The sequence below is a fragment of the Candidatus Aquicultor sp. genome (assembly GCF_054640775.1).
Genome location: NZ_JBTSLF010000002.1, coordinates 1 through 49,968 on the forward strand (window position 1 = coordinate 1; position 49,968 = coordinate 49,968).

The window sequence follows — 49,968 nt, forward strand, 5'->3', positions numbered from 1 at the left end:
AAGAGCGCCCTAGCATTGAGTTCTCGGGCGATTTGGAATGCGGCCGCATTAATGAACCGGCCTTCGTTCACATCGGCTCCGTTCTCAAGCAGCATGACGTCTTTATCCTGGGACAACTTGTCGAATGCCTTCTTAATGACATGGATGCTGTCGAGTTCCTCGCCTTTGAGATGGGCGTGCATGAACTTGCGGGTCAAGGAGATCGGAGAGACATCCTCTAGGTTTTCCTCGATGCCCAGGCGCTTGAGAATATAGTATGCGTCAAGGTCGACTGTTTTATCATTAACTATCCCCGGAAGTGTGCCGACCGGTTTCATATAGCCGAGTTTGAAGCCCCTCTCCAGTAACTCTAAGCCGAGGCTTAGGCACAAACCTGTTTTTCCTGAATACGCCTCGGTAGAAACAATATATAGGACCGCCATCCCTCTCTCACTCTCCTATCGTAATTCTAACATCAGCGGCGATACCGCCCTGACCTTTATTAAGAACCATAAACGGATTGATATCCATCTCGATGATTTGCGGAAAATCGGTGACGAGCTGCGATATTTTCAGGATCGTCGTGACGATTGCATCGATATCGGCGCTCGGCTGCCCTCTCACACCCCGTAGTAAGGCATAGGCGTGTATTTCCTGCACCATCTTCCTGGCATCTTGCTCGGATATAGGGGCGATTCTAAACGACACGTCTTTTAGGACTTCAACGTAAATGCCACCGAGCCCGAACAAAATCAGGTGGCCGAACTGGGGGTCTCTATTCACACCGATAATGGTTTCCCTGGCCCCAAATATCATCTCCTGGACGCTTACGCCCCAGATATTGGCCTGCGGCATAAACCGCGCTACGTTCGTGATGATTTGGTTATATGCGTTTTCCAGGTCGGTTTCGTTCTTTATGGCGACCGCAATACCGCCAACATCGCTTTTATGCAGGATATCCGGTGAGGCTATCTTTAAGACGAGCGGGAACCCCAGGTGTTTGCTTACCCGGATGGCCTCGTCCACGTCGTGTGCGAGGACAGAGCGCGCGATAGGTATCCCATAGGCGTTCGCCACCTGGGATGCCTGGATATCGGGCAGGTCGCGCCTGCCATGCTGCTTCGCATCTTCGAAAATATCCTTGACGATGGTCTTGCGCGCCTTGAACACCTCATACGTTTGCGGGGGCCGGTTGAGGTACTCTATATAATGAAGCACCGCGGCCAGGGTTGCCACGGCTCTTTCAGGATAGTAATAATTGGGAATTTTGTTCTCGGTTAATATCTTAACACCCGATGCGACATCGGCCCGCCCCATAAAACAGGCGTAGACCAATTTCTCGGGAAAAGCACGCGAGACTTCGACGATTGTCCGCGCGGTCTCGTCGATATCGGTCATGGCCTGCGGGGTAAGAATGACGATCATAGCGTTTACATTTGCATCATTGAGCGCTATCTCCATTGCCGCCCGGTATCTGTCGGGCTTTGCGTCGCCAAGTACGTCAACCGGGTTATATACACCCGCTGCGGGAGGCAATACCGCCCGGAACGCCTCGACCGTTTCGCGCTCGAACGAAGCCAGCGGCACGCCGTGCTCTTCGCACGCGTCCGTAGCCATAATGCCCGGCCCGCCCGCGTTGGTTAGAATCGCCACGCTTCTGCCTAATGGAAGGGGTTGATAGGCAAACCCTACCGCGTAGTCGAAAAGGTCTTCGACGGAATCGGCCCGGATTACGCCGCTCTGTTGGAATGCGCTGTTAAACGCCTGGTTGGAACCGGCAAGCGTTCCTGTATGCGAAGAAACCGCCCGCGCACCCGCATCGGTGACGCCTGATTTTATTGCGATAATCGGCTTTTTTCTTGAAACGAGGGATGCCGTGTTTATAAATTCGCGGCCTTTGTTGATTCCTTCCATATAGGCGCAGATGACCTTGGTCTGGTCGTCGTCCTTGAGGGCCTGAAGAAGGTCGATTTCGCTGATATCCGCCTTGTTCCCGAGGCTTACGACCTTAGAGAAGCCGATTCGCTCGGCCTTGGCCCAATCCAGGATCGCGGTCAGAAGCGCCCCGGATTGCGATATCATCGCGATATCGCCGGTAATCGGGTTTTCCTTAGCAAATGTTGCATTAAGGCCGCAGCCGGTATTTGAGGCGCCGAGGCAATTGGGGCCCAAAACGCGCATGCCGTACCGGCCGGCGATATCCACTACCTGGTGCTCGAGGCGGGCGCCCTCGATGCCGGTCTCTTTAAACCCTGCCGAAATAATAACCGCCACCTTGACTCCCTTTTCGCCCGACTCCTCCAAAACCTGGGGGACCAGACGTGCCGGAACCACGATGACGGCTAACTCAACGGGATACGGGATATCCTTTATGGATGGATAAACTTTTTCGCCGTGAATTTCCTCTGCTTTAGGATTCACGGCGAAATACTTACCTTTAAAGTCCGCTGCTCGTATGTTGTCGAATATTTCGTGGCCGACGCTTCCCTCGTCACGTCCTACTCCGACAACTGCTACTCCCTTTGGGCAAAACAACATATCCAGCATGTAAACCACCTATCGAGGGTTGTTACCTTGAATATCGTGTGTGTCTTGCATCTAACATATCGTTGCTCTATGTGTTTATGTGAGCTGTTAAGCTTTTACTACTCTACCTCAAGAATCTGCTTGCGGTTATAATACCCGCATGACGAGCATACACGATGCGGCAGTTTCTGCTCGTGGCACTGAGGACACTCCACCAAGGCCGGACCGGAAATCGCTTTCCAGTGAGCGCGACGTGAGTCTCTTCTTGCTTTTGAGGTTCTTCTTTTGGGTACTGCCATCTTTAGCACCTCCCCGGAACATCTTCAAACTTAGATTACGCGGTTTTTACCCATAACAAACTAAAATGCTACACCAAAACTAAAAGCCTGCCAAGACGCAGGCTTGGATAGGCTTAAACAACAGCATTTATTGTACATGGGAGCGGTTCTTATGTCCAGCCCAAAAAGCTGTGGAAGCCAGGAGTCAGGAGTCAGGAGCCAGAAGAAGATCAGGTTCAGTTACTTACCTATCGAGAACTTATCGATACATTTATCTTTTGAGTCGAATACCTGCACGCTTACCTTGCCTCCGGAAACATCAATGACCGAGTAGGCATAGACCGCCTTCGGGGACACGTCCACACCGGTCTTACTCTTGTATGTCGAAGTAACCGGCGCCCCGACGGAGCCGTTCGTTACCTGGTATATCCTTCGTTTAAAGCTAAACCTCGTACCTTTTATCGTCTCGTTCATGGCCGAGTCGATGTGCCTGCGCGTGTAGTTATGTTCGTGGCCTACGAATACGAGCGTTGCACCGCGTGTATCGAAAATCGTCCACAGCTTGTCCCGCGAAAGCTTGTTGCCATCGAGCGACGACCCGTAGTGGGACCCCGTGGGATAGGCCGGTTCGTGGAAGAAGACAAAGTGCAGTTTCTTTGCGCTGTTTTTCAACGCCCTATCGAGCCAATTGCGCTGGGCGTATGTCACCTCATGCGAGCGGTTTGAGTTAAGGACGAAGAAATCGGCGTTGCCGTAAGCTATCCGGTAGACCGTTCGCCCGTAGCCGGCGACCGTTTCGTTCGGCAGATACGAAAACGCTTTCGAGAAAACCGATTCGTTACTCTCATGGTTGCCGAATGCCGGATAGATGGTTTTGAGCGGATAGTAATCGTCCATAATGCTTTTCCAGAAAACCAGCTGCCGGGTTACCATGGGGCCGCCGCCTACCATATCGCCCGCGAAAAAGATGAATTTAGGCTGCGGCGACAGCTTTTTCACCTTACCCATAATCGTTCGCAATGCCGACTCGTTCACACCCCTGGTCGAGCCCCTGCTGTCCGCCATCACAACGAAGCGGAACGGTGTACTTTGAGTTGATTCCCGGGATCGAAATGCCGCCGCGCGGGCCGTTGTGCTTGAAACAGCCCGCGATTCTTTCTTGGATATAAGAAGCGCTGTGGCAGCGATGCTTAATGCAGCGATCAGGCATAATATAAGTATGACTAAGATGATGCGGCTTCGGTTTGGTATTGACGGCATACGACCATCATATATCCTTTTGGAGGCTAATTAAAGACTATGATGCCGGAGTGTCGAGCCATAGATTAACGGGAGAGTTTCCGGACAGTACCCGAGCCGGATATACTTTGGCTCACGGAGGGATTCCCGATATAGGATACGTCGCCGCTTCCGCTGATGCTGACATTTAGCCGGGTGCTGACCTTAACGGTGCAGCTACCCGAGCCGTTGATGCTGACCCTGCACTCTTTGCTGGCAAGGTCCGCCGCCGAATATATGCCCGACCCGCTGATGTCTACTTCCTGGCGGTCGACCGTACCCGACATGTTGAACTTGGTCGACCCCGACGACCTTGAGGTAAGCTCGTTTGCCTCGATGTTCATGGCCACATCGCTTGACCCGCTCGTCGAAAGATCCATCGTATCCGTCTTTATCGTAGCCTCTTTGATATTAGCAGCACCCGATAGGTCGATGCCGTTGAGGTCCCTTACCGTAAGAAAAAAGTTTATCGGTTTGCTTGGCATCAGGTCGACCGGAAACCCGGAGCTCCTAAAACCGATATCCAACTGCCCGTTATTAACACCGGTTGTGATTATAGGAAGGATGTTATCCTCGGCTTCGATTTTAAGGGATTCCTCGTCGCCCTGCTTGATAATGAGGTTGCCCATCCCGGCAAGCGAAATTTTATTAAAGTTGCGCACGTCCCTGGTCTCTGTTTTGACGTTACCCGAGCCAACGACTACGCGCCCACATGAAGTTAAAGCTAGAGAGATAGCGACAAGCAGTAAGCTTAAGACGATAAGAACAACAGCTTTATTTGTTTTGGATATATCGATTCTCATAAATTACTTCTTCTCCTGGTCCTCGAGTAGTTTCTTAAGAACTTCGAGCCTGGCGTCGATTTTTACTTCTTCGTGTGGTTTGTGTTTGCCGGTTATGGGTTCGCCGCAGATGGGGCAGATTCCCTCGCAGGCTTCTTTGCACAGGGGTTTCATGGGGATAGCCAGCACAAACTCTTCTTCGGCGGGAGGGCCGAGATCGATTTTACTGTCTTTCATGGTATAGGCTTCCTCTTCGGGGGCCGGCGGTGCGTAGAATATCTCATCTATCGCCCAGTCGACCGGAAAGCCGAACTCATTGAGGCAACGGCTGCATATAAGCTTAAGCGCCGATTTTATATGGCCCTTGATACGAATGCCCGAGCCGGTGTTCTGCGCTTTTATATCGAATTTTACAGGCTCGGTGAATTCGATATTTGTTGGTTCTGTCTTAATAGCAGAGAACTTCTCCTCGAACGAGAATTCCTCTTCGGCCCCTATATGGTCGATGATATCTCTTACGTCTATAACCGCTTTATTCATCTTCTCAACCTCAACTTAGAATCTCTCTTTTATTCGCCTATTACCTAATACCTTGATTAGGCAATAACTCGTCTATAATAGTCTATAATACCCGTTTTATGAAAAACAGAAGCTGCGAAACGGATCGGTATAGCTGGCCGCATATAAAAAGTTCTTGTGATGATTACCACAAGAACTTTACCTGTTTAGTAATGTAATGATCAGTTGCAAAAAAATATAAAAATAATAATAGCTGTACATATGAGTGAATTAACGCTCGAGACGTCCCTGCAGCCGGTCGCGGCCACGCTGTACGGCGGTTAGGAGCTTTCCGAGGTTTACCTCAAGGTTCGCAAGCATCTCATCGGCGTAATCCTCGGCACCGAGGCGAATCTCACGCTCTCGTGCCTGCGCCGCTTCGATTAACTCGGCCGCTCTTCGCTCGGCAAGCCTCATTACTTCCTTCTCGGTCGTCATGGCTTCCGCACGTATCATGGCTTCTTCGATGATCCGGTTTCTTTCCTTTTCGGCCTCATCGATCATTTCTTGTCGTTCTTTGACAATCCACCGAGCCTGTTTTAGTTCATCCGGAAGTGCAGCTCTTAGTTCGTCTATTATGTCGTATAATTTCTGCTCCTGTAGCACTACAGACGCGGACAGAGGTACTTTTCGCCCATTTGCGATCACGTCCTCCAACCGGTCAATTAGGCCCATTATATCCATCTATACTATAACCCTCCCCTGGCTAAGCCAGCGCATCGCGCAACAGTTTTTCTACGTTGGGTGGTACAAGTCCATTAATATTGCCCCCGTATCGCGCGATCTCTTTAACGATACTAGAGCTTAGATATGCATATTCTGGACTAGCCATTACAAAGATTGTTTCTACTTCTGGGTCTAACCTTCGGTTTAGCTGGGCCATCTGGAATTCGTGCTCGAAATCAGAGACCGCTCTTAGTCCCCTTATGATAACACGAGCGTCTTGCATTCTTACAAACTCAACCAGTAGGCCGTCAAACGCATCTACCTTGATCTTGTCCGCCCAGCCGATCGCCTCCTTGACCATCTCGACACGCGTCTCGAGAGAAAAAAGCGAGCGCTTATTCGGATTGACGACTATGCCGACGACTACCTCGTCATAAATCTCGGTAGCTCGTTTAATGATATCTATGTGACCGGCAGTTATTGGGTCAAAGCTGCCCGGAACAACTGCTTTTGTCATCGCAAACCTTTCTAATCGTTCTTGCTGTAGAACGTTATGGCCGTGTCCCCGTAGACGCGCGTGGACTCTACACCAAGGCCTTCAACGGCCCTTGGTTCAAGTTTTGCCGAGTGTTCCAAAACAAGCAAGCCATCGGATTGCAACACATGGTGTCCCAGTGCAATTAGGATGGCATCTAAAAAGGATACGCTAATTCTATAAGGAGGGTCAAGAAAAATCAAATCAAACTTAGCGCCATCCTTTGTCAACCTTTTTACCGCTTTGTCGGCATCCGCTTTGACCACAACCGCCGCATCGCCTAGCCCTGTCGCTTCTAAATTCTTTTTGATCAGATGAATCGCTTCGTTGCCGGTATCGATAAAATAGGCCGCTTTCGCACCCCTGCTAAGTGCTTCGATACCAAGCCCGCCCGTTCCTGCAAAAAGGTCTAATACGTTAGCTTCATTGACGCGGCCGCCAATAATATTGAATACGGCCTCTTTCACCCTATCGGATGTAGGCCGTATTGCCTGCCCTTTCGGCGAATGTAATTTTCGTCCCCGTGCAGTGCCTGCGATAACTCTCATAATCCAGAATAAGCCTTTATCAATATATTATGCCTGGAACAGCCAATCCAGGGAATTGCCGAATTTTGCTTTGACTTCGAAGCGCAGCGGCAGATTCGCTTTAGTCGCCAGGGTCGGGTCGGTGTCTACTATGGTGAAGGCTTCTTTGCGGGCGGTGGCCAGGACCTCGATGTCCCGGGTGAGTTTTGCCAGCTTTAAGTCGGGCAGGCCTGATTGGCGCGTGCCGAATATCTGGCCTTCGCCGCGTATTTTTAGGTCTGCCTCGGCGAGCAGAAAGCCGTCGTTTATGGTGCGGATCGCCTCCATCCGTTGCTTCGCTTCATCTGTCGTCATGCTTGCGAAGAGGAGGCAATACGATTTATGCCCGCCCCTGCCTATCCTTCCCCTTAATTGGTGAAGCTGGGCCAGGCCGAATCTATCGGCGTCCTCGACGAGCATCACCGTGGCATTGGGGACATCGATACCGACCTCGATAACGGTTGTCGAGATAAGAATATCCAGTTCTCCGGCGTTGAACAGGCGCATCGCCTCTTCTTTTTCGGCGGATTTGAGCTTGCCGTGTATGAGACCGACACTTAAATCCGGGAAGACCTCGTGTGTGAGGCGGTCCGCCTCCTCCATCACCGCTTTGACTTCTAGCTTATCCGATTCCTCGATGAGCGGGCAGACGATATAGGCCTGCCTGCCTGCGCCGACCTCGCTTCGGATTTTCTCGTAGGCTTTATCCCGGTGGTTATCCTTTAAAAGGATTGTTTTGATATGCTCGCCCACTTTCCTGCCCCCTGGAAGCTCTTTGATGATGGAGACATCGAGGTCGCCGTAGAGGGTCAAGGAGAGCGTACGCGGGATAGGCGTCGCGCTCATTATCAGGATATCCGGGAAGTATCCCTTTTCTTTTAACGTGATGCGCTGCTGGACGCCGAAGCGGTGCTGCTCGTCGATAACCGCAACGCCAAGGCGTTTAAAGTCGACCGATTCCTGGATAATCGCGTGTGTGCCGATTATGATATCGATATCGCCGTCGCCCACACGCTGCATAAGGCGCTCGCGCTCTTTCGGGGGTAATGTGCCGGTCAGTAACGCGGTTTCCGCACCCAACTTTTCAAGCATACCCTTAAGTTTTATGTAGTGCTGGCTTGCCAGGACCTCGGTGGGCGCCATCATCGCCGCCTGGTAGCCGCTTTGCACAGAGGTAAGAAGCGCTGCCAGTGCGACCATGGTCTTTCCGGAGCCGACCTCGCCTTGCAGCAGGCGGTTCATAGGAATCGGCTTTTCCATGTCGGTTTGTATCTCGTCGATTACGTTTTTCTGGTCGGAGGTCAACTCAAACGGCAGCGCTTCGTAAAACCTGTGAATGAGGTCGCCGTCACGCCTGTGAGCGATACCCTTCGTTTGTGTTTCGATATGCTTTTTTCGCGCGGCAAGGCCGACCTGCATCAGGAAGAGTTCCTCAAAGATGAACCTGGTGCGGGCTTTTATCAGCACGTCCCTGCTCGTGGGAAAATGGATTTCTTTTAAGGCCGTCGGTTTTAAGAGTAGATCGTTACGCTTTCGCAGGTCCGCGGGCAGAGCCTCGGGAACCTCCCCGTACTCATCGAGGGCATTCTTGATAATCCTTCGCAAGGTGTTGGTCGTCAGGTTTTGCGTCGCCGGGTGGATGGGGATGATTCGCCCGGAGTTAATGGATTCACCGCTGTTTTCGCTTAGGATATCGTACAACGGGTTGTCTATCTGTAACTGCCGGTATTTGTACGAGACCTTTCCGCTAAAGGTAACCTGCATTCCCTCTTTCAGGCGCTTTGTGATAAACGGCTGGTTAAACCATGTTCCGGTTAGATATCCCGTCCCGTCGAAGATGGATACGTTAACGACGCGCATCCCCCGCTGGCTACGCCAACTCTTCACCTCGCGCACCTCGCCGATTATCGTGGCGCTCTCCCCGTTTTTCAGTTCACCGATCTTTCGCATCCTTGAAAGGTCGAGATACCTGTGCGGAAAATGAAACAAGAGGTCGCCAACCGTCTCGATCCCAAGCTTTTTCAGGTGGCCGACAGTTACGCCCCCGACAAATTTAACTTTTGAGACAGGCTGGTCAAGTGCTGTGGTATTTTTGTTTTTGCTCTGCGAATCAGACAATTAAAATCAAATCATTTCATCATTATGCGCTCTTCCCTACACCTAGGCACTGGTAAGTGACAAACGCGGCAAGTGCACTCGAGATTCTTCACTTCGTTCAGAATGACCCTTGTCAGCGGTTTTCCCTGGACCCCGGCCCCCGGACCCTAGACCCTTTTATCAGCAGGGGTCGTAGTCAGGTTTGTTTCGTTTGCCGGATGCGGGTTGGACCGCTGTCTTCTCGTCTATCGGGTAGAACAGGATGCCGATGGTACCGGGCCCCGTATATGTGCCGATGACGCTACCGAGTTCTGACTTTATGAACAGTTCGTAGTTTAGGCCCTCCTGCTGCATAAGGGCTTCTAGTTCCTCCAACGCTTCAGGGGCGTTGGCGTGCATCAGGCATATTCTGAGGCGTTTACCATCGCTTGCCGCCTTCAATGCCTCGATGAGTTCCCGGTTTATTTTTTTGCGCCCCTTCACCTTCTTGAATGGCGCAACAACCCCGTCATCGAGGACAAGAATCGGTTTTATATTCAGGATAGAGCCGACGAGCGCCGATGCTTTGCCGATCCGCCCGCCCATTTCCAGGTACTTTAAAGTATCCACATAAAACAAAAGCGTCATTTTTCCGACCAGGTCGTCTGCGATCTTGAGCATTTCATCAAGGCCGAGCCCTTTATCCCGGGCAGCTATAAGTTCTTTTACGATGGCGGTGGTGCCCACGCTTGCCTGTTTACTGTCGATGACCGTTACAGGAGTACTCACGTTCTGAGCCGCGATATAAGCAGACTGGTACGTGCCGCTCAGCTTTGATGAAAGATGAACCGAAATGATATGGTCGCAACCGGCGTGTTTCTCGTAGGCTTCGATAAAATCCTGAACCGAGGGTTGGGATGTTTTAGGCAGGGCGTCGGCCTGCTTGAGCATCGCGTAAAACTTCTTGGGCGGCATCTCGACCCAGTCCTTGTAGGTATCTTCGCCGAACCGGACGATAAGCGGCACCATAGTTATATCGTTTTCTTTATAAAACGGCAGCGGCATGTCGGCCGTGCTGTCGGTAACAATCGCAATTTTGGGCATACGCGCTCCTTTAAAGGCTTTATCCGTATTTTATTCTATACCGATGATAAAATGATAGATGGGTTGGTTGCCTTTATACATATCTAGCTCGAGGTCGGGAAACTTTTGCTCGATTGTCTCAGAAAGCAGGTCGATCTCATCGTCTGTAACGTATTCCCCGGCCAGGACAGTCACGACCTCGTCGGATGCGGACAGCATGCTCTCGATAAGGGCAAGTGTAGTTACGACCAGGTCTGTTCCGGTTACGTGTATTTCGCTTTTATGCAGGCCGATCAAGTCGTCTTTTGAGAAGCCGCCGGTTTTGCCGTTATTGCCGTCCCGCACTGCATGGGTGATCTCGCCCGTTTTAACGTCCTCGAACGCCCCTTCCATTGCTTCGATATTGTCTTCAAGAGAGGCCTCGCTATCAAACGAAAGCAATGCTGAAAACGCCTCGGGAATCGACCTTGTCGGTATGACGGATACCTTTTTATCGGTTAAGTCGACTGTCTGCCGGGCGGTCAGGATGATGTTTTTGTTGTTCGGAAGGATGATTATCTCTTTATTGGGCATCTCTTTGACGGCTGCGACGATATCGGCAGTGCTTGGGTTCATGCTTTGCCCGCCGCTGACGATGCGGCCAACACCGAGGTTTACAAGGATCTTTTTAATGCCCTCGCCGTTGGCGACCGCAATAACACCGACACCTGAGGCCTTTTCGTGGCTTGAGCCGTCCTTGATAGATTGATTGCGTTGCTTGGATTGCTCGATGATGTTATTTATCTGTACGTCGTTTACGCTCCCGAGGCTGGTGGCGATCGATAGGATGTGCCCGGGGTCGTTTGTGTGGATATGTATTCTCGTCAGCTCGGGCGATCCGACGATGAGCATGGAGTCTCCGAGCGGGTCAAGCTGCACCTCGAGCGCTTTCATATCGATGCCGTTGCTCTTAAGTAGCAGTTCGGTGCAGTAGCCGTACTTGATGCCCCCTTCTACCGCGTTTTCATCAACGACCGTGATATGGTTCGCCTCTTCGCCCATCCCACTATCAACGGTCTCGCCTTTCAATGCGGATAAAATGCCCTGGGCGAGCACGACCAGCCCATATCCGCCTGCATCGACAACCCCTGCCTCCTTAAGAACCGGCAGCAACACGGGAGTGCGCTCGACCGATCTGCGTCCTTCCTCGACGACGCGCTCGAGAAGGTCGATAGGCCGTATCCCGTTCCCCGAGAGGCTTTCGGCGGCTTTCGCCATATCGTTGATAACCGTAAGCATCGTGCCCTCAACGGGCTTAGTGACCGCCCGGTAGGCGATGTCGGCACCCCGTCGAATCGCCCGTATCATCGCATCCGAAGAGAACCTGTCACTCCCCACAGCTTCCTCGCAGATACCTTTGATGATTTGGGAAAGAATAACCCCGGAGTTGCCCCTAGCGCCCATAAGCGAGCCGTAGGCGACGGCCTTTATGATACCTTCTATAGACGGGTCGGTGGTCTTTGAAACTTCGCTTATCACGCTTTGCATGGTATGAAGCATGTTCGTTCCGGTATCCCCATCGGGAACCGGATAGACGTTTAAGCGATTTACCTCGTCTTCATATTTCTTAAGGGCTGAGGCCGAGGCACTTAATAATGATAGGACGTTGCTTTGTACGAGCATTTTTGACTACCTTACTATAACCATTACTATTACCAGTTGGCTTGTATCCGTCGTGAGTTTAACGCTTCTTAACAAGGCTATGAAGAGGATGCAATAACCGGCTAAGAATTATACACTTATTGACAGAAATTATAGCATAATCGGTGTCTCTCATAGAAAGTAAAAAGCGTTGCGAGATGCAACGCTTTTTAGCGGTCGATCAAATGTATGTCGCGGTTAGGCCGCTCCTTTGAGTTCGCCTATCTCGTAAGCCTGTTCTTCACCGAGCCATGTGCCGAACGTATCGGCGTGCTCTTCCTCCTGCATGAGGATATCCTCAAGCATCTTCCTGATTCCGGGGTCGCTGTCGCCGAGATCCTGGATCGCCTTGGTGTAGTCACGGATGGCGCCTCTCTCAAGCTCGAGGTCTGCCATAAGCATTCCCTTACTATCTTCAGAGGTGTTAACCTGGCTTGTTTTTAGTTGGGATACCTGTCCAGGGTTTGTTATCGGGTCGCCGCCGAGCATGTTAATCCTCTCGGCGAGCATCTCGGCATGCTTCATCTCGACGAGTGCGGTACTTCTCTCGATATCTCTAATATCCGAGAAATCCATGCCTTTAACTCTATAGTGGTGGTTCATATATTGCTGAATAGCAAAAAGTTCCGTCGCTCGTAAGTAATTAAGCCGTTCGATAATCTCTTGTTTCGTCAAACTAGTCACCTCCTCTCAGGTAAACAAAACAGATATGATACAATTACCCTTGAGGAAAGTTGGTTAAACAATAAAACGACCCTCGCACCTTGCCATATAACCGGATAAATGGTAACATTTTGCGGTGTTGAATTTATTTTATAGAGGAGATCGAGATGGCTAGAAAATGCGTTGTATGCGGAAAAGGCCCTATGTCAGGGAACCTTGTAAGCCACTCACATAGGCTAACGCGCAGAAGGTTTAACGTCAACGTGCAGAAAGTTCGCGCGATGATCGACGGTTCGCCGAAGAACGTTTATGTTTGCACGAAGTGCCTTAAGGCTAATAAAGTAACCCGTGTCGTCTAGTTCCGCCAGGAATTTGAAAGCCCGGGCTTTCTGTAAAAGCCCGGGCTTTTTGCTTTGCGTTAAAACGTCCGGTAATTCTATTAAAACTCTATGAGGTCAAGCTCTTCCTCATCATCCAAGGACACCACGCGTATCGTTCTATTTTCAATAATGCCTACAGACGTGATTTCGTCCTCGCCTTTTGGGAGCGATGCGCTTCCCGGGTTGACGAACACAATGCCCTCTGTTTTCTTGATGCCTCTCACATGGGTATGGCCGCTGACGATAATATCCAGGGCATACCTGCGGCCCATCTCGACCAGTTTATCCTCATCGTAGAGGTGGCCGTGTGTCGCCATTATCCGCAGGCCATCGGCGTAGATGAAAGCGTATGGGTTCTGGATTGGAAATGCGATGGCGAACGTATCTACTTCGGCATCGCAGTTGCCTTTCGCAAAAATCGTTGGAAAGGGCGCAAAGTTTATCGCCTTGGCCAACTCGAGCGGGTTATATGATTCGAGTCTGGGATTAAATGGGCCGCTGCTTAGAATATCCCCTGTATGGATTGCAAATTCTATGTCGCCGAATATATCGACCGCCTTTTGCCAACCACCGGCATAGCCGTGGGTATCACTGATCAATCCTATCTTCACACGTATCACCTTCTATAAGTTTGTGGGCTTCCGTAATCGCATGCCCCTCTGCAGCTCTCTCTGCGTCCGTGCTTCTATTGGTAGTGTTGGCGAAATGAAGCGCCTGCAAGCTGCCTTTACCCAGTAGAACCGCCTTGTGTATCTTATTGTAGACATAGGCCTTGGCTTTATCGACGGCTTCGTCGGGCTTCAGGCCGTGCACCAGGAATGCGCAGATCGCCGAGGCCATCATGCATCCGGTTCCGCGCACGTTCTGGGTCCTAACCCGTTTCGCCTCGAAATAGTATTCGTGCTCACCATCGTAAAGCAGGTCAACCGCCATATTGCCTTCAAGATGCCCGCCTTTTATAAGAACCCAGGCGACACCGGTATCTTTTAATATCTTTGCCGCTTTGAGGAAGTCGTGCTCGCTTGTGATGCTCACTCCGGTAAGGCAGCTCGCCTCGCTCAGGTTTGGCGTGACCATGAAGCTATGCGGAAGCACGCGTTTTTTGAGGACCGCCAGTGATGCTTCCGATACCAGCGATTTGCCATTGTTTGCCCGTAGCACAGGATCGATCACGGTAAAGCTTATCGCTTTTTGTGCGATCAGATTACCGACTTCTATCATGTTTTCAGAGCTTCCTAGCATGCCGGTTTTTACCGCCTGGATATCGGTCTCGGCAAGAAGGGTTGCGATTTGGTCGTGCAGGAGCTTCGCCGTCATAATTTCGTAGGAGGTCACGCCCTGGCTGTTCTGAACGGTTACGGCAGACAACGCGCTATACGGGTAGATGCCAAGCTCGACAAACGTTTTTATATCGGCCTGTATGCCCGCACCACCGCTCGGATCCGAACCGCCTATCGCAAGAACCTTTTTAATGTCCATACCCCTCACAACCTGAGCGCTTTGGCGCCCACTAGTTTAGAAATGCGTGTATCCGCCAACCTCAAGCGTACGCGCATTGCCAGTCCAATCAACGATGGTTATCCCATCAGAGATATCCACGACTTCACCAACCACAGTAGCTTTGGTCCCGGCATCGGCAAGGCGGCGTTCGATTTCTTCCCGTTGTTCCCCGGGGGCCGTAAATACAAGCTCGTAATCCTCGCCGGCGCTTATCGCGATATCTATCGCCCTTTCGCCGGTAAGCTCGGCCACTTTTTCGACACCCTTGGCTACCGGCACCTTGCTCATATAAAGTCGGGCACCGACCAGGCTCGCTTCACAGATATGCTTGATCTCGCTCGCCAAGCCGTCGCTTATATCCTCCATGGCGTTTACGCCGGCGTGAGTCAGAATCCTGCCTTCTTTGACGCGCGGCTCGGGTAGAAAGTGCGCTTTCTTCAAGGGTCCCGACTCTTTCACCTTTGATTCCAGCCCGGGGTTCAAGGCTAAGCGTAACCCCGCACCCGATGCCCCCAATTCACCGGTCACCATGATAAGGTCGTTTATTTTAGCGTCGCTTCGCCTGCAGAGGTTCTCTTCTTCGACCTCGCCGACAAGCGCCACATTTATTATCAATGTATCTGATTTTGTTACATCGCCGCCGACTATGCTTAATCCATAGGTTCGCGAAATGTCGGCCATTCCCCTGTAAAGATCTTCAATCATCACGACATCCGTCTCAGGATTGACCGCAAGCGAGATTACAGCGTAGTTGGGCAACCCGCCCATCGCGGCAACATCGCTTAGGTTCACAGCGATCGACTTATAACCCAGTTGCCATGGGGATATCGAATTCAACGTAAAGTGGACGTTCTCGACCAGCAGGTCGGTGGTAAGAAGCGTATAACCAAGCTCGGTGGGCTTTACGACCGCCGTGTCGTCCCCGATTGTGAGGATAACACGCTCGTCCGCATGCTCGACGATCTCTGCAATTCGCTCTATTAGTGCAAACTCACCGATATCTTTAACTTTCATATTAGAGTCCAGGGTTCAGGGACCGGGGTCCAGGGTTTAAGATTTTAAAGAATTTATTAATGCGTTTAGCAACTTGCCTACCTCTTTTTGCTTCCCTGATAATACTTCAAATTGTTGTTCATTGAAGTAACATAGATCTTTTGATAAATCGAGATATACTTCAACCTCTGCTAAAGAACCCTTCGCATTAAATAAAAACTGTATATATTCTTTTCTGTGCTGTCTCTCATATCCTTCAGCGATATTTGCGATAACCGAGGTTGCAGCTCTCCTTAGTTGACTCGTAATACCAAATGCTTCTTGTTTAGGGAAACCACTCGTTTCCTTATAAATAATTAATGTCAATTCCTTTGCTCTCTGCCAAACGAGCAGTTTTTTATAACTCGAATCAGATGCCATGTTGCCCCTCCGAGATCTCCCTGGACCCCGGTCCCTGGCCTCTGGACCCTTCTTTAGCAGGTCTCTACTTTTGTGCCGAGGTACTGCGCGACCACTTTCATGGCGCAGAAGTCGCCGCACATGGTGCAGCCCTCGACATCTTTGATCTTGCGCTCTTTATGGGCGGCTTCGGCTTTTTCGGGGTCGATGGAGAGCCGTATCTGCTCGTTCCAATCGAGCGCTTTTCGTGCTTTAGCCATAGAGAGATCCCACTCGGCTGCACCTTTTATCCCTTTAACGATATCTGCGGCGTGGGCTGCGATTCGTGAGGCTATGACGCCATCATGTACATCCTGGGCTGTCGGAAGCCCTAGGTGCTCGCGTGGCGTTACGTAGCAGAGGAAATCGGCCCCGGAGACCGCCGCCATAGTGCCGCCGATTGCCGCCGTTATATGGTCGTATCCTGGAGCGACATCTGTCACCAGCGGACCCAGAACGTAAAACGGCGCACCGTTGCATATCTCTTTCTCGAGACGCATATTTGCCGCTATCTGGTCAAACGGCATATGTCCCGGCCCTTCGACCATAACCTGCACGTCGGCCTTTCGGGCTCTATCGACCAGCTCGCCCAGCACCAGAAGCTCCTGGAATTGGGCGCGATCGGACGCATCGGCCAGACAACCCGGCCGTAACCCGTCACCCAAGCTAAGCGTTACGTCATGCTCACGTGCTATTTCTAAAAGCCTGTCGTACTGCTCGTAGAGGGGGTTTTCCTTATCGTTATGGATCATCCAACCGACGGTAAACGCACCCCCGCGGCTTACGATATCGGTTACCCTTCCCTGCTGCTGCAGCGCATTGAGCGTCTTCCAGGTGATACCGGCGTGAACCGTCATGAAATCGACGCCCTCTTTCGCCTGGGTCTCGATCACACGGAACACGTCGTCGGGCGTCATATCGACGATACTGCCGTAGGATTCCTTTGCCAGTACCGCCGCCTGGTATATCGGAACGGTTCCGAGCGGTAGCACCGACTTCGCCAGGATCTGCGTGCGTATTTCGACAAGCGGGCCACCGGTGCTCAAATCCATCACCGCATCGGCCCCCGCCTTCTCTGCGACTTCAAGCTTATGCAGTTCTTCGTCCAGCAACGGATACTCATCTGATGTGCCGATGTTTGCGTTGACTTTGGTCCGTAGCCCCTTACCGACGCCCATCGCTCTCATGTTATGTCTATTTACGTTTTTCGGGATAACAATACTTCCGTCAAGGATACCGGCGGCCACCTCGCTGGGCGGCAAGTTCTCCTCAATAGCCACGGCATCGATCTCGGCGACCGGTTGACCCTTTTTTAATCTCTCAATAATCGTTGACATTACGGTTAAACCTAAATCCTTCCAAACTATTTAGCGATTACATTGCGTATCATACCGGTAATCGTGCGGGCGGCGACACCCATGTCGGGGGCTGAAGAGACTGCGGATATAACGGCAATCCCATCCGAGCCCGCACGTACGACCTCTTCAATATTATCAATGGTAATGCCGCCGATGGCAACTATAGGGATATCGACCGCCTTCCTCACGGCGGCAACTCCCTCTAACCCGATTGGAGGAGCGGCGTCGTCCTTACTCGGGGTCGGAAACACCGGACCGAGCCCGATATAGTCGGCGCCCCGATCGGCCGCCTCAACCGCCTCGTCGAAACACGTCGCCGAAATACCGATGATATATGTATCCCCAAGAATACGCCTCGCCTCAGCGAGAGAAAGGTCATTCTGGCCAAGGTGCACGCCATCCGCTTCAACCGCGAGGGCGATATCGGCGCGGTCGTTGATAATCAACAAGGCGCCCGCATCTGCCGTGAGCTTTCTTAATTCCAGGGCGTCTTCAAAGAGCTTCCGGCTCGATGCATGTTTATCCCTATATTGGATAATCGACGCCCCACCCTCTATCGCCGCTTTTGCGATATCGAGATGGCTCTTGCCCGAGGTCTCTATCGTGACCATGTATAAACCGAGGCTATTTTTCAGCGCCGATTGTCTGGACAAGCTCAATTTTAGCACCCCTTATAACATCTTCGGGCATTAGCGCATATATTGTATCATAGAGCGATGCATGGAACGTTCCCGGCCGCGAACCCGAAATAAACGCTGCCTTTTCGCCGGCGATACCGTATGCGGTCAAAGCTCCGGTTGCCGCAATAAAGCGGTCCGGCTGAACTGCGGCGAACGAGGCCGTGATGGTCGTCGAAATACAACCGGTCCCCGTGACCGTCCCCATCATCGGGTCGCCGTTTGAGACAAGCGCGATCCTCTCGCCGTCCGTGATAATATCCTGAATGCCGGTAACGCTTATCACGGCGTTTTGCCTGGCGGCGAACTCGCGGGCGACCTCGGCCATCTGCTCGCTCTTTCCAACCGCCTCAACACCTTTAATCTCGCCGCCTGCACCCGCTAGAATCCCGATCTCTGCGCTGTTTCCTCGTATTATGGCTAGCTCAAGCTCACCCATAATACGATTGCTGGCGTCGGTTCTAAGCTTAGTGGCGCCCGCCCCTACCGGGTCAAATACGATCGGGATCCCTAGCTGGTTGGCTTTCTTGCCCGCGATGATCATCGAGTCGATAAGCTCCGGCGTTAGTGTGCCGATGTTTAAGACCAGTGCCCCGGCAAAGCCCACCATTTCCTCAACCTCTTCTTTAGCGTGCGCCATGACCGGTAGCGCGCCGATGCAGAGGGTTGCGTTCGCGGTCTCGTTCATAACGACGAAGTTGGTGATGTGATGGATAAGCGGTTTCTTATCCCGAATCGCCTGAAGGTCGTCGCCAAACTGGTTGATGATTTCTTGCATACTTCTCCTCCCTTTGATTAAAAAACAAAAGCCGCACCAGAAAAGGCACGGCTGTAAATCTCGCGCAAGTCCCTTCGCTGGCATTATCCAGAAACGGTTAAAACCGTTTTTCAGGTTCAAACGGTCGTGAAGTTAACCCTTCACCTCTCAGCCGCCAAGAAGCAGCTCCCGGTCGCTCTATTTTGTTGTAGAGTATATCCTATGGCTTATTATACCAGACCTGATGAACTATGAAACTAGGGTCGGGTAATAGCAAATCCTATTCACTGATAGCAGGGCTTTTCAGGTACCCCAGCTCAGCTAAGCATGCTATCCCGTAGTAGGCGGTCGGGTATTTTGTATTGCCATAATAGACATCGCAAAAGCCGCCATCGGCCGTATAACGGTCCCGCAAGAAACCCGATAAAGGTCTTGCCTTTATTTTATCCAAGGCATCGAGTAAACGAAGTGACGAGAGAGCATAATAAGCGTTTTCAGGGATATTGATATTTTTGTCGCCGACCATATACGAGAAGCCACCATCCTTTGACTGGTCGCTTACTAAAAAGGTTGTGGCTTTTTCCTTATCTACGATATCCAACGAATCAAGTATTTTCAACAAATGCAAGGCTGCATAGGTAGTCTTTACGTTTCCGGGAAACCCTTTTTTTAACGAAAATCCGCCCTCTTTAGCTTGAAGCGGCTTTAAGTACTCAACAACGGAGGATTTATCAACACTTGACCCTTTCCCGAGCAAGGTTAGAGTCGCTATACCATGAAGAGCGTGAATAGGCTGTGATTCCTGGCCGGGCATAAAACAATATCCCCCATCTTTATTACTGCAAGATTTAATGAACCCCTCAACCTTTGCGGAATCTATCTGGTTAAGAGCCCCAAGTTTTTTTAATGTCCAGACGGCACAGTAGGTATCGTATATGTCAGAGCCTTTTGTATGCGAATCCCAGGTAAAACCCCCATCTGACGCTTGCATGTTCTTTAGCGCGGCAATGAGCTTATCCTGAAATTCTTTCTTTATTTCACGATCAAGCGCACTCATTGAATATGCATAGTAATAACCATAGGTGGTCGAAACCGGAAAATCTTTCGCAATCTGAGGTTCTTCAATATATGCGCTCATCTTCTTTTTGTCGAGCTTAAATTCTTTAGATAGTTTTAGCGGTTGATTTAATACATTAGCATCTTTGGTCGTGGGGGACTTCTGCTCGGATGCGCACCCCGCTATAGAAATCGTCGCCAACGTTATAAGTATAAGGGAACAAATCCATAGTTTGCTTTTTATCATATAAAACCCCCAACTAGAAAATAAACCTTTGTTTTATTTAAGTACAATAGCGAGGTGTCATCAAGCCCGCCCTATTGTATATTTAGTAGTGCTTACTACTAGGAACCTTATTCATAAGATGGTAGGCACATGTTCCTACCGAATACGCAAGAAAAAAGAGAAGGGCTTAAGCAGCCCTTCTCTTCAAATGTCTTCCCACAGGCATTTAGTGAGGAGGTACTCCCCAAGTCGTGCTTCTGCCTATGTGGCATACATCGCAGACGCCAATTGCCTTTCCATTTGTGACACCAAATGGAGTTTGTAAGCTAACAGATTGACCGTTGTCATTGACATACTGGTTCGATGCAGGCAACTCCGAATGAGGAGCTCCGTGGCAGGTCGTACAAAGCATCCCACCATGATGTCCTTCGCTCGCTAGATAGAGACCAAAGATACCGGTTGTACTCCTAGCACTTTCTGCATATGTGTTTGTATGGCAGCCGGATTGTGCGCACTTCGGCAACGAGTTATAGAGCCAAGGAGTGCTGTAGTTGGTTCTGTCCTTACGGTTAAGGATAGTACCATGGCAGTCAGAACACCACTTATTAAGACCGAGGCTTGCGTTCTGATGTAAACCCCTGTAGCACTTGACCTTGTTGTTGTCCGGATGGCACTGGTAGCAGTCGTTGTCAATGTTGGAAGAGTACTGGCTCTTTACCAGTGCGCTGTTCGCATGGAAGAGATGCAGCGCCTCTGAGAACGTTGTCGTGCAGTTCACGTTCTTTGCATTCGGGCCATCAACAGCCGGGTCGGCGTGACATGACGAGCAACGGACCGGCTTCATTGAATAGAAGTCAACGCCCGTGTCTCTCAGGTGCAAATCGCTCATGACCTTGAACGACTGATCAGGAGTCGGGTTGGATATACCGAGAACATTCTGGCTCAACGTGTAGTGGCATCCGCAGCATCCGCCAAAGGATACCGGGACAACCGCAGAAGTGGTCGCAAGAATGTTACCTGTTGAATCCTTGGCGGTAATGTTAGCCGTTAGGTACGGATTCCTCTTCTCACCGAAGAAATCCAAAATTCCTGCCGTGTCCTTCGCCGGATAGTTTGGAATACCGGTAGCCTCCCAGAAGGCACCGGTGGATTTCATCGTACCGTTAAGCTTGTTGCCGGTAAGACCAACGATATTGGTCCTGCTAATCGTAGGATATCCCTTCGATGTCGGGAAGTACCTGTTGGCGTTGTCCAGCCATTTCAAATACTCAGTATCTTGCAGGAGGTTAGCCTCGCTGTTCTCGACCGACTGATACTCGACAGTGACTCCGCTAGTAACGTTCACTGGCTTGCTCGCCCTCTGAATCAGCTGTGCGCGAAGCGTGTTGAACGGCGGCAACAAAATCATCAGGTCAGTGTTCGGGCATGCGCAGTGCATACCGAGATCGTTGTAGGCGATCAACGCATATGCGCCGGTTCCCCCTCCACCTCCACCACTGTTTGAAACGTTTACAGTGATCGAGCTTGTCGCGGTTTTCCTAGACGAGTTAGTCGCGGTGACAGCTATTGTATGAGAACCATTGCTAGCCTGTGTCGAATCCCAATTGGCGGTCCAGGTACCGGATGCAGCTCCATTCGGTCCGGTCATGGCAACAGCAGTACCGCCGTCGACTGCATAGGTAACACCAGAAACTGTAGCGCCGCTTCCTCCAGTGCAATCGGCCGAAACGGCAACTGCAGCGCCGGAAACGGTAGCACCATTAGCCGGGGCGGTAATGCTTACTGTCGGAACAACAGGCTTCCCCGCAGCAAAAGCAACGGAGACGGAAACCACAAATACCACTAAAAGCGCAAGCGTTAAAATAAACGCGCGTCTTTTCATAATATTTCACCTCCTTTCCTATAGAATAGTATTTGGCTAGCACTGACTACGTGCATTTATTAGCATGGATAAGCCTATTTACAATAAGATTAGGAACGTGAAGCGAAGATAACTAATGACTTGAACAGGCAATACTATAGCGGGTATGGTTTATTGATCGAGAGAACCTTTACCTCGAAGATGGGCGCCTGGCTTGTGAACGTCAAACAATTATCTATATGTAAGACGTTTCTTCTGGTGAAATCTTTCACTATTTGTTGATATTTTTTACAACTTTTTTTAAAGCATTTGATAAGCAATGGCGGCCAGGTTATCTAAGAGGTAACTTATAAGCAGATTAAGCAAGAAGAAGAGCGTTAATTGTTGGTATATGGCCTTGAACTTCTTCTTAGCCCTAAAGAGCAAGGTATCTACCGCCGAGGGCGTAGTATTTAATATCTCGGCAACGTTTTTTGCAGGAAGACCGTCGCAGACGCGAAGCATCAGTATCTGCCAGTATCGGGGAGGCATATGATCCATAATCTTACCCATCAACGCTGTACGTTCATCGGGTTCCAAGATTGGGTCCTTATCCATTACTTGAAAAAAATTAGCCATTTTTCTTTCCATGCTGCTCGTGTTGACAAACACATCGATGTGAACGGGTTGGCGGCTCTTCTCTTTTCTTATCTTATCTATGCAGAGATTGGTTGCGACTCTGCATAACCAGGAAAAAACGGGCACACCCGGGTCGATCGCCGGTATGCTCTTATAGGCGCGGATAAACGTCTCTTGAGAAATATCCTCGGCGTCTTCTTTGCTCTTAAGGATGTGGTAAGCGATATTATAAATACGCTTAGAGTGTTTTTCGTAGATAGCCACAAAATTATAGCCGTGCGATAAGAGAGAGTCGGACGACTCTTGGTTCTGCTGGGAGACGCCGAGTTTGCGGACAGCCGTCATGTAGAGGCACTCACTTGTCGCCCGATCGAAAGCATTACATTTTTCTTGAGCGCAGAGGCTGCAATCCTCGCCGACCTGCGCAAATGGACAGAGTATGGTCTTAGCCTGAGATAGCTTTTGCATGCTTGGTCTCCAGTATCTCCCAACATTACCTGGCTACGCGATTTTGTGTCGTAAAGCCAGTCATTCTGCAAACCATTTGCCTAAATACCAGCCTAAATAGTTTCGGGTAGTCAGCGCATCGTGTGGTTAGTATCAGTAGTTCTCATAGGCATAAGTATGGCTTGATAGTATACCATAATAGTCGCTAGCACCATACTCAGGTGGGTATATATCTTAGTAATACAGACATATCAGAATGTTTTTAGGTGTTCGCGAGACGGTCTGCATACGCTTGGTTACTTATGCGATAGAATAAGCACTATCTCAACATCATCAACACGAGGAGGAGCTATGCCGCAAGAATTCACCGGCAGAAAAGCCATGGGGGCGATCGGAAGCCCTGTGGTTCTTGTTACCGCAAACCATAACGGCCGGCGAGGAATCATGACGATAAACATGCTTGCGGGCATTGCCTTCGCGCCACCCCAGGTTTGCATATCGCTCAGCCACCATTCGCATACACGCTCGCTAATCGAGCAGAGCCAAGAGTTTGCCATTAATAGTATCTCTGAAGAGCAAGCCGAGCTGGCTAAGCAAATCGGAGGAACAACGGGAAACAAAATCGATAAATACAGGGAGTTCGATATAGAAGTCATTGAGGGAACTATCATCAAATGTCTCCTGGTGAAAGCGGCGCACACCGTTTTGGAATGCAAAGTCATGTCCTCAGTCGACCTCGGAAACCATACGCTCTACATAGGTGAAGTAGTCGCGTATCATGAGCTGGGTAAAGGCTACCCGCTTTACCTCTACCACGGGCATTACTACACCATCGGCGAACAGGTCGACACATTGTAAGCACTACTATAAGCACTATTTGGGTAGGATATACGTGGAGGTGTCGGATATGGCGAGTCTTTTTGAACCGCTGGTTGTTGATGGGATTGAGCTTAAGAATAGGATCGTTCTGCCGCCTATGCAGATGAATAAGGCAACGCCGGAGGGCGATGTCACAGACGCGCTTATCGAGCACTACGTCGCCCGTGCACACGGCGGTGTTGGTTTGATCATCATCGAGCACACCTTTGTTATGCCTAACGGGCGTCTCTCGACGCGGCAGCTCGGCCTTTATCGAGACGAACAGATACCGGGGTTCCGGCGTCTTGCGGACGCGATACACGCCGAAGGAGTTCCCTGCGTTGTGCAGCTTAACCATGCGGGCGCACGTACCACTATCGAAATCATCGGTGAACAACCGGTTGCTCCATCCGCCGTACCGCTGCCGACCGGCGGCGAAGTGCCGCGAGAACTCTCCGACGACGAGATAGTCGATATTACCACCGCCTTCGCCGATGCGGCGGACAGAGTCAAAAAGGCGGGGTTCGATGGCGTAGAAATTCACGGCGCCCACGGATTTCTCCTTAACGAGTTCGCCTCTCCCCTTACAAACAAGCGAAACGACCAATATGGAAATGACCTTACGGGGCGGATGCGCTTTCCGCTTGAAATCATCCAGGCCGTACACGATACCATCGGTCCGAAGCACCTGCTTCTGTACAGACTGGGCGCCGACGATATGCTGCCGGGTGGCATCACGATAGATGATGGCACCGAGATGGCCAAGCTGGTCGTAAATGCTGGCGTTAAAATCGTTGATGTCTCGGGCGGCCTCTGCGGATCGAGTCCACCGGGGATGACTCCGGGCTTCTTCATCCCGCAGGCGGCCAAGGTCAGGCAATCGGTCGATGTTCCCGTAATCGGTGTCGGCATGATAACCACCGGTGAGTTAGCCGATGATGTAATTCGCGACGGCGATGTCGATCTTGTGGCCGTCGGAAAGGCTATCCTGAAGAACCCTAATTGGCCGAGAGAAGTCGCCTCAGGCCTCGGCCTTGAATAAAACTCGAGAAATATGACCTGATGAACCGGCGCAAAGCAATGGGCAAAGCGGCGTAGCGACGCGGTCTAACAATAGAGAACATATTGGCTGCTACTCCTACAGATATTTGAAATACTTAAAGAAGCTGAAGTATGCATAAAAAAAGACTAGGCATGACAAAAGCCAGCCGAGCGACAGCCATAAGGGGATCTCTATACCCCGGTGCATCCGTATATAGGTAAATATTGCTAAGGCAGTAGCCGAGACAAAAAGAAGAATGGCGTTTACGATAAGAGTCATAGCTAACTCCGCAGATCGATAAAAAGAAAATCTCCTGGCTGATTTACCAGGAGGTTTATTCCCATTTTAGTGGGTTTTGAAACCCGCCCACGTCTGCCTAGTTAAGCGGCAAATCAGTCGTCTCGGCAGGTTGCTGCACTTGCGGCTGTTGGTATTGTTGCTGATATTCCTCTTGCTTTTGCTGGAGCTTTTGCTCACGCTGCCCCGCCTGGTATTGCGCCTTCGCGTTTAAGAACTCATTATACGAACTGGCAAATACGTGCCTACCCGAATTGTCCTTATCCAGGACATAATATAGGTACTTGGTCGTTGTCGGATTCAGCGCCGCTTCGATAGACGAATAGCTTGGATTGCAGATCGGTCCCGGCGGAAGCCCCGCATACTTATAGGTGTTATACGGTGACTCGACTTTTAGGTCATCATAGGTCAGCCGCTCCTTCCACTCGGGAAGCGCGTACTGTACGGTCGCATCGATCTGCAGCCGCATATTTATCTTCAACCGGTTGTAGATAACCGACGCCACGACCGGCTTCTCGCTATCAACCCTGGTCTCACGCTCGATCAGCGAGGCTATGACTAAAATCTGATACGGCGTTCTATTCAGCGTTGTGGCCGCATCCCAATTCAGGTTGCCGGTTTGTTTCTGGAACTCGGCCAGCTGCATATTCACCATCTCTTCCGCTGTCGTATCTTTTTCGACTCTATAGGTCTGCGGATAGAGGTAGCCCTCGAGATTTCTTGTCGGGGCACCGTTATCTTTCAAAAACGGATACTCGATTCCGATTTGGCCCGTAGTCACAAGCTGCGAATATTCTTCTCTGTCGATACCTGTCCGCGCCGCGATTCGGTCTGATATTTGCTTAATCGTCCAGCCCTCGGGTATCGTAACATCGACGTACCTTATCGGCGGGCCCTCGGTAAGCGCATTTATAACTTGATCGTAGTCCATGTTGGTTTTGAGGGTATACTCACCTGGCTTGAAGTCTGACTCGACGCCTTGCTTGCGGATCATTACCTTGAAAACCAGCGCGTTTTTAATGACTTTCTTGTTTTGCAGAAGGTTCCCTATCTCAGTACCGGTCATGCCGTTAGTTATCGTTACTTTGACATCCTGTTGGGGCTCATCGGATTTGCTGTTGAGGGTATTCCATGCATAAAGGGACACAAAGACGACCGCACCGATGATTACTCCTAGTGCAATCGTTGCGATTATTTTTGTTACAATGCCCCTTTTAGGTTTCTTTATCGCGTGCTTTCCAGGCTGTTGCTCTATGATCTGGCTTCCCCTGCCCTTTTAGAATCTAAGTAACCTTGAAGCATAATAGCTGCTGCCACTTTGTCTATGATTTCTTTTCTGCGACCCCGTTTTACATCTGACTCTATCAAGGTACGTTCGGCGAATGATGTTGTCAAGCGTTCGTCCCAGGTTTTGACCGGCACGTTAAGAACTTCTTTAAGCTTCTCAATGTATACTAATACCGCCTCTGCCTGAACACCTTTCTGCCCCGACATCGAAATCGGTAAACCTACGACCACTTCCTGTACTTGATATTCGTCAACAAGCTGCGATATCCTCTGGATATCGCTACCATTTCCCCGGTTTTCTATCACAACTAAAGGTTGCGCCATGTTCCCCGTTGGGTCGGAGATCGCCACTCCAATACGGCGCAACCCGTAATCAACACCTAATATTCTCATTGTTAGGCTTTAACACCCAACATCTCCTGGATCTCTTTCCAGCCCTCTTCAAGCGCCTTGTCTATGGCGCCGGGCTCTTTACCTCCCGCTTGCGCGAGATCGGGTCTCCCGCCGCCGCCGCCCCCGACAATCGGTGCGACTTTCTTCAGCAAATTCCCCGCATTGAATCCGGCCTTCACCATATCGGGGGTGGCCGCCGCTATCAGCATGACCTTGCTGTCAGCCGTGCTTGCCAATAGCAAAATAGCGGACCCCGCTTTATCCCTTATCAAATCGGCGTATGAGCGCAGGCTATCCATGTCGGCGCCGTCTACTTTCTTGACCACGACTTTCGTTCCATCGACCTGCTTCGCTTCGGAAAGAAGGTCGCCGATAACGTCTTTTGCGAGCCTCTTCTTTGAGGACTCGATCTCTTGTGCCTGTTGCTTAACCGTCTGCAGCAGGCCGTCGATTCTCTCGGTGAGCTGCGACGGATCGGTCTTTAGTAAGGCCGAAGCCTCGAGAAGCGCGTCCTCTTCTCTGTAAAGGTAACTAAGAGCAGCCCCGTTGGTAACGCCCTCGATACGGCGTGTGTTTGCGCCGATGCTTCCCTCACTTGTTATCTTAAAGAGGCCGATCTCGCTCGTATTCGATACATGCGTACCGCCGCACAGCTCCTTGCTGAAGTTGCCGATTTCAACCAGGCGCACGAACTCGCCATATTTCTGGTCGAATAGCGCTGTCGCACCCGTTTCCCTCGCAAACTCATAGGACGTCACAAACGTGCGGACCGGTTGGTTCGAAAATATCTTGCTGTTGACAAGCTCTTCAACGCGGCGCAGCTCATCTTTGCTGAGTCCCGCAAAATGCGTGAGGTCAAACCGGAAGCGATCCGGCTCGACCAGCGAGCCCGCCTGCTTTACATGGTCGCCGAGTACACGGCGAAGCGCCCACTGCAAGAGGTGGGTCGCGGTATGGTTGCGCTTGATCGATTGACGGCGCTCGATATCGACCGTTGCCTTGACCGGTTCGTCAATCGTGATCCTGCCCGAAACGACCTTCCCGATGTGCGCATAGACGCCCTCCAGCGGCTCTTGCGTATCGGTTACTTGCACTCGCCCTGCTTCCGTCTCAATAACGCCTTGATCGCCGACCTGACCGCCCTTTTCCGCATAAAACGGTGTACCGTCTAGAATAACTTCTATCGTGTCGCCATCCACGGCTTCGGTGACCACGACGTTTTTCTTTATTATGGCTTTTATCTTAGATTGGGCCTCATCGACCTCGTAGCCCAAAAAATCGGTTTTGCCAAACTCCTCGCGCACTTCTTCATAAACCTCGGCGTGCTTAAGCTCACGCTCGCCCGCCCAGGACGCCCGCGCCCGCTCCCGTTGTTCCTCCATGAGATTCTGGAAACTCTCCTCGTCAACTGACAAACCGCGATCCTCTGCGATCTCTATGGTCAGCTCAAGCGGGAATCCGAACGTGTCATACAGGCGAAATACGAAGTCGCCCGTGAGGCTCTCGCGGTCTTCCGCTTTGGCCTGGGCGATCGCCTGGTCGAGGATATTTAAACCCTGGCGGAGCGTTTCCATAAAACGTGTCTCCTCGTGTCCCGAGATACGCTGGATAAACGCCTTGGAATCGACGATCTCGGGATACGCATCCCTCATCGTTTCGATGACCGAGTCGATTACCCGGTTGATAAACGGCTGCTCGACCCCGAGAAGCCTCGCATGAAGCACCGCCCTTCGTAAGAGCCGCCTCAAAACATAGCCACGCCCTTCGTTCGATGGAAGAACGCCGTCGCTTATCATGAAGGTAACCGCCCTGCTATGGTCGGCGATAACCTTTAGCGAGACATCCTTCTGGGGGCTTGCCCCATAGGTTACCCGCGTGATATTCGAGACGGTATCGATAATGGGTTTCAGAACGTCCGTTTCGAAATTGTTCTTAACGCCCTGCATGATTCGCGCGATTCGCTCGAGCCCCGCCCCGGTATCGATGTTCTTTTTCGGGAGCGGATGCAGGTTGCCGTCCTCATCCCTGTTGTACTGCATAAAAACGAGATTCCACACTTCAAGGTACCGGTCGCAGTCACAACCCACAGTGCACCCCGCCTCACCGCACCCGAAGTCGGCGCCGAGGTCGTACATTATCTCCGAACTCGGACCGCATGGACCTGTCGGTCCCGCCGACCAGAAGTTGTCCTCGCCCATCCTGAATATTTTATCGTCGGAAAGACCAACGACATCGCGCCAGATGTCGTGAGCTTCGTCGTCATCCTCGTAAATCGTTACGTAAAGTTTATTAAGCGGTAATTTAAGCTGCTGGGTAACGTACTCCCAGGCCCACTCAATGGCTTCCTTCTTGAAGTAGTCGCCGAATGAGAAATTACCGAGCATCTCAAAAAACGTCAGATGCCTGGCGGTCTTGCCGACGTTTTCGATGTCGGTCGTGCGCAGGCACTTCTGCACGGTTGTGGCCCGCGTAAAGTTCACTTGCGTCTCACCGAGAAAGATCGGTTTAAACTGGACCATGCCGGCCGCCGTCAAAAGAAGCGTCGGGTCGTCGGGAACCAGCGATGAGCTTGGCAGTACCCTGCAGCCCTTACTTTCAAAATATTCTAAAAACGATCGTCTTATTTCGCTCGATTTCATTCACATTTCCCCTTATACCTTTGCTGCCGGTTCGAGTTCGCGAACATCGGGCTCCTTTGGCGCATCGCCATTACTGCGCTCTCTAAAGTGCAGATACAGCGCCTTGCCGACAGCCGCAATCGGTATGGCTATAAGCATACCTACAAATCCAAGCAACGTACCACCCGCAAGGAGGGCGAATATCACGACCGCCGGGTGTAGATTCACCTGGGAACTCATGATACGCGGAGATATCAAAATACTGTCTATCTGCTGGATGGTCAAGAGCACCACGACTACCATTAACGCCAGTTGCCATGATGTACCGAGAGCGATTATAACCGCGGGCGCCCCTCCGATAATAGGCCCGAGATACGGAATTATATTGAATATGCCTATTATAAAACCAAGAAGTATCGCATAATCAACACCCAACGCATAGAGTGCGATTCCCGAGAGGATCGCCACGCTCAGCGCAACCAGCACCTGGCCTTTTAGAAAGCCCCCGACGATCTGGTCGATTTTCCTGACGATGTGCATCCCTTCAACCCTGTGCTTCTCGGGAATCATCTCACTAACCGTGGTCCGGATAACATCCAGATCTTTCAGGATATAAAACGCGATGATCGGCGCAAGCACGAAGTTGATCATGCCGCCGAAGAGAGTCTTCGTCATGTCGGGCACCGAAAGCACGGCTTTTTGCAGGAACGACTCAAAGGAATTCGCCAGGCCGGTCAGAAACTCGGCGGCCTGGTCGCCATTCAGAAACGGGTGCTGTTTAACCAGGTCTGTTATATACCCGTTCGTTGTCGTCATGTATTCGGGAATCTTATCTATCAACCCTTTGCTTTCCTTTAAAAGGATAGGGCCGACATACATGACGAACAGCGTGATGATTAAAATTATCCCAAGATAGGAAAGAATAAGAGCAAGGACTCTAGGAAGTCCTTTGTCGTCCAAATAATTTACGACCGGGCGTAAGATATATACAAATACAAGTGCATAAAGAAACGGCATAAGTACGGTGTTTATGCTGTAGAGCACAAACAGCATTATGCTTAACAATATGATAACGCCAACCCAAGTCCATGCGGATATGCCGATGGCCTTGACGCGCTCCAGGCCGTTTTCAGTTTTCAAATTATGCCTCCCGATCTTGGAACATCTTCTCGCGCAACACTTCCAATGTTCTTCTCAGCAACCGTGAAACGTGCATCTGTGAAATCCCGAGTTCTTGGGCGATCTCAGTCTGCGTCAGGCCGCGGAAAAACCGTAAATACAGTATCCGCTGCTCTTGTTTACTCAACTCGGCAAGCGCCTCGGCAAGGCAGGTCCTATCCTCTATGCCGGTAAGCTCTTTATCGTCCTCTCCAATATACTCTAAAAGCGAAAAACTATCATCAGAATCCGACGATAAATCCCGGTCAAGCGATACAAAACTATAGGCCTCACTCGTCTCCATCGCCTCAATCACCTGCTCGGAAGTCACGCCGATATGCTCGGCGATTTCTGCGATCGTCGGCGACCGCTTGAGGTCTTGCGTGAGCGTATTCATCGCTTGCGTAACTAAAAGGTTGAGTTCCTGAAGCCGCCGCGGGACTTTTACCGCCCACCCCTTATCCCTGAAATAACGCTTTATCTCACCGACGATCGTGGGAGTTGCGTAGGTGGTAAACTCGACCGCCCGGCCCACATCAAAACGATCTATTGCCTTGATAAGGCCGATCGTTCCCACCTGGATAAGATCATCGATCGGCTCGCCCCTGTTCTTAAACCTCCGCGCAAGATACTCTACAAGGTTTATATACATTGCGACCAATTCGTCCCGTATCTCAGGGGACTTAGTCTCCCTATATTCTTTAAAAAGCTCTAACGTCCTCCCTTTGTCCCAAGCTAACGTTTTGTTCTTCTTTTTCTTTGGTGAGCCGGCCAAAATAAAATGCCCCCTCAATCTTAGTAGATATTTTTAACCATGCGAAGATGTCCGACGTCGCCATCCTTGTTCCACTCAATCTCGTCCATCACCGAGTGCAGGATCGAGAAGCCGAATTTTTGGCTCAGTTCCTCTAAGTTTTCGATTGCCTGGATCCCCATAGCCAGAACTTCCAGCCTATCGGGATATATCTCAAACACCAGGTCGAATCTCTCCTGTTTGGGATCGTTGATCGCTAAAAGATAGGCCTCTTCAACGCCCATCTTAAGGTCCTCAACGCCATCGTAATTAAAGTTCATGCGGCTGGCGATTCCGGCGACCGCAAGCCGTAAAAGCTTTGCGTACTCTTTTTGCGCCGGCAAGCCAAGTTCTACCCTATCGACTTCGTTCATTTCTTCTCCATCACCTCAAAAAACAAAAAGCTACTCACCTGAGCAACAGTAAACGAACCACTTACATTTATGTATCTGATTAATGTCTGATTAATCCTAGCTTAATGTCAGCTTAGTGCCAGGTACGCTTTTTGGTTTGTCTGGAAATTTGTATTTGCGTAAATCAGAGGCTACGATATCTAACCTAGTTCATCTGATCTAGTTCTCGCGTTACGTGTCTAGAGATGCTTCTCGTTCAAGCCTGAGTTCGGTCCTCTGGGCCGCAGCCCGCCCGGCCTCAAGCGCAGCGCTAAAACGCTCTACACTGATATTTATATCCTTAAAGAACGAGGAGTACGCAGCTTTACCGAAATTAATTACTTTATCCCGCTTTTCCGGGTCGGTCGCTACCACGTAGACCGCCGCCCCTGCGGCCGCTCCGGCCAACAATCCAACTACCGCTTTGCCCAATCCCATATAGCACGCCTCTACTTTCCTACGAATTTCTTAATCGCTTCTTTTGCCCCCGATGAGATGCTTGCCACCCGTATCAGTGGTGATGATATTATCTCATTGACAACGCGCGTTGTCGCGCTGACTTTATCCCCGATATCTTTGATGGTGCCGATGATGTCATCAAGTCGGCCGATTTCGCTGTTTACCCGCTTCACTGCATCGTTTAACTCGCTAAGGAGAGGTTTAAGCTGGCCATCCATATTCACAACCAGGGTGTCGACATTAACCAGTGTTTTCTTCAATTGTATAAGGGCCGAAACCGCAAATCCTATTAGTACTAAGAGCGCAATCGTAAGGATAACCCCTAACACCAGAGATGGTATCATGTTTTCCTCCTGTTTTCTGAAATTCTAGCACACGGTATTTTTTATTTCTACACATGAAAAAACCGGCGCTAAGAGTCTTAGTTACTCTTAGCGCCGGTTCCTTGCAGAGGTTGGTTTAGCTGAAAACTCCGGCGGGCCAGTTTTTTTGGCACGGGCCGAACTCGCACAAACGATAATCGATCGAGCAAACATAACACTTCTCGCGGAAGGTTACGAGCCTTGATAAATCTGAAACGGCATAGCGTCGCACGATCTTTGTTTCAAGGTATTGCTTGTCATTCGAAACATGCACGGTGTTACGGTTTTGGCTATGATTACTCATTATAAATCCCTGCTTCCATCCTAATGCTGGACTGCCGACATACAAACTGCATGACGTAAGGGCATCTCGCCAAGCGATACGCCCACCCTTGTATGGGCCTTACCTATAGATGTGCTTTTATGAACGTGCTTTCGAAAAGGTTGTTTTTTTTGCGATTACCAGCTAGATATTTGCTAGGTCTGCAAAATAGAAACTGCGTCGATTTGTATCGATAATGCTGTCGTGCTTGTTGCCGAACCTGTTATCGATCTTGATATCGACATAAGATTACTAGTGCGGTTATTGGTAAAAATAAAGATGGTGAGTCGTTCGCGATATTCTATTTTCAAATCTATTTTTGCGACTGAGGTTATTATCGGCGAAGCTGTCGTATCCTTTAGCATTGATGGAATAAAAGGGGGATTTACCAGGGTGGATGATAGCAACTATCAGCTCGGTGTGGAAAGGCAGGTGGAAAATAGTATAAAAATAACCGGACGATGTCCGGTTATTTTTATCGATACCGAAAAATTAAGAAGCCCCGCCTTGCCGTTTCACGAAATACATATTGCAGCCCGCTCTCTGCAGGGGGGTGTTCGCCTACCGATTTTACAAGTCCCTAATCGAGAGGGCTTTTGTGCCACCGGCTAGAGTTGATCACCCTATGTAATAGTGTTGGCTCAAATATACACTACGTTCCACTAACAAGGCAGAGCCTGTTATCTAACTTTCTAAATCAATTCTACCACACGGGTTCGGAGATGTGTCAATAAGAAAATTTGGCTAATTTAATTTAATATGAAGTTCGCGCAATTGCTGGTCGCTCACCGTATCCGGGGCTCCTGTCATCAAGCAGGAACCCGTTTGAGTTTTTGGAAACGCAATGACTTCTCGGATCGTTTTCTTCTGCAAAAGAATCGCCACCAGCCTATCCAGCCCGAACGCAAGGCCCCCGTGAGGCGGTGCGCCGTATTCAAACGCCTCAAGCAAAAAGCCGAATTTGTCGCGGGCTTCTTCGAGGCCCATGCCGAGCAAATCGAATATCTTCTCCTGCAATTGCTGGTCGTAGATCCTGAGGCTGCCGCCACCGACCTCCGTACCGTTAATAATCAGGTCGTACGCATATGACCTTACGTTAAGGGGTTCGGTATCGAGCAATGGAATATCTTCAACTCTCGGCATGGTGAACGGGTGGTGGTTTGGGTCTAACCTCTTCTCGTCTTCGTCCCATCCGAACAATGGAAAATCAACGAGCCAGAGAAACTTAAAGACATCCGGTTGAATAAGGCCTATCTGCTCGGCGAGCTTAATCCTGAGCGAGCCGAGTATCGAAGAGGCTTTGATAGGTTTATCCGCAGCAAAGAGCAATAAATCCCCCGGATTTGCTTTTAGCCGCTTAATGACACCCTCGAGTTGGTCTTCTCTAAAGAACTTAGCGATCGGCGAGCGTATGTTGCCCTCAGGCTCGACCGCGATCCAGGCAAGGCCTTTTGCGCCGTTGGCCGCCGCGAATTCTGCAAGTTCATCGATCTGGCTTCTGGAAAACGTGCCGCATCCGGGGGCTACTATACCGCGGACCGCCCCGCCGTTTTTAACTGTATCCGCGAAGACCTTAAAATCGGCATTCTCGACGATATCGCTGACGTCTTCGATTTCCATACCGTACCGTAAGTCGGGCTTGTCGCAGCCGTATCTGTTGATGGCCTCGTCGTATGCCATGCGCTGTATCGGCATCGGGAGTTTTACATCGACGATCTCAAAGACGTCGCGAACCATACCTTCGACAAGCTCAAGTATGCCCTCTTCGGTCATGAATGACATCTCCATGTCGATCTGCGTGTGTTCGAGCTGTCTATCGGCGCGCAAGTCCTCGTCTCTGAAGGCCCGTGCAAGCTGGTAGTACCGCTCGAAGCCGGCGACCATCAAAACCTGCTTGAAGAGCTGCGGCGATTGCGGCAGCGCATAGAAATGATGCGGCTGCAACCTGCTTGGGACCAGAAAGTCCCTTGCGCCTTCGGGTGTGCTCTTGGTGAGCATGGGCGTCTCTATCTCGATGAAACCGTTATTGTTTAAGTAATTGCGCACACACGAAACCACCCGGTGCCTTGTCATAAGGTTGTGCTGCATTTCAGCACGGCGCAGGTCCAAGTAGCGATATTTAAGCCTCAAGCTCTCATCGGTCGGTCCACCATCGATTTCAAACGGCGGTGTTTTAGACTTATTGAGGATTTCGATAGCATGGGCTTCGACTTCGATCTCACCGGTCGGCAGGTTCGGGTTTACAGTTCCCGCCGGACGTTCTTTAACGCGACCCGTTATATGTAGAACGTATTCGCTGCGTATCGTATGAGCGGTCTCAATCGCCGCGTGCTGCGTCGGGTCGACAACAACCTGAACGAGACCGCTCCTATCTCTCAAATCGAGGAATACAAGGCCGCCGTGGTCACGTCGTGTGTGAACCCATCCGGTAAGAACGACCTCTTCGCCAAGGTTGTTTTTTGTTACTGTCCCACATGCGTTGGTTCGCATCGCGAACCGTGCCAATTCATCCATTCAAATCGCTCCAATAGTATGTAATCATCGATTTTTCGTTACCATCGATTTATTTTGGTCTCTTACTAAATCCGAGAGCCGGTCGACAAGCTCGTTGAGCTTTATATCATATTGCTCTGAGGTTTTCATGTCTTTCACCTGAACGATACCGCTTTCAAGCTCTTGGGGGCCGAGGAAGATAGCGTAGCGAAAGCCCTTTTTGTTTGCATATTTGAGCTGGCCCTTGAGGCTTCTGCCCGCATAATCAATATCGGCTGCGATTCCTGCCCCCCGCAAGGCGTACAGTAGGCTTACCGCCGAATCTTTTGCGGCTTCGTCGGCTACGGCGATAAATGCGTCCGCCTTTTCTTCCATTGCGACGAAGGCGCCCTCTTTTTCAACGGCTATCGTAAGACGCTCCAGACCGATCGCGAAACCGATTCCCGGCGTTGGCGGACCGCCGAACTCTTCGACCAACTTATTATACCGGCCGCCGCCGCCGATAGCGTTTTGCGCACCGAGAAGCGGGCTGACGACCTCGAACGTAGTCTTTGTGTAATAATCGAGGCCGCGCACAAGCTCGGGCTTAATTATATACGTCACACCCTTCATATCCAGATAGTGACGAACCGCGTTGAAGTGATTCGTACAGTCTTGATCGAGGTACTCGGTTATCTTGGGGGCGTTTCCCATAACGCGCTGGCAGCTTTCATCCTTGCAGTCGAACAGCCGTAGCGGGTTCATTTCAACGCGTTTGCGACAATCCTTGCAGAGTTCTTGCTCGTGAGCAACGGCATATTGCCTGAGAGTCTCGATATATTTCGGGCGGTCGTTTTCACAGCCCATACTGTTTATATAGAGGGTCAGTTCTTTAAGGCCAACCGACTTGAAGTAATTTATCATCAAAAGGATGGTCTCGGCGTCGATGGCCGGGTCATCCGAACCTATCGCTTCGACGCCGATTTGGAAAAACTGGCGGAATCTACCGGCCTGCGGCCTCTCGTATCTGAACATGGGGCCTATGTAGTAGAGCTTCACCGGCTGGGGCAGCTGATTCATATTGTTATCGACGTACGCCCGGATGACCGGTGCCGTTCCCTCCGGCCTCAGGGTAAGACTTCTTCGGCCTTTATCCTCAAAGGTGTACATCTCTTTTTGAACTATATCGGTCGATGTTCCAATGGCCCGCTGAAACACATCCGTATGCTCGAAAATCGGGGTGATAATCGACTCGTATTCATATAGTTCAAATAAATCCGATGCTTTGCGCTCGAGGTATTGCCACTTCTTGGCCATATCGGGCAAAATATCGGTTGTTCCTTTTGGCGCGCTAAACCGCACGTGTGTTTCCTCCTTATGAGCGCGAATTCTTTTTTAGCCCGTAAAATACGGGTTATTCCTTCGCTCGTCGCCGACCGTTGTCGAAGGGCCGTGGCCCGGGTAGACTTTCACCTGGTCGGGATATTTAAATATCTGCTCCCTAACAGATTTTAACAGGCTTTCGTATGAGCCACCAGCGAAATCCGTTCGTCCGATCGATTGATGGAAGAGCAAGTCGCCGGTAAAAAGGGTGTTTCCGATGTTTACCGTTATACTGCCCGGCGAGTGACCCGGCGTTGCGAGTATTTTAGCCTCGAGATCGCCGAATTTTATAACCTGCCCGTCGGTCAACTCGAAATCGGGTGTAAATGTCTCGGGGTTTTCTCCAAGCCAGAATGCAAGGCTGATACTCGGCTCACTAAGCGCTACTGCATCTAACTTGTGGATACCGATCTTGGCGCCGGTTTTTCGTGCGACATCGAGCGCCGCTTCGAAGTGGTCGAAGTGTCCGTGTGTAAGGATAATATATTTTACATCCAACCCCTGGGCGGCGATGGTATCCATGATAACACCGGCGCTGCCGCCGGGGTCAATGACCATCGCCTCTTTTGTCGGCTCAGAGGCGACTAAATAGCAATTCGAATCTAAGTCGCCTACTACGAGTCTCTCCAAAAACATCCTGTTCTCCTGTTTTCCGTGTAAGAGATCAAACGGTTTTATATCGTGCATTACTGCAACGGCCGATGCTACAGTACAACACGTTAAAAATATTACTATAAAAATAAGTTTTCGCCGACTACCGGCGATTTCCTTTTCTGAGGATACCATTAGTTGCTGGTCGCAATACCTGGGCTTTGGCCTTAAAACGCCTTTTTGCTATCTAATAAGATGGTTACCGGGCCGTCATTTATACTGCTAACAGACATGTGCGCCTGGAACTCCCCTTCTTTTGCGGGGACAACATCGCCGAACTTTTGAACCGCCAGGTTATACAGATGCTTTGCCTCATCCGGAGGGGCGGCATCGGTAAAGCTGGGTCGGCGGCCCTTTCTCATGTCGCCGTACAGCGTGAACTGGGAGACAAGAAGCAGCTCGCCTTTGATATCCAGCAGCGATAGGTCGAATTTGCCGTCACGCTCGAAAATCCGCATGGTCGTGATTTTCTCGACCATGTAGTCGATGTCGGCCTCTGTATCGTCCCTGCCGACCGCGAGCAAAACTAAAAGTCCCTGCCCTATCCCGGCAAGAACTTCATCATCGACCGCAACACTCGCCCGCAAAACCCTTTGTATAACCGCCCTCATAAAAACCCCTTGGAATGTCGAATGAAAGTGGGAGTTGCTTTTAATTCGCAATTCGACATTCCCAATTCCCTTATTGTTTCGTTTGTTCTGTTTGCCACTTCGGGACAACTTTTTCGCGCTTATGCTTGCTAGGCTCGACGCGATAGACGTCGAAGACCGCGGGGACTTTCTTCACGCTGCCGATAATCGTTTGCAGGTGGCTTAAATTGCCGATCTCGAAAACGAAATTAAGTATGGCTACGTGGTCCCTGGATGTCTTTACGGCGGCGGAGAGAATATTTACCCCCGCATCACCGAGGACCGTGCTCACGTCGCGCAAGAGCTTTGTCCTATCCAGGGCCTCGACTTCTAGTTCTACCTGGAAGGCCACCGGCTGTTTTGCATCCCAAGTGGTTTCAATGATCCTGTCGGGGAACAACGTCACCAACTGCTTTGAGTTAAGGCAATCGTTTCTGTGTACCGAAACGCCCCGTCCCCTGGTCACAAAGCCAATTATATCATCATAGGGGACCGGGTTGCAGCAATGGGCGATTCTAACGAGCATATCGTCGATTCCCTTAACGACGACGCCGGTCTTGCTCGACGTGCGGCGGCGTTTCTGTGGGAATTCGAGCTTCAGCTCTTCGATCCCGTATTCCTGCTCCTCTTTATCCCCTTCTTTTACTTTAGCACTTGCTTTTGCGATTCGCTCGGCGCATTGTTTTGCCGATGTCTTGCCCGCGCCTATACTTACAAGAACATCTTCGATGCCCTTGAAATTAAGCTCTTTTGAAATAGTTTCAAGGACAGTCGCGGTCATGGGCGATTTAAGGCCGAGTTCGCACTTTCGCAGCTCTTTCTGCAGCATTTCCCGGCCGGCGGCCTCGCTGTCTTCCCTGTTCTCCTTGCTGAACCACTGCCTGATTTTATTCTTCGCCCTCGACGTCTTGACGATTTTCAGCCAGTCTTTACTGGGGCCTGCAGTGGCCTTTGATGTCAGAACCTCAACGAAATCCCCCGTCCGAAGCTTATACTCTAACGGGACGATCTGATGGTTTACTTTGGCGCCGATGCACCTGTGGCCGACATCGGTGTGAATCGTGTATGCGAAATCGAGCGGCGTTGCGCCCGCCGGCAGGTTGACGACATCGCCCTTAGGCGTGAAGATGTAGACCTCATCCTCGAAGAGGTCGATCTTAAGCGATTCCATAAACTCGCGCGGGTCTTTAAGCTCACCCTGCCATTCGAGCATTTGACGTAGCCAGCTCAGGCGCTCATCAAGCTTGCTTTCTTTTGCACCCTCTTTGTAGCGCCAGTGGGCGGCGATGCCGTACTCGGCCGTCCTATGCATCTGCTTCGTTCTGATTTGTATCTCAAGCGGCTTGCCCTTCGGCCCTATGACAGTCGTGTGAAGCGACTGGTACATATTGAACTTGGGCATCGCTATATAGTCTTTAAACCTACCCGGAATCGGCGTCCACATCGCGTGAATCGCGCCCAGAGCGCCGTAGCAGTCTTTAATCGTATCAACGGTCACCCTAACCGCCAGAAGGTCGTAAATCTCGCTAAACTCGCGCCCCTTTTTGACCATCTTCTCGTAAATGCTGTAGAAGTGTTTAGGACGCCCGCTTATCACGGTGTTGATGCCGAGGTTTTTTAACTCTTTCTTCAGTGAGCCTATCGCGCCTTTTAAAAACTCTTCGCGCTCGACACGCCGCTCGGCCACCATCTTTTGTATCTGCTCGTATTTTTTTGGCTCAAGCACCTGGAAGGAGAGGTCTTCAAGCTCCCACTTCAGCGACATGATCCCAAGCCGGTGCGCGAGGGGCGCATAGATCTCCAGCGTTTCGTTTGCTTTCTTGACCTGCTTTGCGTGGTCCACGTGTCTTATGGTTCGCATGTTATGCAGCCGGTCGGCAAGCTTGATGATAATGACCCTGATGTCGCGGGCCATCGCGATAAACATTTTCCGAAGGTTTTCCGCTTGCTCTTCTTCGCGGCTTTTGAACTCGATTTGACCGAGCTTGGTAACGCCGTCGATGAGGGCTACTACATCGGCCCCTACCTCTTTTTTAAGGTCTTCAAGGGACACGTCGGTATCTTCTACCACGTCATGCAGAAGCGCAGCGATGATGGTTGTCGTATCCATACCGAGGTCGGCTAAGATATCTGCGACTTCAACGGGATGGGATACGAAATCCTCACCCGACATGCGGTACTGGTCGCTGTGGAATTTTTGGGCAAGCGCATACGCCTTGCGGATCGCCTCAACGTCCACGTCGGGGTTATATCGTTTAATTTTAGTAATAAGACTTCGAATACGTGCCATATCGCTCCCTACCGCCCTTCGGTATAAAGATTTTACCACGCTCAGTAGCGGATTACGAAGTTGCAATTAATCTCTTTATCGGTCAAAAGCCATATTGCATTCATAAAGACAGGCCTTTTTTGCGATAATTGCTGCGATATCATTTGTTGCTTGCTTATAGCACCGGGGCGGTTAAAGCGATAACCTATTTTCCTAGCTCACAAATCGGTTCTGTGAAATGGGAATATATCGTGTATGGAACTTATATTGCTGAGGGACATCGTACTTATATTTGCGTTCTCAACTTTAATTCTCTACTTATTTAATCGTCTTCGGATACCCTCGATTATCGGCTTTATTCTTACCGGCGCACTTGTTGGTCCGCAAGGTCTAGGATTGATTAGAGCGTCAATTGAAGTAAGGAATCTAGCAAATATTGGCATTATATTGATGCTATTTACTATTGGCATCGAATTCTCGATAAAAACCTTTTTACAGGCGCGAAGGCCCGTTTTGCTTGGTGGGTCCTTACAGGTACTGCTTGCTGTTCTCGCCGGTACTTTCATTTCATCAGGTGCTGGACGACCTCTTAGGGAGGCCATATTCATTGGCTTTTTGCTGTCCCTCAGCAGCACAGCTATCGTGCTTAAAATATTTCAAGATAAGGCTGAACTCGATAGCCCACATGGCGCTACAACACTAGGTATATTAATATTCCAGGATTTAATAATAGTGCCGATGATGCTCGTAACACCATTTCTTGCAGGGGTATCAGGGAGCTTTTGGCAATCTTTATTCCTTCTTATTATAAAGGCAGCAGCAGTAATCTCACTGATCTTTCTTGCCGCTCGATGGCTTGTACCTAGCCTTTTATACCAAGTCACACGGACGCGTAGCTCTGAGCTATTTCTTCTGAGCATTGTTTTAATGATTCTTTCAATTGCTTGGCTCACGGCGAGTATTGGATTATCAATCGCACTCGGCGCCTTTCTGGCAGGCTTAATTATTTCCGAATCTGAATATAGTCAACAAGCGCTCAGCAATATTCTTCCATTTCGAGACGTTTTCACAAGTTTCTTTTTTATAACTATCGGAATGCTGCTCAACATAGATTTTCTTTTAACGGAGCCGCTTTTGATTATTTAAATCACTTTAGGCATTCTTGCCATAAAAGCCATACTCTCAAGCCTCGCTGTATCCATTACGGGTTTGTCCCTTCGCACCGCAATTTTAACAGGCTTTTCATTAAGCCAGATCGGTGAATTCTCCCTCATCTTATCCCAAGCCGGAGAAAGATATGGTCTCATCACGGGCAGCAACCTCCAACTATTTCTCGATATAACCGTCATCAGCATGGCGTCAACCCCCCTTGTTATGTGGCTATCACCCGTAATCGTTGAAACCGTTTCGAATTTGCCTTTGCCCAGCAGAATAAAGTCTGGCCGGTATCCTATACAAGTAATAAAAGAAAAACCTTTAAGAGAGCATCTGATTATTATCGGCTACGGTCTTAATGGCAGGAACCTTGCACGCACGGCCTCGGCAGCAAGCATTCCCTATGTTATCGTCGAAATTAATCCAGAGACCGTTCGATTCGAGCGAGATAAGGGCACGCCAATCTACTACGGCGATGCCACGCATGATGAAATGCTTAAACACGTTGATATCGGCCGTGCCAGGGTTGTTGTCGTGGCGATCTCAGATCCTGCAGCAACCCGAAGGATCATTGAGATTGCAAGGCGCCTTAATCCGGGAATATATATCCTTGTCCGAACTCGCTTTGCCAGTGAAGTCGAGCCGTTATATAAGCTTGGCGCAAATGAAGTTATACCTGAAGAATTCGAGACATCTATTGAGATATTTTCACGTGTACTAGCGCGGTACTTCGTGCCGACGGATGAAATCGAAAAGTTCGTGGATGAAGTGCGGGCGGAAGGTTACGAGATGTTTCGAAGCCTGCCAAAGAGATCGCTAGCAGTTGCCGATATTGGCCTGCAACTGCCAGATATCGAGGTCCGTACATTCAGGATTGCAGAAAATGCGGCGGCGGCTGGTAAAACATTAGGCATGCTTCAGCTTAGAAAAATATACGGTGTATCCGTGCTGGCAATACGCAGGGGTGCGCAAATTCTCTCAAACCCGGATGGTGATGCACAGCTTTATGCAAATGATATAGTCGTAGTTGTCGGAGAGAAGGAAAATATCGATACCATCGAATACATATTTCACAATATCGAGCCGTATCTGGGGAGCCAATCATGAACCCGTTATTTTATGCAGCGCTCTATCCCATTTTCAGACATAAAATAAGGAAAGAAACATAGAGCCCGTGGCTAAACATCACGGGCTCTATAATCATAAAGGATATAACCGCGCAGCGACTATGCTTTTGCAGTAGATTTAGCAGCTGACTGTGTCGGCGTGGGCACCATCTCCTGGTTGCCGTATTTCTTCTTAAGGTTCTTGTAGTACGGCTCGGCCTCTTTCCACACGACGAATATCGGTGATGCGAAGAAGATCGATGAGTATGCACCCGCGATCGTTCCGACCATCAGGGCGAACGCGAAGTCTTTCAACGTCTCTCCGCCGAATAATAAGATCGAGACGATCGGCAGAAGCGTCACCAGCGATGTGTTGATCGAACGCATCATTACCTGGTTGATCGACCTGTTTGCCATCGCCGAATACGTCGTTCGCACGACGTTCGTCGAGTTCTCCTTGATTCTATGGAATACGACAATCGTGTCATAGAGCGAATACCCGAGAATAGTCAACATCGCGGCAATCATATTCGGGTTCACCTCGCGCCCGACCAGCGCATAAATGCCGGCTGTAATCAGCAGGTCGTGGACAAGGGCGACGATAGCCGCGACCGACATCTTAAACTCATAACGAACCGAGATATATATCAACAAGATGACCATTGCGGCAATAGCCGCATAGATGGCGCGCTCCGTTATATGCGAACCCCAGCTTGCATCGACGGTCTTGGTCTGACGGTCGAAAACGCCTAGCTTCTTGTCGAGGGCGGCGAACAATGCTGCTTCCTGCTTAGGGTCGAGTTCCCTTGTACGGATGAGCATCTCGCTACCTTTGCTTTGCGATGCCTCGGACCCTAACTCGCCAATGGTTCTGTGTTCGATCGGCTGTATAACACTGTCAGCATGCCCTACCGATGAAACGACCGACCGGACCTGCTCGACCGAAACAGTTTTTGTGAATTTAACATCCGACGCACTACCGCCCTTAAAATCGATGCTGTAGTTAAAGCCCCGGACTAATATCCCAACCAAACTCAGAACGATGAAAAGCCCTGAAAGAGCAAACCACCAGGTTTTCTTACCCATGAAATCGAAATTACGCACTCTCGCTCACCCTTCCCGTTCTAACCAGCAAAGCCGGGCTCTTTACCGGCCATACCTGAGCCATTAAACCCAGTACGGGACGCGTAAAGAACAGCATTATCACAATATCCAGCGCAAGTCCGATAATGAGCGTTAGAGCAAACCCTCGGACCTCTCCGATTCCCACGAAAAACAGCACTAGAGCTGCAAACAACGTTACCAGGTCGGCATCAAGGCTGGTCTTGAAACCGTGCCAGAAACCACCATCGGCCGCTGTTCTAAATGTCTTCTTATTGCGAATTTCTTCTTTAAGACGCTCAAAAATAATGATCTTCGAATCGGCCGCAATACCGATACTGATAATCAAACCGGCAATACCCGGCAATGTAAGCGTCCAGCCTGCAGTACGCCCTATTGTTGCAACGGCACCCGCTACGAGGATGCCATAAATACTTAAGCCGGCCCATGTTACCAAACCAAGGCCCTGGTAATACGCTAACATATACAGGGCTACCAGCACGAACCCGATGAGCCCCGCTATAACACCAGCTTGCAGTGCATCGGCGCCGAGCTTCGGACCTATTCTGTCTGCCTGTGATATCTCGAGGGCTACGGGAATTGAACCTGTGTTCAAAACAAGCGCGATCTCTTTAGCCTCATCAATCGACCCGATGTTATTAATCTCCGCTTTGCCATCAGGAATCGCTTCCTGAATATTGGGCGCCGTAACGATCTTGTTGTCGAGTACGATAGCCAGGTGTTTGTTTACGTTCTGTGCGGTGATCTGCGCGAATGTATTTGCGCCTTCATTATCAAACGTCATGCTAACCAGCGGTGTTTGCCCAAGCTGGCCACCATACGTAGCTTTTGCGCTCTTCACCTTATCACCAGTCATAAGAACAGGCCCCAGAACATCCTTGCCCTGCTTTTTAAGCGTATTGAGCTGGCTATCCTGATAGTTAGCATACTCGTCCTTCACGATTGCGAATTGGAGAACCGCAGGTTTTCCCAGGATCTCCTGAGCCTTTTCGGGATCTTTGATTCCCGGCAGCTGCACCATGATATTGCGTGCGCCTTCCCTCTGGATATCGGGCTCGGCAACACCAAGTGCGTCGACGCGCTCACGCAGTACATACTCGGCTTGTTTCACCTTTTCATCGGTGACTTTCGAGCCCGGCGAGTCTTTGGCCGTATAGATGATGCTTAGACCGCCTTTTAGGTCGAGCCCCAGCTTCACAGATTTATTTAACGGATAAATCATAAAGATAGAGCCAACTACAAGAACAAGTATGAGACCAAGCGATAATAAGTGTTTTGTCTTATCAGTCAATTCCTTCCCCCCTACAAAAGCTTAACGCCATTAATAATCAAACCGAATTTGCAGCCGAGAAATTCAGCTGCCCTACGGCATATTACCATACGCGACAGGAATATTTCAAAGTATTCCATGACTTGACTTATGTTCGTGTCGATATCTATTTCGAGTTCTATCAATTTTCGTTCGTTATCGACCCGCAAAAACGACCTTTGCGCAGCTAAATTAACTCTGTCATGGATATCTGTGGTGAGCGGGTCTGGGGTTCGCACGCGGCTTCTGTGCACGTCGGTTTTGTCTGCAAGGATAATCGCCGCCCCGATTGGGCTTGTCGCCATACCGTACTCTTCTTCGTGGTTGCCCATGGCGTTCATCACTAAAATCATTTCCTCGGGCGCCATACCCAGGCGGAAGAAGATGGTTTGGGCCATCATGGCCGCGGATACTGCGTGGAAGCTTCGTCCAACTGAGTTTCCTATATCATGCAGATAACCCGCGATTCCCGCCAGCTCTGCCTCGCGCTCGGGAAACCCCAACCGTTTCAGCACATTCATCGCGATATGTGATACGAGGTCGGCATGGCGGAACCCGTGTTCCGTAAAACCTATCGCCTCCATATGCTTATCAGCTTGGGCTATGTACGCTTTTACATAGGGATCTTCTTTTATTTCATCTAAAGTCACGGACATAATAATATCTTCTCGCTGCTGGTAAGAAGTTCCCTCCAATTTCCAAAAATAAGCTAATAACGTCTTGATAGCTACATTGGTTATTATACTATTTAACGCGGCCATTGTCAGTGAATTCTCTATTTTTATGGAAGCGGGTTATCGCTCTGCAAGCGTTTGGGGGCAGATCGAATCGTGCGATCCTATTTTATCCTTATATAACAACCCGAAATATCCCGCTTGATAAAGCCGGATATTTCAAGTGTAAGCAGCAGTGCGGACACGGTCGCGATGGAAGTATCGGCCGCAACGGTTAAATCATCGAGCCGTTGCGCCTCCCAACCCATGAGTTCCAAAAAATCCTTTTCGGCCCGGTTAAGAGTATCGGTATGGGGACGTAAAAAATGCTCGACTCCCAATAGAGAGAGAACGTCCTCTGCCGATTCAACCAGGTATGCGCCTTGTTTGATGAGCTTGTTCGCGCCCCGGCTTACAGCGCTTTTGCTAAAGCCTGGTACGGCTAAGACCTCGCGCCCGTAATCCAGCGCAAAGTCGGCGGTGATGAGCGCCCCGCTTTTGATGCCCGCCTCGACTACGACAACCGCCTGGCACATGCCGGCAACGATTCGATTGCGTGCGGGAAAGTGGTGCGATAAGGGCGGAGTACCTGGAGGATACTCTGAGATCAAAGCGCCGTTTTCAGTAATCGTTTTAAACAGATTCTTGTTTTCGGGCGGGTAGACCATATCCAGCCCGCATCCTAAAACAGCATATGTAGTGCCGCCGGCATCGAGCGCCGCGGTATCGATTCCCCTGGCCGCCCCGGAGACGATCACGACACCGCTCGCCGCCAGCTCTGCGGCAAGCTCCTCGGCCATAGCTTTCCCCTGCACCGTCGCCCTGCGCGCCCCCACAATGGCGACAGCGGTCTGTATTTCCTTGAGGCGCCCTTTGACGAACAGGGCTTTTGGGTGGTTTTGAGCTTCCTTAAGTAATTGAGGATAATAATCATCTTCAACGGTCACGATAGTGACGCCATCGCTCGTGAGGTCTGCGTAAAGCCTATCTATATCGAGAGACTTCCTATCCGTGACGACCCTACACGCCGTCTGCTCATCTAAGCCTATATCGATCAAGTCGTCCTTGCCGGCTTCCCATAATTGACGCGGACCCCCGGCTTTATCCGTTAGAACATAAATCCTATTGCGCAATCCCGGAACCATCTTAACCCCAAGCCAGTATTTCCTGTTGTCGTTATGCGAACCGTTTTCTGTCATCTAAACTTTTTCCCTCTTCTAGAAGAACTGCCGGTCTAAAGCCCGATATTGCACGGCTTCCGCCACGTGTTCGACATCGATGGTGTCGTGTTCGGCGAGGTCGGCGATAGTGCGGGCTACTTTCAGGACGCGCTCGTATGCCCGGCCGCTTAAGCCCAGCTTATCGATGGAGGCCTCCAGAAAAGAGGCTGCAGAGGGGTGCAAACGGCAAAACGTTTTGACCTCGCCCGCTCTCATCCGGGAGTTCGTCAGGATGCCGCGCCCGTTTCCTTTGGTGTGCTCGGTAAATCGCTTGATCTGTAACGCCCGTGCCGCTTCAGTCCGCCGTTTTATTGCCTCGGACCCCTCGCCCTCTTTCGAATGCAAGAGTTCCTCCTTGCCCAGCCGCGGAACATCTACATGTATATCGATGCGGTCGAGAAGCGGCCCCGATATCCGACCCCGGTAGCGCTGAATGGCATGCGGATTGCAGATACATTGCTTGGCCCTATCCCCGAGATGCCCGCACGGGCATGGGTTCATCGCCGCAACCAGGGTAAAGCTCGCCGGATAGGTAAGTGAGCCTGCGGCTCGTGAAATCGTTACCTTGCCTTCTTCTAAAGGTTGCCGCAAGACTTGCAGGACGCCTTTGGAGAATTCGGTAAACTCGTCCAGGAAGAGGACCCCGTTATGCGCGAGCGACACCTCCCCCGGGCGCGGGTGGCTTCCTCCGCCGATAAGGCCTGCGTGACTTATGGTATGGTGCGGCTCCCTGAACGGGCGAGTAGCGAGAAGCGACTCGCCGGGATGCAGCAACCCCGCGACCGAATATACCTTCGTGACCTCGATAGATTCCGATAGCGTTAGCTTTGGCAGGATCGACGGCAGTCTCGAGGCCAGCATTGTTTTACCCGAGCCGGGTGGTCCGATCAAAAGAATATTATGTCCCCCGGCGGCAGCCACTTCAAGCGCCCTTTTAACGTGGCCCTGGCCCTTCACATCGGCAAAATCCAAACCCCAGTGACCCTCTTGAGAGTCCCTATGGTTTTCGTCGTGAGCCGTAATCGAAGCCTTGCCCGTGAGAAAATCTACCACCTGATTGAGATTAGCGACAGGCAATACCTCCACCCCATCGACCACAGAAGCCTCGGGGGCATTCTCTCTTGGGATGATGACGCCTTTTTTGCCGAGGGTTTTCGCGCAAATCGCGATCAACAAGGCTCCCGTGATTCTTCTAATCTCTCCGGTCAGGGATAGTTCACCTGCGATGAGATAGTCATCGAGCTTGCCCTGGGGAACCTGCTCGGTGGCCGCCATGATACCGAGGGCGATCGGAAGGTCGTAGACCGGCCCTTCCTTTCTGATGTCAGCAGGTGCAAGGTTGACGATAACCCGCTTAAGCGGAAATTCGAATTCCGAATTTGAGATACCGCTTCGCACACGCTCTTTCGATTCCTGCACGGCGGTGTCCACAAGACCCACGATATTCACTGTTGGGATGCCGAGAAAGACATCGACTTCCACCTCAACGGGGAAGGCGTCCATACCAATAACGGCGGCCGATAGCACCTTTGCAAGCATATTTCCCTCCCATATGCACAACTGCGCATTTACGCTACTATGCAAACTCTATGCAATCTTAGCCGTTATTCGCTTATGGGGCAATAGGTTTTGCCGGGGAAATTAGAGAAGTTGCCAGATTATTTTAGCCGCTTCCGCCCTCGTTATGGTTTCGTCCGGCTGAAACAAGCCATCGGGATAGCCCGTGATAAGGTTATATTTTTTAGCGGTCAGGATATAATCCGACGCCCAGTGCCCGATTATATCCGGGAAGGTCTCGCTCGTCGTATCCAGCTTGAGCCCCTGGGCCTTCACGATCATCTTAACCGCCTCGGCCCTGCTCAGCACCTGATCTGCCTTAAAACTATTACATGCATATCCATCTACCACTCCGTTTTGGCGCAAGGTCTTCACATAGGAGTACGCCCAGTGGGACGGCGGCACATCAACGCAATCGGCGGCCTGCGTTTCGCTCACACTCCAGCCTTTGACTTTGCAGAGCATCTTTGCGAACTCGGCGCGCGTAACAGTTTGCCCCGGCATGAATAACCCGCCTTTATAACCTGTGACTGTTCCACGCATCATCAGGTCGAAGATATAAGGGGCACACCAGTCGGTGCTTTTTACATCTGCGAGTTTCGTGTTTGCAAAACCCGTCAGTTTTAAGCATGCAGACAATTTATCATTTGGTTTGAATGTTCCGTTCGGGTTACCCGAGATCTGGTTCATGTAAAACATCGCCGTTATCGCTTCGGCATACGGCGATGACTCCGGCACATCCGCAAAATATGGTTCATAGGAGTGTGGCGCTGCCGGTGCGGAGCCGATGTCTTCTGACGGCCCGCCCTCGACTATTTGGATAATGGAATTGTAGAGCCACTGTGTAAACCCGCCCCGGGATATCGGGTCGTTGGATTTGAACATGCCGCCGGTATCTGTCTCAATGAAACTATGCGAAACAGCCGACTCGATATATTTTGAGTAAGGGTTGGATGCGGGAACGTCCTTGAAGAACCCGTGATGCGTCGTTTCGGGGTTCAAACCGGCAGATTTAACCACCAACTTAGCGGCTTGTGCCCTTGTAATCGAACCTGTTTTATCTGATTTGTTGCCGTTCGGCGCAATCGCGATAGCATAGATATCGGGAAGCTCACCGTTGACCGTTATCTGAGCGGCCCATCCCGTCCCCAAGAAAAGGTTATTGGCCTTGGAAATAGTTTTGCCCCCGCCCACCAACTCGACCTTATATCCAGGGGCTGCCAAACCGCTTATCGTAATCTGAAAGCCCGGTTTCTTAGGATTCTCATCGACAAGCTGAAGGGCGAAACTATCGCCGCTTGTGGGGCTCATAATTATCGGCGGAACGACATCGTTTACCGTGGTCTTCACGGCACTTACCGTAAACTTCGCTTTGGATATATCGACCCCCTGATCCTTCAGGTCGGTATCCGTTAGAAAG

48 protein-coding genes and 1 other RNA gene are annotated in these 49,968 nt (G+C 50.6%); 5 read left to right on the forward strand and 44 right to left on the reverse strand.

The annotated features are described in order from the left end of the window. The 13 genes from ACYC56_RS00260 to ACYC56_RS00320 all read right to left on the reverse strand — a co-directional run. Positions 1–422 (reverse strand): AAA family ATPase (locus ACYC56_RS00260; RefSeq protein WP_461372165.1); only part of this gene is annotated, 422 nt, incomplete at its 3' end. Positions 423–429: 7 nt separating this feature from the next. Continuing rightward, positions 430–2,526, reverse strand: coding sequence for an acetate--CoA ligase alpha subunit (acs, locus tag ACYC56_RS00265; protein WP_461372166.1), 2,097 nt, complete (start codon positions 2,524–2,526; stop codon positions 430–432). A gap of 98 nt (positions 2,527–2,624) precedes the next feature. Then, positions 2,625–2,804, reverse strand: coding sequence for a 50S ribosomal protein L32 (rpmF, locus tag ACYC56_RS00270; RefSeq protein WP_461372167.1), 180 nt, complete (start codon positions 2,802–2,804; stop codon positions 2,625–2,627). A gap of 219 nt (positions 2,805–3,023) precedes the next feature. Further along, on the reverse strand, positions 3,024–4,043 hold the full coding sequence (locus ACYC56_RS00275; protein ID WP_461372168.1) for a metallophosphoesterase family protein: 1,020 nt from the start codon (positions 4,041–4,043) through the stop codon (positions 3,024–3,026). 65 nt (positions 4,044–4,108) lie between these two features. Beyond that, the gene (locus ACYC56_RS00280; RefSeq protein WP_461372169.1) at positions 4,109–4,864 is read right to left on the reverse strand and encodes a head GIN domain-containing protein; all 756 of its coding nucleotides are present in this window, start codon (positions 4,862–4,864) and stop codon (positions 4,109–4,111) included. A 3-nt stretch (positions 4,865–4,867) separates the two neighbouring features. Beyond that, on the reverse strand, positions 4,868–5,383 hold the full coding sequence (locus tag ACYC56_RS00285) for a YceD family protein (RefSeq protein WP_461372170.1): 516 nt from the start codon (positions 5,381–5,383) through the stop codon (positions 4,868–4,870). A gap of 249 nt (positions 5,384–5,632) precedes the next feature. Continuing rightward, entirely contained in the window at positions 5,633–6,085 is a 453-nt protein-coding gene (locus tag ACYC56_RS00290; RefSeq protein WP_461372171.1) for an ATPase, read from the reverse strand. 22 nt (positions 6,086–6,107) lie between these two features. Further along, a complete protein-coding gene (coaD, locus tag ACYC56_RS00295) occupies positions 6,108–6,584 on the reverse strand; it encodes a pantetheine-phosphate adenylyltransferase (RefSeq protein ID WP_461372172.1) in 477 nt (158 codons plus the stop codon). An 11-nt stretch (positions 6,585–6,595) separates the two neighbouring features. Beyond that, the gene (gene rsmD / locus ACYC56_RS00300) at positions 6,596–7,150 is read right to left on the reverse strand and encodes a 16S rRNA (guanine(966)-N(2))-methyltransferase RsmD (protein WP_461372173.1); all 555 of its coding nucleotides are present in this window, start codon (positions 7,148–7,150) and stop codon (positions 6,596–6,598) included. A 27-nt stretch (positions 7,151–7,177) separates the two neighbouring features. Continuing rightward, a complete protein-coding gene (gene recG / locus ACYC56_RS00305; protein WP_461372174.1) occupies positions 7,178–9,286 on the reverse strand; it encodes an ATP-dependent DNA helicase RecG in 2,109 nt (702 codons plus the stop codon). Positions 9,287–9,445: 159 nt separating this feature from the next. Further along, positions 9,446–10,348: a DegV family protein gene (locus ACYC56_RS00310; protein ID WP_461372175.1), complete on the reverse strand. Its 903-nt coding sequence runs from the start codon at positions 10,346–10,348 to the stop codon at positions 9,446–9,448. A gap of 30 nt (positions 10,349–10,378) precedes the next feature. Further along, positions 10,379–11,989 (reverse strand): DAK2 domain-containing protein, encoded by a 1,611-nt coding sequence (locus ACYC56_RS00315; protein WP_461372176.1) that lies wholly within the window; start codon positions 11,987–11,989, stop codon positions 10,379–10,381. A 216-nt stretch (positions 11,990–12,205) separates the two neighbouring features. Further along, a complete protein-coding gene (locus tag ACYC56_RS00320; RefSeq protein ID WP_461372177.1) occupies positions 12,206–12,682 on the reverse strand; it encodes a ferritin-like domain-containing protein in 477 nt (158 codons plus the stop codon). Positions 12,683–12,837: 155 nt separating this feature from the next. Here ACYC56_RS00320 and rpmB point away from each other — a divergent pair, with 155 nt between their 5' ends. Further along, positions 12,838–13,029: a 50S ribosomal protein L28 gene (gene rpmB / locus ACYC56_RS00325; RefSeq protein WP_461372178.1), complete on the forward strand. Its 192-nt coding sequence runs from the start codon at positions 12,838–12,840 to the stop codon at positions 13,027–13,029. 80 nt (positions 13,030–13,109) lie between these two features. On the opposite strand, the gene yfcE is transcribed toward rpmB, so the two are convergent. The 10 genes from yfcE to ACYC56_RS00375 form a co-directional block, all read right to left on the reverse strand. Then, entirely contained in the window at positions 13,110–13,661 is a 552-nt protein-coding gene (gene yfcE / locus ACYC56_RS00330) for a phosphodiesterase (protein ID WP_461372179.1), read from the reverse strand. Beyond that, positions 13,639–14,529 (reverse strand): bifunctional hydroxymethylpyrimidine kinase/phosphomethylpyrimidine kinase, encoded by an 891-nt coding sequence (gene thiD / locus ACYC56_RS00335; protein ID WP_461372180.1) that lies wholly within the window; start codon positions 14,527–14,529, stop codon positions 13,639–13,641. Before thiD ends, yfcE begins: the two co-directional genes overlap by 23 nt. A 36-nt stretch (positions 14,530–14,565) precedes the next feature. Next, positions 14,566–15,564 carry a thiamine-phosphate kinase gene (gene thiL / locus ACYC56_RS00340; RefSeq protein WP_461372181.1) on the reverse strand — a complete coding sequence of 333 codons (999 nt, stop codon included), beginning with the start codon at positions 15,562–15,564 and terminating at the stop codon, positions 14,566–14,568. 36 nt (positions 15,565–15,600) lie between these two features. Further along, complete coding sequence (locus tag ACYC56_RS00345; RefSeq protein WP_461372182.1) at positions 15,601–15,963, reverse strand: four helix bundle protein; 363 nt, start codon at positions 15,961–15,963, stop codon at positions 15,601–15,603. Positions 15,964–16,016: 53 nt separating this feature from the next. Then, positions 16,017–17,318: a phosphomethylpyrimidine synthase ThiC gene (gene thiC, locus ACYC56_RS00350; protein ID WP_461372183.1), complete on the reverse strand. Its 1,302-nt coding sequence runs from the start codon at positions 17,316–17,318 to the stop codon at positions 16,017–16,019. A gap of 26 nt (positions 17,319–17,344) precedes the next feature. Continuing rightward, entirely contained in the window at positions 17,345–17,950 is a 606-nt protein-coding gene (thiE, locus tag ACYC56_RS00355; RefSeq protein WP_461372211.1) for a thiamine phosphate synthase, read from the reverse strand. A 13-nt stretch (positions 17,951–17,963) separates the two neighbouring features. After that, positions 17,964–18,794 (reverse strand): hydroxyethylthiazole kinase, encoded by an 831-nt coding sequence (gene thiM, locus ACYC56_RS00360; RefSeq protein WP_461372184.1) that lies wholly within the window; start codon positions 18,792–18,794, stop codon positions 17,964–17,966. Positions 18,795–19,053: 259 nt separating this feature from the next. Then, positions 19,054–20,076 (reverse strand): prenyltransferase/squalene oxidase repeat-containing protein, encoded by a 1,023-nt coding sequence (locus tag ACYC56_RS00365; RefSeq protein WP_461372185.1) that lies wholly within the window; start codon positions 20,074–20,076, stop codon positions 19,054–19,056. Between the two features lie 205 nt (positions 20,077–20,281). Beyond that, the gene (locus ACYC56_RS00370; RefSeq protein WP_461372186.1) at positions 20,282–21,937 is read right to left on the reverse strand and encodes an Ig-like domain-containing protein; all 1,656 of its coding nucleotides are present in this window, start codon (positions 21,935–21,937) and stop codon (positions 20,282–20,284) included. Positions 21,938–22,216: 279 nt separating this feature from the next. Beyond that, positions 22,217–23,002: an RNA polymerase sigma factor gene (locus ACYC56_RS00375; protein ID WP_461372187.1), complete on the reverse strand. Its 786-nt coding sequence runs from the start codon at positions 23,000–23,002 to the stop codon at positions 22,217–22,219. A gap of 330 nt (positions 23,003–23,332) precedes the next feature. Here ACYC56_RS00375 and ACYC56_RS00380 point away from each other — a divergent pair, with 330 nt between their 5' ends. Together ACYC56_RS00380 and ACYC56_RS00385 are read left to right on the forward strand one after the other, a co-directional pair. Beyond that, on the forward strand, positions 23,333–23,839 hold the full coding sequence (locus ACYC56_RS00380; protein WP_461372188.1) for a flavin reductase family protein: 507 nt from the start codon (positions 23,333–23,335) through the stop codon (positions 23,837–23,839). A 49-nt stretch (positions 23,840–23,888) separates the two neighbouring features. Beyond that, positions 23,889–24,881, forward strand: coding sequence for an oxidoreductase (locus ACYC56_RS00385; protein ID WP_461372189.1), 993 nt, complete (start codon positions 23,889–23,891; stop codon positions 24,879–24,881). Positions 24,882–25,257: 376 nt separating this feature from the next. Here the strand turns inward: ACYC56_RS00385 and mltG are convergent, their stop codons facing one another. The 14 genes from mltG to ACYC56_RS00455 form a co-directional block, all read right to left on the reverse strand. Continuing rightward, the gene (gene mltG / locus ACYC56_RS00390) at positions 25,258–26,436 is read right to left on the reverse strand and encodes an endolytic transglycosylase MltG (RefSeq protein ID WP_461372212.1); all 1,179 of its coding nucleotides are present in this window, start codon (positions 26,434–26,436) and stop codon (positions 25,258–25,260) included. After that, a complete protein-coding gene (gene ruvX, locus ACYC56_RS00395) occupies positions 26,430–26,858 on the reverse strand; it encodes a Holliday junction resolvase RuvX (RefSeq protein WP_461372190.1) in 429 nt (142 codons plus the stop codon). Before ruvX ends, mltG begins: the two co-directional genes overlap by 7 nt. Before the next feature lie 2 nt (positions 26,859–26,860). Next, positions 26,861–29,497, reverse strand: coding sequence for an alanine--tRNA ligase (gene alaS, locus ACYC56_RS00400; RefSeq protein WP_461372191.1), 2,637 nt, complete (start codon positions 29,495–29,497; stop codon positions 26,861–26,863). 12 nt (positions 29,498–29,509) lie between these two features. Further along, positions 29,510–30,616: an AI-2E family transporter gene (locus ACYC56_RS00405; RefSeq protein WP_461372192.1), complete on the reverse strand. Its 1,107-nt coding sequence runs from the start codon at positions 30,614–30,616 to the stop codon at positions 29,510–29,512. 1 nt (position 30,617) lies between these two features. Continuing rightward, the gene (locus ACYC56_RS00410) at positions 30,618–31,409 is read right to left on the reverse strand and encodes a SigB/SigF/SigG family RNA polymerase sigma factor (protein ID WP_461372193.1); all 792 of its coding nucleotides are present in this window, start codon (positions 31,407–31,409) and stop codon (positions 30,618–30,620) included. Positions 31,410–31,429: 20 nt separating this feature from the next. Then, entirely contained in the window at positions 31,430–31,801 is a 372-nt protein-coding gene (locus ACYC56_RS00415) for an ATP-binding protein (protein ID WP_461372194.1), read from the reverse strand. Between the two features lie 210 nt (positions 31,802–32,011). Beyond that, positions 32,012–32,257 carry a hypothetical protein gene (locus tag ACYC56_RS00420; protein ID WP_461372195.1) on the reverse strand — a complete coding sequence of 82 codons (246 nt, stop codon included), beginning with the start codon at positions 32,255–32,257 and terminating at the stop codon, positions 32,012–32,014. Between the two features lie 11 nt (positions 32,258–32,268). Continuing rightward, on the reverse strand, positions 32,269–32,622 hold the full coding sequence (locus ACYC56_RS00425) for a DUF948 domain-containing protein (RefSeq protein WP_461372196.1): 354 nt from the start codon (positions 32,620–32,622) through the stop codon (positions 32,269–32,271). 835 nt (positions 32,623–33,457) lie between these two features. Then, positions 33,458–33,642, reverse strand: a non-coding RNA gene (gene ssrS, locus ACYC56_RS00430) — 6S RNA. A 64-nt stretch (positions 33,643–33,706) separates the two neighbouring features. Then, positions 33,707–35,476 (reverse strand): aspartate--tRNA ligase, encoded by a 1,770-nt coding sequence (aspS, locus tag ACYC56_RS00435; protein WP_461372197.1) that lies wholly within the window; start codon positions 35,474–35,476, stop codon positions 33,707–33,709. Positions 35,477–35,500: 24 nt separating this feature from the next. Further along, the gene (gene hisS, locus ACYC56_RS00440; protein ID WP_461372198.1) at positions 35,501–36,796 is read right to left on the reverse strand and encodes a histidine--tRNA ligase; all 1,296 of its coding nucleotides are present in this window, start codon (positions 36,794–36,796) and stop codon (positions 35,501–35,503) included. Between the two features lie 33 nt (positions 36,797–36,829). Further along, entirely contained in the window at positions 36,830–37,504 is a 675-nt protein-coding gene (locus ACYC56_RS00445; protein WP_461372199.1) for an MBL fold metallo-hydrolase, read from the reverse strand. A gap of 131 nt (positions 37,505–37,635) precedes the next feature. After that, positions 37,636–38,079 carry a D-aminoacyl-tRNA deacylase gene (gene dtd, locus ACYC56_RS00450; RefSeq protein WP_461372200.1) on the reverse strand — a complete coding sequence of 148 codons (444 nt, stop codon included), beginning with the start codon at positions 38,077–38,079 and terminating at the stop codon, positions 37,636–37,638. 70 nt (positions 38,080–38,149) lie between these two features. Further along, the gene (locus tag ACYC56_RS00455; RefSeq protein ID WP_461372201.1) at positions 38,150–40,387 is read right to left on the reverse strand and encodes a RelA/SpoT family protein; all 2,238 of its coding nucleotides are present in this window, start codon (positions 40,385–40,387) and stop codon (positions 38,150–38,152) included. Positions 40,388–40,621: 234 nt separating this feature from the next. Here ACYC56_RS00455 and ACYC56_RS00460 point away from each other — a divergent pair, with 234 nt between their 5' ends. After that, on the forward strand, positions 40,622–41,512 hold the full coding sequence (locus tag ACYC56_RS00460; protein WP_461372202.1) for a cation:proton antiporter domain-containing protein: 891 nt from the start codon (positions 40,622–40,624) through the stop codon (positions 41,510–41,512). On the opposite strand, the gene ACYC56_RS00465 is transcribed toward ACYC56_RS00460, so the two are convergent. Beyond that, positions 41,509–41,721: a hypothetical protein gene (locus ACYC56_RS00465; RefSeq protein WP_461372203.1), complete on the reverse strand. Its 213-nt coding sequence runs from the start codon at positions 41,719–41,721 to the stop codon at positions 41,509–41,511. The two genes, ACYC56_RS00460 and ACYC56_RS00465, sit on opposite strands and share 4 nt — an antisense overlap. Between ACYC56_RS00465 and ACYC56_RS00470 the strand changes: the two genes are divergently transcribed. Then, positions 41,720–42,628: an NAD-binding protein gene (locus ACYC56_RS00470; protein ID WP_461372204.1), complete on the forward strand. Its 909-nt coding sequence runs from the start codon at positions 41,720–41,722 to the stop codon at positions 42,626–42,628. The two genes, ACYC56_RS00465 and ACYC56_RS00470, sit on opposite strands and share 2 nt — an antisense overlap. A gap of 119 nt (positions 42,629–42,747) precedes the next feature. Here the strand turns inward: ACYC56_RS00470 and secF are convergent, their stop codons facing one another. The 6 genes from secF to ACYC56_RS00500 all read right to left on the reverse strand — a co-directional run. After that, positions 42,748–43,731 carry a protein translocase subunit SecF gene (gene secF, locus ACYC56_RS00475; protein WP_461372205.1) on the reverse strand — a complete coding sequence of 328 codons (984 nt, stop codon included), beginning with the start codon at positions 43,729–43,731 and terminating at the stop codon, positions 42,748–42,750. Next, positions 43,724–45,040: a protein translocase subunit SecD gene (secD, locus tag ACYC56_RS00480; RefSeq protein ID WP_461372206.1), complete on the reverse strand. Its 1,317-nt coding sequence runs from the start codon at positions 45,038–45,040 to the stop codon at positions 43,724–43,726. The genes secF and secD overlap by 8 nt, the downstream gene beginning before the upstream one ends. Positions 45,041–45,051: 11 nt before the next feature. Continuing rightward, positions 45,052–45,714, reverse strand: coding sequence for an HD domain-containing protein (locus tag ACYC56_RS00485; protein WP_461372207.1), 663 nt, complete (start codon positions 45,712–45,714; stop codon positions 45,052–45,054). A 182-nt stretch (positions 45,715–45,896) separates the two neighbouring features. After that, positions 45,897–46,970, reverse strand: coding sequence for a DNA-processing protein DprA (dprA, locus tag ACYC56_RS00490; protein WP_461372208.1), 1,074 nt, complete (start codon positions 46,968–46,970; stop codon positions 45,897–45,899). Between the two features lie 18 nt (positions 46,971–46,988). Continuing rightward, a complete protein-coding gene (locus tag ACYC56_RS00495) occupies positions 46,989–48,530 on the reverse strand; it encodes a YifB family Mg chelatase-like AAA ATPase (RefSeq protein WP_461372209.1) in 1,542 nt (513 codons plus the stop codon). Positions 48,531–48,632: 102 nt separating this feature from the next. Then, positions 48,633–49,968, reverse strand: a 1,336-nt coding sequence (locus tag ACYC56_RS00500; RefSeq protein WP_461372210.1) for an S-layer homology domain-containing protein, incomplete at its 5' end; no start/stop codon positions are given.

Coding starts and splice junctions, on each gene's coding strand:
- ACYC56_RS00315 (WP_461372176.1), bottom strand. CDS start 11,989: ATGCTCGTACAAAGCAACGTCCTATCATTATTAAGTGCCTCGGCCTCA.
- thiD (WP_461372180.1), bottom strand. CDS start 14,529: ATGGACATTAAAAAGGTTCTTGCGATAGGCGGTTCGGATCCGAGCGGT.
- rpmF (WP_461372167.1), bottom strand. CDS start 2,804: ATGGCAGTACCCAAAAGAAGAACCTCAAAAGCAAGAAGAGACTCACGT.
- aspS (WP_461372197.1), bottom strand. CDS start 35,476: ATGGATGAATTGGCACGGTTCGCGATGCGAACCAACGCATGTGGGACA.
- ACYC56_RS00455 (WP_461372201.1), bottom strand. CDS start 40,387: ATGGCACGTATTCGAAGTCTTATTACTAAAATTAAACGATATAACCCC.
- ACYC56_RS00275 (WP_461372168.1), bottom strand. CDS start 4,043: ATGCCGTCAATACCAAACCGAAGCCGCATCATCTTAGTCATACTTATA.
- dtd (WP_461372200.1), bottom strand. CDS start 38,079: ATGAGGGCGGTTATACAAAGGGTTTTGCGGGCGAGTGTTGCGGTCGAT.
- ACYC56_RS00365 (WP_461372185.1), bottom strand. CDS start 20,076: ATGATAAAAAGCAAACTATGGATTTGTTCCCTTATACTTATAACGTTG.
- thiE (WP_461372211.1), bottom strand. CDS start 17,950: ATGGTCACGATAGAGACCTCGGGCAAGAGCCATCTCGATATCGCAAAA.
- ACYC56_RS00485 (WP_461372207.1), bottom strand. CDS start 45,714: ATGTCCGTGACTTTAGATGAAATAAAAGAAGATCCCTATGTAAAAGCG.
- thiL (WP_461372181.1), bottom strand. CDS start 15,564: ATGAAAGTTAAAGATATCGGTGAGTTTGCACTAATAGAGCGAATTGCA.
- thiM (WP_461372184.1), bottom strand. CDS start 18,794: ATGCAAGAAATCATCAACCAGTTTGGCGACGACCTTCAGGCGATTCGG.
- ACYC56_RS00460 (WP_461372202.1), top strand. CDS start 40,622: ATGGAACTTATATTGCTGAGGGACATCGTACTTATATTTGCGTTCTCA.
- ACYC56_RS00385 (WP_461372189.1), top strand. CDS start 23,889: ATGGCGAGTCTTTTTGAACCGCTGGTTGTTGATGGGATTGAGCTTAAG.
- ACYC56_RS00445 (WP_461372199.1), bottom strand. CDS start 37,504: ATGCACGATATAAAACCGTTTGATCTCTTACACGGAAAACAGGAGAAC.
- thiC (WP_461372183.1), bottom strand. CDS start 17,318: ATGTCAACGATTATTGAGAGATTAAAAAAGGGTCAACCGGTCGCCGAG.
- ACYC56_RS00345 (WP_461372182.1), bottom strand. CDS start 15,963: ATGGCATCTGATTCGAGTTATAAAAAACTGCTCGTTTGGCAGAGAGCA.
- ACYC56_RS00495 (WP_461372209.1), bottom strand. CDS start 48,530: ATGCTTGCAAAGGTGCTATCGGCCGCCGTTATTGGTATGGACGCCTTC.
- ACYC56_RS00370 (WP_461372186.1), bottom strand. CDS start 21,937: ATGAAAAGACGCGCGTTTATTTTAACGCTTGCGCTTTTAGTGGTATTT.
- ACYC56_RS00465 (WP_461372203.1), bottom strand. CDS start 41,721: ATGCTGATGACGGTTATATCGAGAAATAGTTGGAGGTTGCTGCCCGTG.
- ACYC56_RS00470 (WP_461372204.1), top strand. CDS start 41,720: ATGGCGTCAACCCCCCTTGTTATGTGGCTATCACCCGTAATCGTTGAA.
- ACYC56_RS00290 (WP_461372171.1), bottom strand. CDS start 6,085: ATGGATATAATGGGCCTAATTGACCGGTTGGAGGACGTGATCGCAAAT.
- ACYC56_RS00380 (WP_461372188.1), top strand. CDS start 23,333: ATGCCGCAAGAATTCACCGGCAGAAAAGCCATGGGGGCGATCGGAAGC.
- dprA (WP_461372208.1), bottom strand. CDS start 46,970: ATGACAGAAAACGGTTCGCATAACGACAACAGGAAATACTGGCTTGGG.
- rsmD (WP_461372173.1), bottom strand. CDS start 7,150: ATGAGAGTTATCGCAGGCACTGCACGGGGACGAAAATTACATTCGCCG.
- ACYC56_RS00420 (WP_461372195.1), bottom strand. CDS start 32,257: ATGGGATTGGGCAAAGCGGTAGTTGGATTGTTGGCCGGAGCGGCCGCA.
- ruvX (WP_461372190.1), bottom strand. CDS start 26,858: ATGAGAATATTAGGTGTTGATTACGGGTTGCGCCGTATTGGAGTGGCG.
- coaD (WP_461372172.1), bottom strand. CDS start 6,584: ATGACAAAAGCAGTTGTTCCGGGCAGCTTTGACCCAATAACTGCCGGT.
- ACYC56_RS00280 (WP_461372169.1), bottom strand. CDS start 4,864: ATGAGAATCGATATATCCAAAACAAATAAAGCTGTTGTTCTTATCGTC.
- ACYC56_RS00415 (WP_461372194.1), bottom strand. CDS start 31,801: ATGAACGAAGTCGATAGGGTAGAACTTGGCTTGCCGGCGCAAAAAGAG.
- ACYC56_RS00310 (WP_461372175.1), bottom strand. CDS start 10,348: ATGCCCAAAATTGCGATTGTTACCGACAGCACGGCCGACATGCCGCTG.
- alaS (WP_461372191.1), bottom strand. CDS start 29,497: ATGAAATCGAGCGAAATAAGACGATCGTTTTTAGAATATTTTGAAAGT.
- ACYC56_RS00375 (WP_461372187.1), bottom strand. CDS start 23,002: ATGCAAAAGCTATCTCAGGCTAAGACCATACTCTGTCCATTTGCGCAG.
- ACYC56_RS00425 (WP_461372196.1), bottom strand. CDS start 32,622: ATGATACCATCTCTGGTGTTAGGGGTTATCCTTACGATTGCGCTCTTA.
- rpmB (WP_461372178.1), top strand. CDS start 12,838: ATGGCTAGAAAATGCGTTGTATGCGGAAAAGGCCCTATGTCAGGGAAC.
- acs (WP_461372166.1), bottom strand. CDS start 2,526: ATGCTGGATATGTTGTTTTGCCCAAAGGGAGTAGCAGTTGTCGGAGTA.
- ACYC56_RS00285 (WP_461372170.1), bottom strand. CDS start 5,383: ATGAATAAAGCGGTTATAGACGTAAGAGATATCATCGACCATATAGGG.